Annotated in this window: 50 protein-coding genes and 3 pseudogenes (2 of these 53 running past the window's edge); 22 read left to right on the top strand and 31 right to left on the bottom strand. The window is 58.7% G+C overall.

Translation table 11 applies throughout. The features are described 5' to 3' along the window. From ABEG21_RS17620 to ABEG21_RS17595, 6 genes are all read right to left on the bottom strand, one after another. On the bottom strand, positions 1-583 hold the start of the coding sequence (locus ABEG21_RS17620; RefSeq protein WP_347557925.1) for an FAD-binding oxidoreductase. The gene continues 707 nt to the left of window position 1, outside the view; only the first 583 of its 1290 coding nucleotides appear in the window; it begins with the start codon at positions 581-583; its stop codon lies beyond the left edge, outside the window. Beyond that, complete coding sequence (locus ABEG21_RS17615; RefSeq protein WP_347557924.1) at positions 580-1434, bottom strand: AraC family transcriptional regulator; 855 nt, start codon at positions 1432-1434, stop codon at positions 580-582. Before ABEG21_RS17615 ends, ABEG21_RS17620 begins: the two co-directional genes overlap by 4 nt. Before the next feature lie 207 nt (positions 1435-1641). After that, complete coding sequence (locus tag ABEG21_RS17610) at positions 1642-2811, bottom strand: zinc-dependent alcohol dehydrogenase (RefSeq protein WP_347557923.1); 1170 nt, start codon at positions 2809-2811, stop codon at positions 1642-1644. A 171-nt stretch (positions 2812-2982) separates the two neighbouring features. Further along, on the bottom strand, positions 2983-3825 hold the full coding sequence (locus ABEG21_RS17605) for a glycosyltransferase family 2 protein (protein WP_347557922.1): 843 nt from the start codon (positions 3823-3825) through the stop codon (positions 2983-2985). Next, a complete protein-coding gene (locus ABEG21_RS17600; protein ID WP_347557921.1) occupies positions 3810-4880 on the bottom strand; it encodes a hypothetical protein in 1071 nt (356 codons plus the stop codon). Before ABEG21_RS17600 ends, ABEG21_RS17605 begins: the two co-directional genes overlap by 16 nt. Beyond that, positions 4873-5964: a glycosyltransferase family 4 protein gene (locus ABEG21_RS17595; RefSeq protein ID WP_347557920.1), complete on the bottom strand. Its 1092-nt coding sequence runs from the start codon at positions 5962-5964 to the stop codon at positions 4873-4875. Before ABEG21_RS17595 ends, ABEG21_RS17600 begins: the two co-directional genes overlap by 8 nt. Before the next feature lie 321 nt (positions 5965-6285). Between ABEG21_RS17595 and ABEG21_RS17590 the strand changes: the two genes are divergently transcribed. Beyond that, positions 6286-7584, top strand: coding sequence for a cation:proton antiporter (locus ABEG21_RS17590; protein WP_347557919.1), 1299 nt, complete (start codon positions 6286-6288; stop codon positions 7582-7584). Between the two features lie 53 nt (positions 7585-7637). On the opposite strand, the gene ABEG21_RS17585 is transcribed toward ABEG21_RS17590, so the two are convergent. From ABEG21_RS17585 to ABEG21_RS17565, 5 genes are all read right to left on the bottom strand, one after another. Further along, complete coding sequence (locus ABEG21_RS17585) at positions 7638-8993, bottom strand: MFS transporter (RefSeq protein ID WP_347557918.1); 1356 nt, start codon at positions 8991-8993, stop codon at positions 7638-7640. Between the two features lie 80 nt (positions 8994-9073). Then, positions 9074-10084, bottom strand: coding sequence for an amidohydrolase family protein (locus ABEG21_RS17580; RefSeq protein WP_347557917.1), 1011 nt, complete (start codon positions 10082-10084; stop codon positions 9074-9076). Between the two features lie 20 nt (positions 10085-10104). After that, positions 10105-11415 carry an MFS transporter gene (locus tag ABEG21_RS17575; RefSeq protein WP_347557916.1) on the bottom strand — a complete coding sequence of 437 codons (1311 nt, stop codon included), beginning with the start codon at positions 11413-11415 and terminating at the stop codon, positions 10105-10107. Between the two features lie 246 nt (positions 11416-11661). Further along, complete coding sequence (locus ABEG21_RS17570; protein ID WP_347558071.1) at positions 11662-12546, bottom strand: LysR substrate-binding domain-containing protein; 885 nt, start codon at positions 12544-12546, stop codon at positions 11662-11664. A 158-nt stretch (positions 12547-12704) separates the two neighbouring features. Beyond that, a complete protein-coding gene (locus ABEG21_RS17565; RefSeq protein WP_347557915.1) occupies positions 12705-13007 on the bottom strand; it encodes a hypothetical protein in 303 nt (100 codons plus the stop codon). A gap of 132 nt (positions 13008-13139) precedes the next feature. Between ABEG21_RS17565 and ABEG21_RS17560 the strand changes: the two genes are divergently transcribed. Beyond that, positions 13140-14660, top strand: coding sequence for an IMP dehydrogenase (locus tag ABEG21_RS17560; protein WP_347557914.1), 1521 nt, complete (start codon positions 13140-13142; stop codon positions 14658-14660). A gap of 326 nt (positions 14661-14986) precedes the next feature. Here the strand turns inward: ABEG21_RS17560 and ABEG21_RS17555 are convergent, their stop codons facing one another. The 4 genes and pseudogenes from ABEG21_RS17555 to ABEG21_RS17540 all read right to left on the bottom strand — a co-directional run bounded on the left by ABEG21_RS17555 (position 14987) and on the right by ABEG21_RS17540 (position 20228). After that, entirely contained in the window at positions 14987-15883 is an 897-nt protein-coding gene (locus ABEG21_RS17555) for an oxidoreductase (RefSeq protein ID WP_347557913.1), read from the bottom strand. Positions 15884-15974: 91 nt separating this feature from the next. Beyond that, positions 15975-16742, bottom strand: a pseudogene (locus ABEG21_RS17550) (GntR family transcriptional regulator). 187 nt (positions 16743-16929) lie between these two features. Beyond that, positions 16930-18639 carry a dihydroxyacetone kinase family protein gene (locus tag ABEG21_RS17545; protein ID WP_347557912.1) on the bottom strand — a complete coding sequence of 570 codons (1710 nt, stop codon included), beginning with the start codon at positions 18637-18639 and terminating at the stop codon, positions 16930-16932. A 29-nt stretch (positions 18640-18668) separates the two neighbouring features. Next, positions 18669-20228 carry an FGGY family carbohydrate kinase gene (locus ABEG21_RS17540; RefSeq protein WP_347557911.1) on the bottom strand — a complete coding sequence of 520 codons (1560 nt, stop codon included), beginning with the start codon at positions 20226-20228 and terminating at the stop codon, positions 18669-18671. A gap of 93 nt (positions 20229-20321) precedes the next feature. Between ABEG21_RS17540 and ABEG21_RS17535 the strand changes: the two genes are divergently transcribed. Further along, positions 20322-20786 (top strand): hypothetical protein, encoded by a 465-nt coding sequence (locus tag ABEG21_RS17535; protein WP_347557910.1) that lies wholly within the window; start codon positions 20322-20324, stop codon positions 20784-20786. A 131-nt stretch (positions 20787-20917) separates the two neighbouring features. Next, on the top strand, positions 20918-21289 hold the full coding sequence (locus tag ABEG21_RS17530; protein ID WP_347557909.1) for a zinc-binding dehydrogenase: 372 nt from the start codon (positions 20918-20920) through the stop codon (positions 21287-21289). Positions 21290-21358: 69 nt separating this feature from the next. Here the strand turns inward: ABEG21_RS17530 and ABEG21_RS17525 are convergent, their stop codons facing one another. Continuing rightward, complete coding sequence (locus ABEG21_RS17525; protein ID WP_347557908.1) at positions 21359-21544, bottom strand: tautomerase family protein; 186 nt, start codon at positions 21542-21544, stop codon at positions 21359-21361. Between the two features lie 111 nt (positions 21545-21655). On the opposite strand from ABEG21_RS17525, the gene ABEG21_RS17520 reads away from it, so the two are divergent. Further along, positions 21656-22552, top strand: a complete 897-nt coding sequence (locus ABEG21_RS17520; RefSeq protein WP_347557907.1) for a LysR family transcriptional regulator — start codon at positions 21656-21658, stop codon at positions 22550-22552. Positions 22553-22635: 83 nt separating this feature from the next. Here ABEG21_RS17520 and ABEG21_RS17515 read toward each other — a convergent pair whose 3' ends face one another. Continuing rightward, the gene (locus ABEG21_RS17515) at positions 22636-23631 is read right to left on the bottom strand and encodes an N-carbamoyl-D-amino-acid hydrolase (RefSeq protein ID WP_347557906.1); all 996 of its coding nucleotides are present in this window, start codon (positions 23629-23631) and stop codon (positions 22636-22638) included. A gap of 439 nt (positions 23632-24070) precedes the next feature. Here ABEG21_RS17515 and ABEG21_RS17510 point away from each other — a divergent pair, with 439 nt between their 5' ends. After that, positions 24071-25099 (top strand): threonine/serine dehydratase, encoded by a 1029-nt coding sequence (locus ABEG21_RS17510; protein WP_347557905.1) that lies wholly within the window; start codon positions 24071-24073, stop codon positions 25097-25099. Between the two features lie 29 nt (positions 25100-25128). On the opposite strand, the gene ABEG21_RS17505 is transcribed toward ABEG21_RS17510, so the two are convergent. Further along, on the bottom strand, positions 25129-26016 hold the full coding sequence (locus ABEG21_RS17505; protein ID WP_347557904.1) for a helix-turn-helix domain-containing protein: 888 nt from the start codon (positions 26014-26016) through the stop codon (positions 25129-25131). Positions 26017-26200: 184 nt separating this feature from the next. On the opposite strand from ABEG21_RS17505, the gene pobA reads away from it, so the two are divergent. Further along, complete coding sequence (gene pobA / locus ABEG21_RS17500; protein ID WP_347557903.1) at positions 26201-27385, top strand: 4-hydroxybenzoate 3-monooxygenase; 1185 nt, start codon at positions 26201-26203, stop codon at positions 27383-27385. A 30-nt stretch (positions 27386-27415) separates the two neighbouring features. Here the strand turns inward: pobA and ABEG21_RS17495 are convergent, their stop codons facing one another. Then, positions 27416-28450, bottom strand: coding sequence for a Gfo/Idh/MocA family oxidoreductase (locus tag ABEG21_RS17495; protein ID WP_347558070.1), 1035 nt, complete (start codon positions 28448-28450; stop codon positions 27416-27418). 386 nt (positions 28451-28836) lie between these two features. Between ABEG21_RS17495 and ABEG21_RS17490 the strand changes: the two genes are divergently transcribed. The 3 genes from ABEG21_RS17490 to ABEG21_RS17480 all read left to right on the top strand — a co-directional run bounded on the left by ABEG21_RS17490 (position 28837) and on the right by ABEG21_RS17480 (position 31849). After that, positions 28837-30084, top strand: a complete 1248-nt coding sequence (locus tag ABEG21_RS17490) for an aconitase X (protein WP_347557902.1) — start codon at positions 28837-28839, stop codon at positions 30082-30084. A gap of 34 nt (positions 30085-30118) precedes the next feature. Then, a complete protein-coding gene (locus ABEG21_RS17485; protein ID WP_347558069.1) occupies positions 30119-30568 on the top strand; it encodes a DUF126 domain-containing protein in 450 nt (149 codons plus the stop codon). A gap of 159 nt (positions 30569-30727) precedes the next feature. Continuing rightward, positions 30728-31849: a branched-chain amino acid ABC transporter substrate-binding protein gene (locus ABEG21_RS17480; RefSeq protein ID WP_347557901.1), complete on the top strand. Its 1122-nt coding sequence runs from the start codon at positions 30728-30730 to the stop codon at positions 31847-31849. 76 nt (positions 31850-31925) lie between these two features. On the opposite strand, the gene ABEG21_RS17475 is transcribed toward ABEG21_RS17480, so the two are convergent. Next, on the bottom strand, positions 31926-32675 hold the full coding sequence (locus ABEG21_RS17475; RefSeq protein ID WP_347557900.1) for a GntR family transcriptional regulator: 750 nt from the start codon (positions 32673-32675) through the stop codon (positions 31926-31928). Positions 32676-33038: 363 nt separating this feature from the next. Here ABEG21_RS17475 and ABEG21_RS17470 point away from each other — a divergent pair, with 363 nt between their 5' ends. Beyond that, complete coding sequence (locus tag ABEG21_RS17470) at positions 33039-34049, top strand: alpha/beta hydrolase (RefSeq protein ID WP_347557899.1); 1011 nt, start codon at positions 33039-33041, stop codon at positions 34047-34049. A gap of 273 nt (positions 34050-34322) precedes the next feature. After that, positions 34323-35216: a bifunctional Delta(1)-pyrroline-2-carboxylate/Delta(1)-piperideine-2-carboxylate reductase gene (gene lhpI / locus ABEG21_RS17465; protein WP_347557898.1), complete on the top strand. Its 894-nt coding sequence runs from the start codon at positions 34323-34325 to the stop codon at positions 35214-35216. 431 nt (positions 35217-35647) lie between these two features. Here the strand turns inward: lhpI and ABEG21_RS17460 are convergent, their stop codons facing one another. Next, positions 35648-36793: an NAD(P)/FAD-dependent oxidoreductase gene (locus tag ABEG21_RS17460; RefSeq protein ID WP_347557897.1), complete on the bottom strand. Its 1146-nt coding sequence runs from the start codon at positions 36791-36793 to the stop codon at positions 35648-35650. A gap of 103 nt (positions 36794-36896) precedes the next feature. Here ABEG21_RS17460 and ABEG21_RS17455 point away from each other — a divergent pair, with 103 nt between their 5' ends. Next, complete coding sequence (locus tag ABEG21_RS17455) at positions 36897-37577, top strand: TetR/AcrR family transcriptional regulator (RefSeq protein WP_347557896.1); 681 nt, start codon at positions 36897-36899, stop codon at positions 37575-37577. Positions 37578-37663: 86 nt separating this feature from the next. On the opposite strand, the gene ABEG21_RS17450 is transcribed toward ABEG21_RS17455, so the two are convergent. Further along, positions 37664-38782, bottom strand: coding sequence for a branched-chain amino acid ABC transporter substrate-binding protein (locus ABEG21_RS17450; protein ID WP_347558068.1), 1119 nt, complete (start codon positions 38780-38782; stop codon positions 37664-37666). Positions 38783-38985: 203 nt separating this feature from the next. Between ABEG21_RS17450 and ABEG21_RS17445 the strand changes: the two genes are divergently transcribed. Next, on the top strand, positions 38986-39966 hold the full coding sequence (locus ABEG21_RS17445; RefSeq protein ID WP_347557895.1) for a bifunctional GNAT family N-acetyltransferase/NUDIX hydrolase: 981 nt from the start codon (positions 38986-38988) through the stop codon (positions 39964-39966). 270 nt (positions 39967-40236) lie between these two features. On the opposite strand, the gene ABEG21_RS17440 is transcribed toward ABEG21_RS17445, so the two are convergent. Then, the gene (locus ABEG21_RS17440; protein WP_347557894.1) at positions 40237-41403 is read right to left on the bottom strand and encodes a pyridoxal phosphate-dependent aminotransferase; all 1167 of its coding nucleotides are present in this window, start codon (positions 41401-41403) and stop codon (positions 40237-40239) included. 76 nt (positions 41404-41479) lie between these two features. Then, entirely contained in the window at positions 41480-41953 is a 474-nt protein-coding gene (locus tag ABEG21_RS17435) for a YbaK/EbsC family protein (RefSeq protein WP_347557893.1), read from the bottom strand. Between the two features lie 238 nt (positions 41954-42191). Between ABEG21_RS17435 and ABEG21_RS17430 the strand changes: the two genes are divergently transcribed. Beyond that, positions 42192-42644: an Lrp/AsnC family transcriptional regulator gene (locus ABEG21_RS17430; protein ID WP_347557892.1), complete on the top strand. Its 453-nt coding sequence runs from the start codon at positions 42192-42194 to the stop codon at positions 42642-42644. 1047 nt (positions 42645-43691) lie between these two features. On the opposite strand, the gene ABEG21_RS17425 is transcribed toward ABEG21_RS17430, so the two are convergent. Continuing rightward, entirely contained in the window at positions 43692-44063 is a 372-nt protein-coding gene (locus tag ABEG21_RS17425) for a hypothetical protein (RefSeq protein ID WP_347557891.1), read from the bottom strand. 57 nt (positions 44064-44120) lie between these two features. Further along, positions 44121-44480: a hypothetical protein gene (locus tag ABEG21_RS17420; protein ID WP_347557890.1), complete on the bottom strand. Its 360-nt coding sequence runs from the start codon at positions 44478-44480 to the stop codon at positions 44121-44123. Positions 44481-44863: 383 nt separating this feature from the next. On the opposite strand from ABEG21_RS17420, the gene ABEG21_RS17415 reads away from it, so the two are divergent. Then, the gene (locus tag ABEG21_RS17415; protein ID WP_347557889.1) at positions 44864-45325 is read left to right on the top strand and encodes a helix-turn-helix transcriptional regulator; all 462 of its coding nucleotides are present in this window, start codon (positions 44864-44866) and stop codon (positions 45323-45325) included. Positions 45326-46421: 1096 nt separating this feature from the next. On the opposite strand, the gene ABEG21_RS17410 is transcribed toward ABEG21_RS17415, so the two are convergent. From ABEG21_RS17410 to ABEG21_RS17400, 3 genes are all read right to left on the bottom strand, one after another. Beyond that, positions 46422-47594: an alpha-hydroxy acid oxidase gene (locus ABEG21_RS17410; RefSeq protein ID WP_347557888.1), complete on the bottom strand. Its 1173-nt coding sequence runs from the start codon at positions 47592-47594 to the stop codon at positions 46422-46424. A 28-nt stretch (positions 47595-47622) separates the two neighbouring features. Then, complete coding sequence (locus ABEG21_RS17405) at positions 47623-48528, bottom strand: LysR family transcriptional regulator (protein WP_347557887.1); 906 nt, start codon at positions 48526-48528, stop codon at positions 47623-47625. Between the two features lie 81 nt (positions 48529-48609). Further along, on the bottom strand, positions 48610-49998 hold the full coding sequence (locus ABEG21_RS17400) for an MFS transporter (RefSeq protein WP_347557886.1): 1389 nt from the start codon (positions 49996-49998) through the stop codon (positions 48610-48612). A 350-nt stretch (positions 49999-50348) separates the two neighbouring features. On the opposite strand from ABEG21_RS17400, the gene ABEG21_RS17395 reads away from it, so the two are divergent. The 6 genes from ABEG21_RS17395 to ABEG21_RS17370 all read left to right on the top strand — a co-directional run bounded on the left by ABEG21_RS17395 (position 50349) and on the right by ABEG21_RS17370 (position 56493). Continuing rightward, entirely contained in the window at positions 50349-51305 is a 957-nt protein-coding gene (locus tag ABEG21_RS17395) for a hydroxyacid dehydrogenase (RefSeq protein ID WP_347557885.1), read from the top strand. A gap of 9 nt (positions 51306-51314) precedes the next feature. Then, on the top strand, positions 51315-52007 hold the full coding sequence (locus tag ABEG21_RS17390) for an RraA family protein (protein ID WP_347557884.1): 693 nt from the start codon (positions 51315-51317) through the stop codon (positions 52005-52007). A gap of 40 nt (positions 52008-52047) precedes the next feature. Continuing rightward, the gene (locus tag ABEG21_RS17385) at positions 52048-53340 is read left to right on the top strand and encodes an MFS transporter (RefSeq protein WP_347557883.1); all 1293 of its coding nucleotides are present in this window, start codon (positions 52048-52050) and stop codon (positions 53338-53340) included. After that, complete coding sequence (locus ABEG21_RS17380; protein ID WP_347557882.1) at positions 53315-54235, top strand: SMP-30/gluconolactonase/LRE family protein; 921 nt, start codon at positions 53315-53317, stop codon at positions 54233-54235. The genes ABEG21_RS17385 and ABEG21_RS17380 overlap by 26 nt, the downstream gene beginning before the upstream one ends. A gap of 97 nt (positions 54236-54332) precedes the next feature. After that, positions 54333-55205, top strand: a complete 873-nt coding sequence (locus ABEG21_RS17375) for an amidohydrolase family protein (RefSeq protein ID WP_347557881.1) — start codon at positions 54333-54335, stop codon at positions 55203-55205. After that, positions 55198-56493: an MFS transporter gene (locus tag ABEG21_RS17370; protein WP_347557880.1), complete on the top strand. Its 1296-nt coding sequence runs from the start codon at positions 55198-55200 to the stop codon at positions 56491-56493. The genes ABEG21_RS17375 and ABEG21_RS17370 overlap by 8 nt, the downstream gene beginning before the upstream one ends. 469 nt (positions 56494-56962) lie before the next feature. On the opposite strand, the pseudogene ABEG21_RS17365 reads toward ABEG21_RS17370, so the two are convergent. Then, positions 56963-57514 (bottom strand): annotated as a pseudogene (locus ABEG21_RS17365) (integrase core domain-containing protein); the annotation flags it as partial. Positions 57515-57589: 75 nt separating this feature from the next. Beyond that, positions 57590-57671: pseudogene (locus ABEG21_RS17360) on the bottom strand (transposase); its annotated part runs 218 nt beyond the window's last position; the annotation flags it as partial.

Below are 57671 nucleotides of genomic sequence, written 5' to 3'. Positions count from 1 at the left end.
GAGCCGGCTCCATGTCGCGCACCTGGCGGGCGGACATGACCGTCAACTTCGCGCCCAGGCTTTGCTTGAAACGGCATTCTTCGGCATCGGCCTCGAACGCGGCTTTTGTCTCATAAAGCAATAGGGCACCGCGCCGATGCAGGATCGGCAATGCGCCGGCATCGCCCAGCATCGGCAGCAGGTCGCGATAGGTGCGTCGATGCAGCGCCGCCAGCGCGTGCGATATCTCGGTAAAACGCTGTCGACCGCTGGCTTTCTGAAACGCCATGAACCAGGGTAGCGCGCGCGGTAGATGCTTCCAGTCGAGCGATAGCGGGCCGAGCGGATCCATCAGCCATTTCGGCACTTTCCGCCAGACACCCGGCACGGAGATCGGGGTACTGTCGGACATGGCGATCACGCCTGCATTGCCGTGCGAGGTGCGATCGCCTTCGAAGTCGGGATCGATCACGGTGATGCGTGCGCCGTCCTGTAAAGCGGACCAGGCACAGGCCAAGCCGATGATGCCGGCCCCGACAATCACGACATCGGCCGTGCCGTTCGCACCGTCGGACGGCGTTTGCGCCATCTTCGTCTGATTCATTTATTTTCCGACGGCGCCTTGGGCAGCGCAAGGCGGAACTGGCTGGGCGAGATACCGGTCATGTTTTTGAAATGCCGGCTGAATGCGCTATGGTCGGAATAGCCGCACGCCGCGGCGATATTCGTGATCGACTCCGAGGTCGCGAGCAACGCCGTGGCGCGTTCCAAGCGAAATTTGTGCAGCATCTGACGCGGCGTCAAATGGAAGATCCGCTTGCAGTGCCGTTCGAATTGCGAGATAGACAATCCGGTCATGGCGGTCAGTTCCGACATCGGAATCGTGCGCGAGAGATTCTCGCGCAAGAAATCGTCGATACCGGCAAGACGCGCATAGGCAGGATGCGTCAGCGTGGCCGCCTGCAAGTCGCAGGAGATACCGACGAGGCCGACCACGCGCCCGTCGCGGTCGCAGATCGGACGTTTGTGCGTCATGCACCAGCCCGGCTCGCGATCCGGATACAGGTGCATTTCCAACTGATCGCTGATCGTTCTCGCGTGGCGAATGACGTCTTGATCTTGTTGGGTATATACCTTGCCGAATTGGCTGGGAAACACCTGCTCCGAGGTTTTCCCCAACAGGCCTTCGGAACGATCGAGCCCACAGCGCGTGGCCAACGTCAGATTGGCCGCCACATAGCGCGCATCCAGATCTTTTACAAAGAAGACCACGTTTGGCACGACATCGAGCAAGGGCATGACGAACGTCAGCGTGTCCAGTATCGCGGCCAGCGTATCGGGCATCTTGTCGTAAAGGGCGGACGCGAAGCCACGCGTCGCGGCGTCATCCGCGCCTCCGGGCGGCGCGCCCGACGACGAATTGGCTAAGCGACGTGCGTCATCGATGCCTTCCATGCTGGTCTCCGAAAGGGGCCCGACTCGATGTCGCTAGATTGACCTACCGACCGAACCGATGCTAGCGGAAATAAAATAAAAAAATGACGAAATCGGCATAGTGGCCGATTCCGGTGAGGCGTGGATTTGCGCGCGCGACGTGAAGCGCACGTCACGGGCCAGCGTGACACCGCGGCACAGACCGTGCCGGGTTAGGGAGAATAATCGCTACGGCTTCAGTACGACTTTGATGCAGCCGTCTTCTTTGTCACGAAAGGTTTTGTACATTTCGGGGCCTTCGGAGAGCGATACTGTGTGCGTAATGACAAACGATGGGTCGATCTGGCCGGAACGGATCCGCTGCAGCAGATCGTCCGTCCACCGTTTCACGTGTGTCTGCCCCATCCGCCAAGTCAGCCCTTTGTTCATGGCCGCGCCGAAGGGAATCTTGTCGATTAACCCGCCGTAGACCCCGGCGACGGACAAGGTGCCGGCTGGGCGGCACACATAGATCATCTCCCGCAATACGTGCGGACGGTCCGTCTCGAGCATGACCGCTTGTTTGGCGCGGTCGTACAGCGCATCGAGCGATCGTGTTGCGTGCGATTCCATGCCGACCGCATCGATACATTTTTCCGGCCCCTTGCCCTGGGTCAATTCCTTCAGCCGATCAAGGACCCTTTCGTCTTTGAAGTTGATCGTGATCGCGCCCGCCGCCGAGGCCATCGCAAGACGTTCCGGAACGCAGTCGATGACGACGACTTGCTTCGCTCCGAGGATCATGGCGCTCCGGACCGCCATTTGACCGACAGGGCCCGCGCCCCAGATACAGACAGTGTCGGTTGGGACAATGTCGCATTGAACCGCTGCTTGCCAGCCTGTGGGAAATAAGTCGCCGAGGAAGAGGACTTGCTCGTCGGTTAACCCTTCGGGAATCTTGACATGGGTCGAATCGGCGAAGGGGATGCGCACATATTCGGCTTGTCCGCCGGCATAGCCGCCGGTAAGGTGCGAGTAGCCGAACAGCCCCGCTGTGGTGTGCCCAAATACCTTATCGGCTTCTTCCTTGTTTCGATTCGTGCGCTCGCAGACGGAGAAATTTCCGCGCTTGCATTGGTCGCATTCACCGCAGGTGATCGTGAAGGGCACCACGATGCGATCGCCGACTTTCAAATTGCTGGCCTCCTTGCCGACCTCCACGACTTCGCCCATGAACTCGTGGCCCATGATATCGCCGCCTTTCATACCCGGCATGAAGCCGTCGAAAAGATGTAGGTCCGAGCCGCAGATCGCGCAACAAGACATCTTGATAATGGCGTCTCGTGGGGCCTCGATAACAGGGTCGGGTACCGTCTCATATCGGATGTCTTTTTTTCCTTGCCAGACGAGTGCTTTCATATCCCTTCTCCGTGTCGTCGAATCGTGCGTTGGATCACCGCCCGTTATCCCCAGCAACGCGTGTGCCATCGCGCAATATTGGGCTCTTCAGCAGAAATGCGGCAGACGGAATCGCATGCGCACAACCGTCGAGCGCGCGGTTTCGTGCGTGTCGCAGCGCAACGTTTGCAGTCAGTGGGGTGCATCCGAACAGAGGCAGGATGCGATTTCTTCGGCAGTGGGTGCGCGATGCACGTCGATGTCGGTGCCCCGGACATGAATATAGCCACGTGCCTCGAAAGCGTTCAGCCAGCCGAGCATTGGCCATTCCTGCCATTTTTCGCGAAATCGCCGTGCGTTCTCGACGATGTCGGCGAAGTGGTTCAATGGCGGATCGTACGATGCGTGATGCTGGTGGAAAGCGAGGGCCGCGGAGCCAAGCAGACGGATCCCTTTCTCCCGAGCGGAAAAGCTGAAGTCGGTGTCTTCGCCGCCGTATCCCCGATAGGCATCGTCGAATCCGCCGGCGCGAGAAAAGGTGTCGCGATGGCAGGCGAAATTCAAGGACCAGAAAAGCGGGTAGGGGACGGGAGCGCCATCGATTCGGTCGGCATGAAGCGGATGCAGTGACGATAGCGCTGTCAGACTATCGATCGTCTCCATCTCGAAGTCGATGGCTTGGGGCAGATAGCGAACACAGCCTTGGTGAATGGCGGCAGGATCGCGCCGGAGCGCGGCGCGGTGTGTCGCGACGAAAGACGGAGCGGGGATACAGTCGACGTCGAGGAACACAAGATGGTCTCCACGCGCCGTCGCCGCCGCAACATTGCGTGCTGCAGCAAGCGGCAAGCGGGCGTGCGCTGTGTCGAGGGTTCTCGTAATAATCGGGAAACGCTTCGACTCCCGAGGCGCCGCCGCTTCGTTCATGTGAATGATGACGAGTTCGTTCGGGGGGACGACGCCCTGTTCCAGGCCCCTGATCAGATTGACGAGGTGCTGCGCCCGGCCGTGCACGAGGGTCAAGACACTGAGCATGCGGGCCTCGACAAGGTCTCGCGCCATACCCGTTCGGCGCATTGTTCGATCGCCGTCGCGGCGGTGCGCGCACCGTGAGCGACATGTGCCTGCCAAGCGTCGCGTTCGAACGCCGCCGCGCGGGCGAGCAAGGCAGGCCATGCTGCCGCCTCAGGCCAGGCGCGGCAATACACGGCGAGGCCAAGACGTTCCAGAATTTCCGAGGTCGCAATCTGCTCGTTAAACGGTCGCTCGTCCGCATAGCAAATGAATCGCGCCTGCAGCGACGCCATTTCAGCGACGACGTTGTCGCCAGCGGAGCCGATGACGACATATGACTGTCTTAAAATATCGCCGGGCGACGCGACGACGCCCATGAAGCGGAGGTTTTCGGGATAATCGTACAACGGAACGTCCCGAACCGGCCCGAGAACGGTCCATTGCCAATCCGGCGTGGCCTCGGCGGCCGCGCGCAGATGCGCGGCCGTTAAAGCGGTGCCGCCATGACCGATGAGGACAGCCACCGTTTGCGGCACGGACGCGTCGGTCATCGCGCATGAGTCGAACCGCGATATGAATCCCGAATACAGCGTCTTTTCGCGCCATTCGTCGTTGGTGCGGGCTTGCGCAAAGGATTCTGGGAAAGGCGCCAGCAGCAGGCTTGCCGTCGAATAGGCCAACATGTGCGGCAGGTCCGTGCGCATCCCGTTTTGTCTTATATAAACGGTGGGCACCGCGCATAGACGGGCGAGTAGTGCCACTTCGACCGATACGTCGACGATCAACAAGCAGGGCCAGTTATCACGAAACCAATCGGCCATGACCGCCATGCGTTGTGCGATCCCCGCGACGGCTAGTGGCGCGTAATGCAATCCTGAAACCGCATATTCGTGTTCTCGTCCGTCGACGTCTATAGGCAGGTGCACGATGTCCACGGTCGATGACGCGTCGTCTGGCGGCGCGGCGCTGGTGAAAATCGTGATGGGCCCGTGTAAGTGTCGAGCGATCTCTAGCGCGCGCCGCACATGCCCGCTGCCGTGATGGTGCGCATAGTAGGCAATGCGGACGTCAGACATGGACCGCCCCGCCAACGGCGGTCTCGTGCAGCAGCCTCTCGTAATTGTCCAGCATGGTTTCCCGGCCCCAATGGATCTCGGCGTGGCGGCGACAGGCCGTGCGATCGAGCGTCCTTGCTTCCTGTATCGCGCGGGCAAGCGCGGCGATATCGTCGGGCTTCGCCAAAACACCCGTTTCCGGCGTCAGCAATTCGGCCAATGCACCTCGCCGATACGCTGCCACGGGCGTACCACAGGCGAGCGCTTCCGCGACGACCAAGCCAAACGGCTCGTCCCAGCATGGCGATACGACACAGACGGCCGCGTGCTGCACGCGCTTTACCAACGCTTCTCGCCCGAGATGTCCCAGGTACACCGCATTGTCGTCCAGACGCGGGGCGATTTGATCTCGGAAATACGCTTCATCGTTGGCCTGTCCGGCAAAGTCCAGTGGTACGCCGGCAAGTTTTGCCGCGTCGATTGCGTGATGCAGGCCCTTGTCCGGCACAATTCTTCCGAACCAAATCGCGCGTTGCCCTTTCGGCATCGCATTCGGCGCCCATGAAGACAGATCGATGCCATTGTGGATGACATCGCATTCCCCAACCAACGCCGACCACCGGTCGGCGTTGGCATGCGAGACGGTGCAAATACGCTGCGCCGCTTTGGGGCGCAGCGCAGCGAATGCATTAGTCAGTTCGAAGAAGGGCGGTGTATGAAGCACCGTCAGCATCGGGGTTTCGATCAGACCGCCCATCGTGATGGGAACGTAATGAAGCGAATTGTTGAACACGACGTCGAAACGGTGGGCGTCCATACCTTGCATGCATTGCATATACGCAAGGTGCTCGTCGAGATATTCGCGGAAATAGGCTTCTTTCTTACCGCGTGTATCCAGCCCGAGCGGGCCGTAGTTGTCATCGCTGAGAATCGATGTGTGTTCGAGTTCTGGTGCCGAATGGGAGCTTGCAAACAGGGTCACGTCATGGCCGCGTTCCTTCAGTGCCATCGTGACATCGTAGGTAAACGCCTCGAGCCCACCGGAGAACGGCTGGCGAATCGGATGTTTAATATGCGTTAGAATGCCAATTCGCAGCCGTTTCATGTATCCCCGCTTATCGAGTGATGTCCGTCATTGCATTAAGGTTTCCTGATCTATTGCGTCGTTCATCCTGGTGAGCGCACAGACTCGATCCATCGCGGGTTGAATCAGGCAGACGCGATGCCGCCACGTTGGATATTCCCCGCTTAGCTGTCAGCAATTTGTATGCCTGGGCTGACGTTTTCGCGAGCCATGCCGGTTCCAGCCGAGCGCCCGCTGCTACATGCCGTGGTTCGATATGGCGTAGGGCAGGGCAAGCCGGAACGACGGTATCATCGATGCATGGCTGTGTGATGCGGTGCGCGGTCTGCTATCGGAAAACGAATGGACGAAATGTTGTGGTTTCTCGTGGTCGGCTGCGTGCTGATCTTCATGGGGATAGCGAACACCGCTTTCAAGCATTTGCCTGTGACCAGCGCAATGGCCTATCTCGCCATCGGCGTAGCGGTGGGGCCGATCGGCTTGCACCTGCTTGAAGTCAATGCCAATCACAATACCGCCCTGCTGCGTCAGATAACCGAAGTCGCGATGCTGGTGTCGCTGTTCGCCATCGGCCTGCGGGTCCGCCTGCCGCCGACGGATCGCCTATGGATGTTGCCGCTCCGCTTGGGGATCGTCGCGATGCTTTTCACGATCCTGCTCGTGGCGGCGGGCGGCATTTTCCTGCTTCACTTGACGTTGGGGCAAGCCATTCTGCTAGCCGCGATTCTTGCGCCCACCGACCCGGTGCTGGCACACGAAGTCCAAATCAGCGCCCCTGGCGATGTGGACCTGCTGCGCTTTTCGCTCACCGGCGAGGGGGGATTAAATGACGGGATCGCGTTGCCTTTTGCACTGTTGGGTATTGCGGTGTGCAATTACGAGGCCGTGCCGACGCAGGTGCTGAGTTGGCACTTCGCGGGGGCTGCGATATGGGGCACGGTGGGGGCGCTGCTGGTGGGCTGGTCGCTGGGGGAGCTGGCCGTGCGGGTGATCGTCTGGCTTCGCACGCGGCATGGCATGGCCCTCGGCCCGGAAGGGTTCTACGCGCTCGGTTTGATTGCGTTGTCGTACGGCCTCGCCGAGCTGGCGCATACGTACGCCTTCCTGGCCGTGTTTGCTGCGGGCCTTGCCTTGCGCCGCGTCGAACACCAAGCGAGCGGCGACAAGTCGGTCAACGAATCGCTGGGCAGCATCAAAACCGATAACATTTCCGAGACGGCGGCCGATCCGCAGCGCGCCCATGCCTATGTAGCGGAACGCGTCTTGGGCTTCACCGTTGAATTGGAGCGTATCGCGGAAGCGGTGGTCATGGTAATGATCGGCAGCGCGATCGTCACGGTCTGGCCGGATATCCTGAAATGGCAGACGGTGGTGGTGGTCGTCCTCCTGTTTCTGATTGCACGTCCGCTGGCGGTTTTTCTCTCGCTATTGGGCTCTCCCGCGACGCGCGCTCAGCGTTATCTGATCGGCTGGCTGGGCATTCGCGGCGTCGGCTCCTTCTACTATCTGCTCTACGCGCAGGAGCATGTGCCAAAAGTCGCGACGCTGCTCAATCCCATCGTGATGGGCGTCATCGTCGCGTCGGTCGTCCTGCATGGCGTCACGTCCACGCCATTGATGAAGATTTACAGGCGGCCGTAAGCGCGACATCCAACGCATCTCGAATGTCTCTACGGTCGCCGCACGACCGCGCCTCAGTCCGGTCGCGGCTCGTCGATGGTCAACAGGGCGACAAAACTGATCAGCGAGCCGATCGCCATGAACAGGAACACATAGCCCCATCCGTAGGAATCCAGCAGCATGCCGGTCGCCAGCGGGGTCATCGCACCGCCCAGTTGTCCGCCCATATTCACGACGGCCCCTGCCATCGGGAGCGTTTCACGGGTAGTCATCGCCATCGGGTAGGCCATATAGGCCGAGAAACCAAGGCTCAGCAACACACCGGTCATGAACAGCAGAATGCCGAAGGCAGCCGGTTCGGCCGGAGAATGGATCAGGGTGTACATCATGACCGCCGTTGCCAGTGCCGAAATCATCATGCCCGGCTTGCGGCGCTTCATGAACACGCGGTCCGACATCCAGCCCCCGAGCAGATTGCCGATGACGGCGCCCACCCAAGGCATGGCGGCGACCCATCCCATATTCATGACGGAGAACTTTTTCACCGTCAGCAAATACGTCGGGATCCACGCCAATAACACGCTCGAAATCCCGAGCTGGAAGCAGTAGCCCAGCGCCGCGCCGTAGATATTCCATGACCGAAATATCGCCTTATTCGACGTCAACACGGTCACGTCCCGCGTGCGCATCAAGCGATCGAGCGCCGACAGAAGGGGATGCGGCGCCGCCGCCTGCTTGATCGACGCAGACGAATCGATTGCAGCCCCCGCCGTGTTCTGCGACGGCGCGCCACCGATATATTCGACCTCTTCCGCGTTGCAGTACCGGCTGTCGGACGGCCGATCCTTTACCAGCAGATACCAAACCAAGGACAGAAGCACGCCCGGAACGGCAAAGACGTAGAAGATCTCGCGCCATCCCCAGAGTGAGACGATCGCCGCGCACAGCGGCGGTACGATGACGGGCCCAAATTTCACGGACGACAGGAAGATGCCGGCCGCCGTGCCTTTTTCTTGTGGCGGAAACCAGTTATTGATCGTGGCGGAGATGCCGATCGGCAGCGGTCCCTCGGCGAGCCCAAGCCCGAAGCGGAAGAGCTTCAGCGCGAAAATCGACGCCGACGTGCCGATCATGCCGGTAAAGATCGACGTCAGGATCATCGACCAGGAAAAGATGCGGCGCACGCCGAGTCGCCCGATGATGAAGCCCGATGGCAATTGCGCCAGGGCATAGGCGAGCAGAAACAGGCTCAGCAAGGCGCCTGCCTCCGTATTCGACATCGCGAATTCCTTCCGGATGAAAGGAAGGGCGACGCCGATGTTGGCGCGGTCGGCGGCAGCGATCGTGTAAATCACGAAGACCAGGCCGATGACGACCCAGCGAAAACGGCTGCGCCGTACGGCAAGCTGTCCGGTAGCAACGGTTTTCATATGTCTCTTCCTTATTGTCTTTGGTGATGCCCAGTGCGATGCGATGCGGGCGCATCGGCATGCGTTCGCGCCGCCCGTTACTACGCAAGGTGCTGCGCGAGTCGCGGATAGACCCGCTGCGCGTTCAGCGCGTAGATACACGCCTTGTCGGCGGCGCTGAGGTGGGGCAATGCATCAATATAGCGTTTGGTATCGTCGTAATCGTGTCCGGTCTCCGGGTCGATGCCGTTTACTGCGCCAATCGTCTCGGAGGCGAACAGGATGTTTTTGACGGGAATCACCTTCGCAAGCAACTCGGTGCCTGGATGATGATAGACGCATGTATCGAAAAAAACATTGTTCAACACGTGCTCCGACAGCAGCGGGCGCCCCATGCTTTGCGCCAGTCCGCGAAAACGCCCCCAGTGATAGGGGACCGCACCGCCGCCATGCGGGATGACGAAGCGCAGCGTGGGGAAGTCGCGAAACAGATCGCCCTCCACCAATTGCATGAATACCGAGGTATCGCCATTCAAATAATGCGCGCCGGTGGCATGGAAGTTCGGATTGCACGAAGACGAGACGTGGATCATCGCGGGGATGTCGCGTTCCACCATCGCTTCATAGAGCGGATACCAATAGCGGTCGGTCATCGGGAGCCCGCTCCAATGGCCGCCCGACGGATCGGGGTTCAGATTGCAACCGATGAATCCCAGCGTGTCGACGCACCGCCGTAATTCCGAGATGCAGTCGTTGAGGCCGACACCCGGCGTTTGCGGTAATTGGCATACGCCGACGAAATGCTGCGGGAAGAGCGTGCAGACGCGGTGAATCAGATCGTTACAGGCCGTGGACCATGCGACATTACCGGACGCGGTGCCCAGGTGATGGCCCATACTCGCCGCGCGGGGCGAGAAGATCGTTAGATCGGTTCCCCGTGCCCGCTGTACGCGTCGCTGTCCCGATTCGATGCTCGCGCGGATCGCGTCATCGCTGATCGATGGCAAAGCGGGCACCGGCAGGCCATCGCGCAGCGCGGCAAGCTGTTTGACGCGCCATTGTTCATGCTCGGGCGGCGAGGTCGTGTAATGCCCGTGACAATCGATGATCATGAGAAGTCCCTTTCGGTGATTCAAAGGCGGTGCGAGGCCGGTGTCGCCGACACGTGCGTCGTCCGGTCCTCTCGCATCGTCAAGGCGATAATGGTCGCCACCGCGAGGAAGGCGGCGATCGTCAGCAAGGCCGCGGTGAAATTACCGGTGGCGTGGCGGACCAGGCCGATAGTCCAGGGACCGATGACGCCACCGAGCTGTGCGATCGTATTGATCAATGCGATGGTGGCCGCGCCCGCGGCGCCCGTCCGGTATGAGGCGGCCAGACTCCAGAACAGCGGATTCCCCGCATAGAGGAACAGTCCTGTGAGGCAAAGCAGCGCGTAGGCCAGGATGGGATTGCCGGCGTACGCGCTGCCGGCAATAGCGAGCCCGCTGATGCCATAAACGAATGCAAGATGCTTCTTGCGGTCGCCGGTACGATCGGAGCTACGGCTGATGATGACGGTCCCGAGCACGCCCAGCAAAGGCGGGGCCGCCGACAGGAAGCCCACCTCGATATTCGAGAGCTGGCCGAGTCCCTTGATGATTTGCGGCAACCAGAGGAACAGGCCGTAGATCCCTACGAGCGCGCAGCCGAAGAGGGCGGCGAGGGACCACACGCGAGGGTCCTTCGCGACCTCGAGAAAGCGCACGTGCGTGCCGGTGCCCAGACGCTCTCGCTCCGCCGCGAGCGTGGTTTCGAGCCACTGTTTCTCGGCGGGCGCGAGCCAGTTCGCGTCGGCAGGCTTTTCCGTCATCCAGCGTAGCGTCAGGAAGCCCAGAACGACCGCGGGCGCGCCTTCGCAAAGGAACATCCATTGCCAGCCGTGCAAGCCACCCAGGCCATCGGCATAGGTCATCAAGGTCGTCGAGATCGGGCCGCCGAGAACGGCCGAGAAAGAGCCGGCGATGATGTAGCCGCCTACGGCGCGGGCGCGATAGCGTTCGGGGAACCACTGCGTGAGATAGACCGCGACACCCGGGAGAAAGCCTGCCTCCATCACGCCCAGCAGAAAGCGCACCGCGTAAAAGCCGTAAGCGTTCGAAACGAAGGCGGTACCCGCCGCGACCGCGCCCCAGGTAATCAGGATTCGTGCCATCCAGCGGCGCGCGCCGAAACGATGCAGCAACAGATTGCTCGGTACTTCGAGCAGCATATAGCCGACGAAGAAAATGCTGCCGGCAAAGCCGAATACCGAAGGACCGAAGCCGAGGTCCGCATTCATATCGAGCGAGGCAAAGCCGATATTGATCCGGTCCAGGTAATTCACGAACATCATGGCAAATAGCAAGGGCAGCAAGCGCCGGAAAAGCTTGCGCATGGTGGCCTGCTCGATTTCATCTCGCATCGCCGTCTCCAGAGCTACGCGACATCACCGCGATAGGCGCGCGGCGCATCCGTATTTGTCTTATGGAGATAGATGGTACGGTCAGCCCGTCAGCGCGTCCAACATTGGCTCCTTATGCTTCTATAAGCAAAACGTTATAGTGCGGCAGGGGAAACCCTTGTCTGGACGAGGGGCCGCGCCATCGGTCGCGGCAGGCGAAGCGCTCGCCGATGCTTGTTCGATGCCGGCAGCGTCGTGCGATTGGCTTCAGGCCGTCCCGAGCAAGCAGCGCAGGAAAGCTTGCAGATGCGGCGAGGGATCGTTGAGTCGATACGTGGCGGCCAGCGTCGAACGCGAGGCGGACCCGGGGCCTTGCACCCGACGCCAGACTACATCGGAGCGCACCCGTTTGGCAACGGATTCGCCGACGACGGTGACGCCCAGGCCCGCCGCCACCAAGGCGATCGCCGTTTGAATTTCGTGCGTCTCGTGCGCAATGTGCGGAACGACGCCCGCTTCATGGAACATATCGATGACCGACTGTTTGAACCGTGCGCTGCGATGGGTTGGATAGAGAATCAATGGCGTGTCGCGCAAGGACTCGAGCGTGACACGCCGATGCTTGGCCAATGGATCATCACGCGCCAGCAGGACGACCTTCGCTTCGTCCAGTAAGGTGTGCATGCCGCAGCCGGGGGAGGGCATGGGCTCGCGCCCGATTCCGACATGAATTCGATAATCGTCGAGCGCGGCGCCTTGCTCGTCGGTGAGCATTTCGAGCAGCTTCAATTCGACTTGCGGATAGTCGCGATGAAAGGCCTTGAGGGCTGGCGGCAGGATGCTGTACATCGACGAGCGCGTGAAGCCGATGCTGAGCCAGCCGTGTGCCCCCTTGCCGATCTGCAACGCGCCACGCGATGCATGATCGGCAACGCTGAGGATGCGCTGCCCTTCGGCACAGAGGAATTGCCCGGCTTCGGTGAGTCGCGGCGGTCGTCGTGATCGATCGACGAGCGTGGTGCCGATACGGGCTTCCAGCGCCCGAATCTGCTGGCTTAACGCCGGTTGCGCGATATGCAGTCTCGCTGCCGCACGGCTGAAATTCGCTTCTTCCGCGAGGACGATCAAACACTGCAGTGCGCGCAGACTCAGCATGAACCGCCTCCCATATGCCCTGTTCCGGGTGGAACGTGGGCACATGATAATGCAAGCGCAACGGTGTTGGCGGCGCGCGAAGTGCGCGTCGGCGACGCGAATGTCGATGGCCTCGAAGGGCGCGACAAACGGGTCCCCGCGACTGCGACCTCGCCCTATTCATGAATGCGTTCGATGGGACGATGCCGCCTGTCTCTGCGTCTATCGCCTTGCAAATCAAAAAGCGCCGCGATGCCATCGACATCGGCGACGAATGGTAAGCGGTTCTTGAAGGGCATCCACTGAGCTTTGCGCGAATCACTATGCAGGCCATCGCGCCCAGCGCTTCTTGATGGCGGTTTGCGGTACACCAGGATGCCGCATGTTTGTCGTAAAATAGGCCCATAATTCCCGATCTTCAGCGCCGTTTTAAAAACCATTGTGCTTGGTTGTAAGGTATGCAATCTCGGAATAGTCACGACGTCTCTATCGTGGCCCGGTCGGGGCCTGCGTCTAGGCGCGAAGCGGGACGCGTTTTACGGCAAAATCCATTATCGAGCACGCCGCCGACCGCTTAGGGGCGGCAAAGACTCTTATATACGGAGTAAGACATGGCAAAAGTACTGCTGGAACCATCGCGGACCTTTGGCGAATTTCTCCTGCTGCCCAATCTCACATCCGAGCAAACCACGCCGGCCAATGTGTCCTTGGCGGCGCCTCTGGTGAAATTTAAGACGGGCGATAAGCCGGATCTCACGCTCAATATTCCGTTCACCTCGTCGATCATGCAATCGGTGTCCGACGACGGCATGGCTATCGCGCTAGCGCGGGCAGGCGGAGTCTCCTTCGTCTTCTCGAGCCAGTCGATCGCCAGCCAGGCGAATATGGTCGCCAAGGTCAAGAAATATAAGGCCGGCATGGTCGAAAGCGACTCGAACGTCGCGCCGGAGGCGCTGGCGTCGTCGCTGGTTGCGCTGAAGCAGCAAACCGGGCACTCGACCGTTGCCGTGACGCATGATGGAACGGCGCGCGGGAAACTGCTGGGTATCGTCACCTCGCGCGATTACTCGCAAGAGGACTTCGACCGGGGCAGTCTCGTGGCCGACATCATGACGCCGGTTGAAAAGATCATCTCCGGCGTGGACGGGATGCCATTGAAGGATGCCAATGCCCTGATCCGCCGCAACAAGCTCAATGTCTTGCCGATCCTCGACAAGAACGGCTATTTGTCTTCGCTGGTGTTCAGAAAAGACTACGACGAGCATGTGAACAACCCACGCGAATTGCTGGATGAGAAGAAAAAGCTGTTGGTCGGTGCCGGCGTCAACACCCGCGATTACGAGACCCGGATCCCTGCGCTTGTCGACGCCGGCGCGGATGTGTTCTGCATCGACTCGTCGGACGGCTATTCGGTCTGGCAGAAGCACGTGATCGATTTTGTCCGGACGAAGTATGGCGACAAGGTCAAGATCGGTGCCGGAAACGTCGTCGATGCGCGCGGCTTCAATTACCTCGCCGAGGCCGGTGCGGACTTCGTCAAAGTCGGCATCGGCGGTGGCGCGATCTGCATCACCCGAGAGGAAAAGGGCATCGGCCGAGGACAGGCGTCGGCCTTGATGGACGTGGTAACGGCACGCGACGAATATCAAGCACGGACCGGTGTGTATATTCCGATCTGCTCGGACGGCGGTATCGTCTACGACAATCACATGATCATCGCCTTGGCGATGGGCGCCGATTTTCTGATGATGGGCCGTTATTTCGCGCGATTCGACGAGAGTCCCGCGGCGCTGGTGAAGTTGGGTTCCAGTTACTACAAAGAGTACTGGGGCGAAGGTTCGAATCGTGCGCGAAACTGGGAACGCTACGATGCGGGCGCCGAAGCGGGCGCGAAGAAGGGCCTGTTGTTCGAGGAAGGCGTCGATGCGTATGTGCCATACGCGGGGCGCTTGACGAAGAACGTCGAACTGACGCTCGCGAAAATCAAGTCGACGATGTGCAGCTGCGGCAGCCTCACGCTGCGCGAGTTTACCGAGACGGCGGTCTTGACCGTCGTCTCGGCAATGAGTCTTCGGGAAGCCGGCACCAGCGATGTCTTGAAAAAGGAAGACTCCGGTATCCGGAACGTTTGATGCCCTCATCACGCGAGCGCGCCACTGCCCCGTCCTTTTTGCAACTGGTGACTTTCCTGGCGGCCGTATTCGCTCTCGGCTCGCTGGGAATCGATGCGGTCTTGCCGTCCTTGTCGACGATCGGATCGGATCTCCGATTGTCGAATACGAATCACGCGCAGTTCATCGTGACGAGCTTTATTGCCGGCATGGCGTCGTCGCTCGTTGCGTCGATTCCGATGACGTCGCCTCGCTGCTCGCTACCGCCGTGGGCGCCCTTTTCGACGGCGGCCCGATTCCCCTCGTCTGCGCCACCTTCGTCTTCTCGCTACTGGCTTTCGCTTGCGTTAGCCCGGTCCGTCGCTGGCGGCCGCCAGCAGCGGCACGACCAGATCGCTGATCGGCGTTGGAACGCCATGGATACGCCCGTATCGCTGGATCACACCGTTCCGGCAATCCCATTCGAGCGGTCGGCCGGCGTGCCGGTCCGCGAGGATGGACGTGCCCAGATCAGGCGGCGAGCGATGAAAGCCGTCGATGATCTCCTGTGGTGCCGCATCGTTTAAAGCCGCCCCCTCGGCACGGGCGACGGCAAGACACTCGCGTGCGTAAGCCAGCGCCAGCGTCGTGATGTCGGTGCGCGCGTACATGCCTGCGCGGCGACCGGTCAGCACCATCAAACCCGCCACTGCATTCTGGAGCAACTTGCGCCAGGCCAGCGTGGTGAAGTCCTTTGCGACATCGACCGAACACCGCGTCCCCTCCAGCGCCGCAACCACCCGCTCGGCGCCGGCATTATCCGGTAGCGTAATGCGCGGCTGACCGCGCAAGCGCACCGACGCGTCCGCTTCGCGCTGGGCCGGAAACCAGACCACGGCAGGGAGCACCGTGCCGCCGGAGACGAGCGGCGCGAGGTTCGCTTTTTGCTCGACTCCGTTTTGCAGCGCGCAGATAACCGAGTCCGGCCCGCACAAGGCCGCGAGCCACGGTGCGGCGGCCTCGATCTGCGTCGTCTTGACCGCGACGAAGATAAGGTCGAATGGCGTATCGATCGTGCGCGGGTCGGTCAGGACCGGTCCCGGGACGACGATCGGTTCGCCGTCCACGTGCAACGTCAACTGGTTGAGCGCGGAACGGCCGCAAATCGTCGGCGTGCGGCCGGCCTCGTGCAGCGCGGCCGCCACCGTCGTACCGATCGCACCGGGCCCGATCAGCGCGATAGTGGGCGTGTTAGACAGGGTCATTGCTTTCCTTCGTCGTGCGCTGGGAACCGGGTGGGGGACGCCGATTCCAGCCGATCATCATCAGAGGGGCGCTCGACAGTGCGCGCCCGCGTCAATCGTTGCCGTTCGACATCGCTTCGACGGCAATCTGGACCACGTCGCTCTTGATCCAGGAGGTGTAGAAATCGAAGGGCTTGCCGCGCTTGTCCCAGGAGACCGAGGTGACCAGCAGCAGCGGTTCGCGGTCCGGGGTTTTCAAGACGCGGGCGGCATCGCCTTCGGCCGCGACGGCCGCCACGCTTCGACGCGCGCGCGCCGTCTCGAAGCCGCCTAGCCGCAAGGCCCGTGTCAAGGAGCCTTAGCCACTGAGCACGTCGCTCTCCCGCAGCGTGTTTTCCAGCTCCGGCAGCAGGTAATTCACCGAGTAGAGCGCCAACTTGCCGTCCAGGCGCCGCACGCGCGCCAGCATGAAGCCGGGGGCATTGGCGGGCAGTCCCAGCGCGTCGGACGCGGCGGGAGGTAATTTGCAGCGCTTGGCGGTGAGAACGCGCGTCTCCACGCCGTCGCGTTTGTGATCGAATTCGGCTTCCAGAAACCCCCGCGCCGACTGCAGTAACCAGCCCGATTGCGCAGGCTCCGCGACGAATGCCCCGCGGCGCGGCACGACCTTGATCCGACCTTGATCCTGCAGATGCCGTAACGTCTCGCGTACCGTGGAACGGGCCAGATCGTAGTCGCGGCACAGGTCGCTCTCGGTGGGCAGGCGGTCGCCCGGGCCGAAGGCGCCCCGGTCCATTTCCGTCTCCATCATCTGCGCCAATTGCAAGTAGTAGGGGACCGCCGACGTACGGTCGATGCGGGTATCGTTCAAAGCACTCATAGGCGGGCGTTCTTCAGGGCAAGGTCCAGGCCGGGTCCGGCAAGCCATCGTCAGGCCGAACGTGCGCGCCGCTTGGGCGATGCGTCAAGCGGACGTGCACGCGCATGTCCGTATTGTACGTGCAGCCGGCAACAGGATGACGCACCACATCGGGTATCACCTAAGCCGCCCGATCGACTGCATGCGATCAGCGCGGACCGATAAAGGGGGTCAATGCACGCAGCCACATCCACACAGCCGCGGCGCCGCCATCCGGCGCCCCCTTTGCGCGATCGCCCAGATAGCTGGCGCGTCCGGCGCGCGGCGACATCTGTGCGGTCGCTTCCGCGCCTTGTTCGGCTGCGTCCACGGCGGCGCGCCATGCGGCGTTGACATCGTCACCCGCTTGCAACCTCGCCGCAAAGGTGTCGGACGCCGGGATAAGCGAATCGAGCATGGTTCGATCGCCCGCCTTCGCGCCACCCAATTCGCCGATGGCGGCGACGGCCTGCTTGAACGCATTGGCCCAGTCGACGTCTCGTGGGCTGTCTCCCTGTTGCAGGCACCGCGCGGCACGCATCAGAGCCGTGGCATAAAACGGCCCGGAGCTGCCGGCGATGGCTTTGCGCAAGGCCAGGCTGAGGCCCGCCAATGCCGCGGCGGGGGAGGTCAGCACCGCGTCATCGACGGCGTCGATCGCATGGGCGGCGCGCGTCATGCTGGCACCGAGATCGCCATCACCCGACAAGGAGTCCAGTTCCGTCAGCCGCGGTTCATTGTCGAGCAGCGTCTTCGATACGGCGCTCAGCGCCGGGCGGATCGCCGCGATCCAGCGCCGCGCATCGGCGCTGTCCGCCGCCGGGGCGGTACTCGACGGCAAGGTGGGAGACGGCAGGCGGATGGTGTCGTTGGTGTCGCCGGCACCTGGCCAGGCACGGGCCGTCGTCGCCGCATCGAGCAATGCCAGTCGCGCATCGTCGGTGCGCATCAATGAGATAGAGCAGCCGGCCATATCGAGTGCGCTCAGCAGCGTGCCGCTCCAGGCGCGCGTCACGGACATGCCGCGTTTGACGACTTCGTCGTAGGCATCGCGCAAGACGATGTCCAGTTCCATCTGCGGCGTTGCACCCAGCCCATTGACCAGCAAGGCGACGGAGGCGCCGGATTCGAGCTGCAACGCTTCGACGATATTCGACACCAGCGTTTCAGCAAGCGCGCGCGACGTCATCGGTGCAACGCGTCGCACGCCTTTTTCGCCGTGGATGCCGAGTCCCAATTCGATCTCGTCCTCGGCCAGCGTGAAGCTGGCTTTATCGGCGCCCGGCATCGTGCAACCACTCAGTGCCACGCCCATGGTGCCGAGCACGGCCGCTGCCTCTCGGGCCAGCGTCGCGACTTCTTCGAGCGTCAGGCCGCGCGCCGCCGCCGCACCGGCGATCTTGTGGATCAGGACGGTCCCGGCGATCCCGCGGCGTCGGTTCTCGTGCGTGTCGGCGCGTAGCGATACGTCATCGGCGACGCTGACGATCTCCACCGGAATCCCTTCCGCGCGGGCCAGTTCCGCGGCAAGGCCGAAGTTCAGCTTGTCGCCGGTGTAATTCTTGACCACGAGCACCGCGCCCTTCGGGCCGGCCGTGGCGATGATTGCCGCCAGAACGGCATCGGTCGAGGGCGAGGTGAAGACTTCGCCGCATACCGCCGCGCTGAGCATCCCCTCGCCGACATAGCCGGCATGCGCCGGTTCGTGACCGCTGCCGCCGCCAGAGATGATGGCGACGGGACGGTCCGGGCCGGATGGCAGATCGGTGCGAACCAGAATGTTGTCATCGCCAAGAATGGCGGTATGCGGACGTTGACGGGCAATGCCTTCGAGCATGTCCCGTACGACCGTGTCAGCGTGATTGATCAGTTTTTTCATGGGAGTCGGAGAGTCGTATTAGAGACGCATCATGCTGAGTCGTGGTCCGCCAAGGTCGTCAGCTCGGCGCTGGCGTATTCGCGGAATGTCGGATAGATCCGGTCGTAGGCATCGCGCCAGGCGGGCACCGGATCGAAGCGATGGGTCTTGCGGACAAAGCCGTGATGCGGTGTTGACGGCTGCGCTGACAGCGATGCGGTGCCGACCAGCGCTTGCGCGGTCACCGCCGCGTCGCGCGCGATCAACGCAACGCCCAGAGCAGTCAGCTCATCTTCCTCCACCGCGTACACCTGCCTGCCAAAGACGCTCGCCCGCAACTGCAGCAGGGCGGTCGATCGTGCCCAACCTCCTACGACATACACGGGCGCGTCCGCTGCCAGCCCCGCCGATTCGCCACCCGCCGCGTGGGCCATCGCGATCGCATCGCGCATGCAGCGCGCGTAGAGACAGCCCGCTTCCAAGGCAAGACGCAGATGACGTTCGTCCACAGCGCGTGTCGACATCGTATGGTCCGCCTGCAATGCATCATGCAGGGACGCTGTAATCGCTTGCACATTGCCCGGCGTGCCGCCCGCATGGTCCTGTGACAGATAGCGCTGCAGCACGTTCTCCGCGCCTGTTGCATCGCCGCTTTGCCGACGGAACGGCGCCAGCGATGCGGCAAATTCGAAGACGCCGAGGCAAGCGAGACCCGGCTTGCCGCTAACAGGCACCGAGAAGGCGATAAAAGGATCCGTGCGCGGCGAGATCGATGCAATCTCATCGTACATCAGGTTGGCCGTGCCCAAGGAATCGACGATCGCATCGGGACGCAATCGCTTGATTGCCGACGCGGCCACGGGATGGTCATGGCCACCCGCGATCACCAGCGTGTCGCCGTCCGCCGCACCGCTCGAGAGCAAGCGACCGACGCACACGACACCAATGACATCGCCCGCGCTGCTGACGGCAGGCAGCGGCGGCGCGCCGCAAGCGGCCAGCATTGGCGCGCTCCAACGCCGCGCGAACACGTCGTAGCAAGCGGTACGGGCCGCCAAGGTTTCACTAATGAAGGGCGTCTGCGCCCACCAGGCGGCCGGGTAGTCGGTCAAGGTCAGCCAAAACGCAGCGCGACCCATCGCGGCTTGCCGATGACGACGCAGCCAGCGCCATTTAGCGGCGGTTCGGGAGAAGTCGAGTTTCACGCCGGCCGTCACTTTGATATCGGCCAGCTCACCCAGCGTTTCGTCCAGCGTGGCCAGGGCGTCGGCGCGACGGTCGAACCAGGGTATCGCCGTATCGAGGGGGCGCAGCGCCGCGTCTACCGGCACCCCATCCTCGCCGACACCGGTGACGGCGATCGCGGCAATCGGCGCGCCTGCGCCGGTCTTGTGCCAGCCTTCGATGATCAGGTCTTCGAGCGTGGCGACCAGCGGGGAGACATCGGTTGCGATCGCGTCTTTCCCGCCGTCGGTATCGTCCACGCGCGGCATCGCGATCGCTTTCGTCCACAGCGTGCGTGCCGTTTCGTCGATCAGGATCACCTTGACATTGGTGGAGCCGACATCGATTCCGCAGAAGATGCGTTGTTGTCTCGGGTTGGATGCCACGGTTTTCTTGTCCCCTCTTTGTCTCTTTTCACTAGTTGAAATCGATCGATACCGCATCGCGCCGCAAGGGCGCACTAAACGAGGAAATCTGACATGTCCATGGAATACCGCCTTCGCCGCACACTGCCTTCGGATCGCGTCGCGATCATCATGCCGGTGGACCACGGTCTGATCTTCGATCGTATCGAAGGCTTGGAAAGACCGTCGTCGCCGTTCGCCACCTGGGGCAAGTCCAGCGATGTGACGGGCTTCATGATGACGCCCGGACAGGTCCGGCAGAGCGCGCGGCTCTTCGCGGCGCATCCGCATCTCACGCGCGTGCTGACGATCGATACCTACTACGACTACCGTGAACAGGATGGTCGCGGCAGCCATGGACTGATCACGACGGTGGAAGACGCCGTCCGCATGGGCGTGGACGCCGTTGCGCAAACCATTCGCTCGGGCGCGCGCGGGGTGATCGTCGGTTGCAATATCTGGCAGCGCGAGCTCAGCCAGGGCAAGCGGGTTCTCGAAAAAATCGGTGCGTTCACGCGCGAACGAAAGTTCAACGACTGATCTCTCAAAAATCTGCCTAGGGTCATCCGGGGCTGTCTGGCCGCACAGGGCCACCCTATACTTCCTTCGTCGGTATTGTACGTACAGTACCTTCAATCGAAGTACCGGCCTTCGACCTGACGTTAGAAAACGTGGAGAGACACACCCCGGAGGCAGTCGTCGAAGAACGCTATGACATCGTATTCGAAGCCGCCGGTGCGATGCCGGCGCTGGAGTTGGCCTTGTCGCTAGTGCGCAAGACCGGCACGCTCGTCCAGGTTGGCGTGCATGACACCGATGCGACGATCGCGGTCCACCCGTTCAAGGTTTATGAGCACGAGTTGCGTATCGTCGGATCGAATTCGCTGGCCAACCGTTTCAGTGCCGCGGTCGAAATCATGCCCGACCTCGTGGGCAAGGTACCGCTGCTGCTCGGCAAGCCATTTTCCGTATGGGAATTCGCGGCGGCCGTGCAGAGCATGACGTCGAGCGCGACGATCAAGACGCAGTTGCATTTCGATTAGACGGTTCGCCCGAAAGCCCGAACGAGTAGCGCGTTGTGAGACAAACGCGAAAGACATTGCGCCGGCCTTTTACGTGTCCGATTTCAATGTGCCCGCTACGGACCACGCGTCCTTCGGCGTCTCCCGAATGATGATCTCGACCAGCTCGGGCGGACAGGCCAGCGCATCGACGACGGCGCGGGTGATGCCTTGTACCAGCTCCCGCTTTTGCGTCAACGTCTTGCCGGGGTGCATATCGATTTGCAGGATGGGCATAATGGCTCCTTTGGTTAGCGTCTCGGTGACGCGTGAGCAGCCATTATCGGGAGAGAGGCGGCGTGAATAAACGAGCGGTGGGTTGGGACATTCGAAACCAAGGGGTATCGAATGGCGGATAAGCTGGCGGGTATGCAAATGTTCGTGCGGGTGGTCGAAGCGGGCAGTTTCGCCTCGGCGGCGGCGATCAGCGACGTGACCCCGACGATGGTGGCCAAGCATATTCGCGAAATAGAGCAGCGCTTGGGCGCCAAATTGCTGCATCGGACTACGCGTCGGCATCAACTGACGGAAGTTGGCGCCCTATATTACGAGCGCTGCAAGCGTGCGCTGCACGAATTCGAGCAGGCCGAGGCCAGTGCAGCGGAGTTGCGAAGTACGCCGCGCGGCACCTTGCGGATCGTCGCGCCCGTTAGTTTCGGCAGCGAAAGGCTGACGCCCGTGTTGACGGAATATCTCGAAATACATCCGGAAGCGAACATCGATCTGGTCCTCGACAATGCGCCTATCGACGTGATTCGCGAGGGTTATCACTTGGCCATTCATATCGGCGATATCGACAGTGCTGACTTGGTCGCGCGGCCGTTGAACGCGTATCGCCGGATCCTTGCTGCCTCGCCCGATTATGTGAAGCGATATGGACAACCCGAAACGCCGGAGCAATTACGCGAGCATCGCTGTCTCGGGCTGTCCTATTGGCGAACGCGGGAGTTTTTCTGGACCCTGGTAGGTCCCGATGAGCAGCAATGTCATGTTCCGGTGAAGGGACGGTTCACTGCGAGCGATGGGAGGGCGTTGCGTGCTGCCGCGCTGCAAGGCGTCGGTATCGCCTTGCAGCCGGAGTTGCTGCTGGCGGACGATATTGCGTCGGGACGCCTGCTGCCGATCCTGCCAGCGTGGTGTTACGCCGCCGCGCCAATGTATCTTGTGCATGCGCGTGATCAGCGGCCTACCGCCTTGCTGCGTACGGCGATCGACTTTTTGACGGCGCGCTTTACCTCGTCTTGAAAATGCATGCCGACAAGCACGCGACATGGACGCAGAAGCCGCGGTGCGTAGGTCGATCGACCTACGCACCCCTGACACCGCGATCAGGCCTTCGTAGACGGCGTCCAGACGGGCGGTGCGACGCTGCCCGTCTGCGTCGTGATACGGCTGTAGGCTTCCAGGCGGCGATGCTGCGCGAAGTTGAAGATCGTGCTGCGGCCGAGTTCGCACATGCCCAGATCGCAGTCGGCCACGATGACGTGATCGTCGTTGCTCGTCGCCGTCGCCATGATTTCCCCTTGCGGGTTGACGATGATCGAGTGCCCCATCAGCTCGCAACCGTCTTCGATGCCGCCCTTCGCTACGCCCACGCCGAACGTCGCATTCTGATAGCAACCAGCCTGAATCGACAGTTGCGAATGGAAATTGCGCAGGTAGTGCGCTTCGAAGCCACGGTTTTCCTGATTCATCGCCGGCGTGTTGTACCCGAGCATGACCAGTTCGACTTGCTGCAGACCGAGTTCGCGCCACGCTTCCGGCCAGCGACGGTCGTTACACAGCAGCATCCCCACGTTCACCCCGTCGACATTGCCGACCGGTGCGCGCACCACCGGATAACCGAGGTTGCCCACCTCGAAATACCGCTTCTCCAGATGCTGCACTTTACGGATCGTCGAGAATTCCTTGTGGCCTGGCAGATGGACCTTGCGGTATTTCAGGACGATTTCGCCGTTCGGCGCGATGATCACCGAGGTATTGAAACGGCGTTTGCGAACCACGCCCGTTTCATCCGCCTCGTGAGAGATTTCGGCATAGCCCAGATAGCAGGTCAGCTGATAGCGTCGGATTGCGTCGAACAGCGGTTGCGTCGACGGCGAGGGCAGCGTTTCGTCGAACCATTCGTCCGCGTCGTCGAGGTCTTCGACATACCAGCGCGGGAAAAACGTCGTCAAGGCCAGTTCAGGGAAGACCACAACGTTGGCGCCGTGCCGATGCGCCTTCTCGAGCAACGCAACCATGCGCTGAACGACCGATTCGCGCGTGTCCGCTCTTTGGATGGCGCCGAGTTGGGCTGCTGCAACTGTGATGAGACGTTTCATGGCGATGTAGATGATTTATTGTGGCGGTGACCTGATCGAAAGGGCGGTGTGTTCTGCCCGGAAGCACCCGGCCCGTTCTTTTCATCAGAAATGACAATAAGTCGAATTTAAATCACAGTCCCGTTTTAGCGAGAGTAACTATATATAGGTAGTGGTTAACCTTTCGTTATGGCTGGTCAAATCCGAGGGCGCCGCAGCGGGATCGGCGGGCCCAGTGGGCACCGTTTTGGTGCGGACGGTCGCCCAGACCGGGTCGGCATCGGACCTCGCTTAACGTCATGTTAAAAGGCATCGACAAATCGGCATATGACAAAACCATTGCTGCTGACAACAATGAGGCCACGTGACAGGCAATGCTGCCTGAACCGATCGATTCCAACCGGTGGGGCCTACCCGTGATGCCGGCCGGACGTTCTTCTTATTAACCCGTCGTGGCCGTGTGAGCGGCAGAACGGCGTACGTTTTCAAGGTCGACAAGATGTTGTCTTATCGCATGCCGCTTGCACAGGATGTTCTCGACGCGGCGGAACTGCTGGCCGGCGTGGCCGTACGCACCCCGGTGGTCCGCTCCGATGCGCTCGATGCGATGACGGGCGCCCAGGTATTCGTCAAACTGGAAAGCCTGCAGCATACGGCCGCCTTCAAGTTCCGAGGCGCCTACAACTGCATGGCGCGCTTGGACCGCGCGACCTGTCCGGATGGCGTCGTTGCCTATTCGACCGGCAATCATGGTCAGGCGATCGCGACGGTCGGCCGCATGCTGTCGATTCCGACGATCGTCGTGATGCCGTCGAATGCGCCGGAAAACAAAGTGGAGAAGGCACGTGTCGCCGGTGCGCGCATCGTTCGTTACGATCGCGAGACGCAAAGCCGGGAAGCGGTTGCCGAAGCGCTGGCACGCGAAGGACAGTATCAGGTCGTGCCGCCAGGCGATCATCACCATGTGATCGCCGGCCAAGGCACCTTGGCCTTGGAAGCGCTGGAACAGGTGGGCGGCGAGGTCGACGCGATCATTGCCCCTTGCGGCGGCGGTGGGATGAGCGCCGGGATCAATCTGGCAGTCGAGGCAGCGGGCTCGCGCGCGCAGGTCTGGGCCGCCGAGCCCAGCGACTTCGACGATACGCGCCGGTCGTTGGTGAGCGGGCAGCGTGAATCGAATGCGTCGGGTCGTGTCTCGATTTGCGACGCCTTGTTGGCACCGTTGCCGGCCGAGCTGCCGTTCTCGATTAACAGCAAGCGCCTCGCCGGCGTGTTGACCGCGGACGATGACGCGGTGCGTCGCGCGATGGCGTTTTGCTTCGACGCGTTCCGCGTCGTCGTCGAGCCGGGTGGCGCCGTCGCGCTGGCGGCGATGATGAGCGATCCGGCAGCGCACGCGCTGGTCGGCAAGCGCGTCGTCGTCGTGGCATCGGGCGGGAATGTCGATGCGTCGGTGTTTGCCGATGCGATCCGACCTGCAGCCAAGTGATGCATCAGCGGTACGGCGCGGCTTAGGTGCTAGTCCGTACTGCGCGTATTGCGGAAGTCTTTCGGCGTGAAGCCCGTCAGGCGTTTGAAAAAGCGCGTGAAGTAGGTCGCCTCGGAGAAGCCGAGAAGATCCGCGATCTCGTTGATGCCGAGTGTCGTATAGACGAGGCTGCGTTTTGCTTCGAGGACGACGCGCTGATGCAGTACATCCAGCGCCGTCAGGTTCAGCACGCGGCGACAAATCGTATTCAGATGCGTGGTCGTGATGCCGAGCCGGTCGGCATACTGCTGAATCGACCAGTGATCGCGATATTGCGCTTCGATCAAACGCGCAAAGGCGGACAGATAGAGCTGGCCCCGATCGCGCGGTGCTTCCGGCGTCTTCTCCTGCAGGATCTGCCGACCCAACCAAACGATTAGCGCACTCGTTAGCGAGCGCAGCAGCAGATCGCGCGCCGGCGCCACCGTCTGGTATTCGCGATTCAGCGTATCGCTGAGCATGTCGATATAGCCCTTGTCGGGACCGACCGGATAACACTCGGGCGTCAGCAGCATCGGATGATTGGCCCCGAGTTCTTGTTGAATACGTTCCAGCAAAGGCAGGGCCAACGTAAACACATAGCCGTCGACGTTTTCGCTGAAGCGAAAGCCGTGCACACACATTGGTGGCACGATCAGCATCGACGGCGTTTCGATGCGGGTGTGTCTGCCTTCGATATCCAGGTCCGCCGTGCCCTGTCGGACATACAGCAGTTGCGCCAGATCGGCATGACGGTGCCGGCCGATTTCCCAGACGTAGAGACGGCTGCGCTCGGGGATGGACTCGCAGTGCATCAGGTCCAGCGTGGGCCATGCAAAGGCCTCACCGTACAGCTTATATACGGGAATATCCTGGCTTGCCAATTGGGGCGTGGTCATGGGTGCGTGTTCGCTTCTTGTCGGGCGCTATGGCCTGTTTCCAAAAGTGCCATTTTACCGACGATAAGGATCTTCCCCCTCCGCGTATTTTAGGAAAACATAGATGCAAGTGCGGTCGATTCAGCGCACATTGCCGCTGCGTCGCGTCCTAAAAATATAACGAAAATGGCTGGAGGAAGACGAAATGAACACCAGGATCGCCATCATTGGCGCCGGTCCGTCCGGATTGTTACTGGGCCAGTTGCTGCGCAATGCAGGTATCGATAATGTCATTATCGAGCGCCAGACGCCCGACTACGTATTGGGGCGCATCCGTGCGGGCGTCCTCGAACAGGGCACGGTCGACTTGATGCGGGAAGCGGGGGTGTCGGCGCGAATGGATCGCGAAGGCCTCGTGCACGAGGGCATCGATATGATTTATGGCGGTACCCGCGTGCACGTCGATCTGAAGCGGCTGAGCGGTGGAAAGACCGTCCTGGTCTATGGGCAGACCGAGATGACGCGCGACCTGATGGAGGCGCGCGGCATCGATGGCCCCGATATCGTGTATGCGGCAGAGGACGTCACGCTACACGATCTCGAAAGCACGCAGCCGTATGTGACATTTCGAAAGGACGGCGTGGACGTGCGCCTGGATTGCGACTATATCGCCGGATGCGATGGCTATCACGGCGTGTCTCGAAAAAGCATTCCCACTGCGCGTCTGCAGACGTTCGAACGTACCTATCCTTTTGGCTGGTTGGGTTTGCTGGCCGATACCCCGCCCGTCAATCACGAGCTGATCTATGCGCATCACCCGCGCGGCTTTGTCTTGTGCAGCCAGCGGTCGGCAACGCGGAGCCGCTACTACCTGCAAGTCCCCCTGACCGAGCAGGTGCAGAACTGGTCGGATGATCGATTTTGGGATGAATTGGGTCGTCGCCTGCCCGCCGATATCGCCAGTGCCTTGGTGACGGGGCCCGCCCTCGAAAAAAGCATCGCGCCGCTACGCAGTTTCGTTGTCGAGCCGATCCAGCACGGCCGTTTGTTTCTGCTTGGCGATGCGGCGCATATCGTGCCGCCCACCGGTGCGAAAGGGCTAAATCTCGCCGCGAGCGATGTCAACACCTTGTATCGCATCATGCTGGGTGTCTACGAACAAGGCCGCGACGATCTTGTCGAACGCTATTCGGCCATCGCGCTGAAGCGGATCTGGAAAGCGGAGCGTTTCTCCTGGTTCATGACGTCGCTGCTGCATGAATTCCCGGACAGCGATGCGTTTTCACGCCGCATGCAGGAAACGGATTTCCGCTACTTCACGGAATCCGACGCGGGGCTTCGCACCATCGCCGAAAACTATGTAGGGCTTCCCTACGCGTTTCCGGCTTGAGCGCCATCGACGGGAACGACTGCACGGCCCTCAGCCCAGTGCAACCGGCTTCTGCGAAGCGGCCGCTTCATGTACCGCGAAGGTGGCGGCCAAGGTCTGAGTAGCATCCTCGCCGGAGCAGAGTGGCGTTGCCTCGCCCGCGATGACGTGGGCGAAGTGGCTGAGTTGCTCGGCATAAGGGTCTTTGCGATGCGGCGTGGTCTGGTCCACGCTCAAGGGATCGTGCCAGCCCTTCTTTTCGCGATACTGCCACAGATGCAGCAGCGGCAAGGTCAGCGAGCCATCGGTGCCAGTCAGGAAATGCGTGTTGACCGATTGCTGTGGGTAGTGAGCGGCCTCGCCCGCTGCGAGATCCCAGTTCCACGGCGAGGCGGCCGTGTCGGAAACGGCCAATGTACCGAGCGCGCCGCTGGCAAAGCGCAGCAATACGGCGGCGCTATCCTCCACGGCAAATCCCCTGACCTTATTCGACGTTTGCGCTTGCACCTCGACGATCTCGCCCAGCAGATAGCGCAGCATGTCGATATCGTGAATCAGGTTGATCAACACCGGGCCGCCGCCGGCTTCACGGCGCCATGCCATCTCGAAATACGAATCGGGTTTGTAGAACGTCGCCATGGCCATGGCCGCGACAGGCTGTCCCAACGCGCCGGCGTCGACGATCGCGCGGGCGCGCTGCAGGATAGGATTGTGTCGGCGGTGATGGCCTACTAGCAGCGGCACGCCAGCTGCGGTCGCGGCGCGGCTGAGCGCGCGCGCATTTTCGACCGTATCGGCGATCGGTTTTTCCATCAAGACGGGAATGCCGCGTGCGATGCAATCGAGCCCGATCGGGCGGTGCGTCGCGTTCGGCGTGGCGACGATGACGCCGTGCGGCCGCGTGGCATCGAGCATGTCCGCGTGGTTGGCGAACCAGCGTAATCCCTCGGCCTTGGCATAGGCCTCACCGGCCGAGGTGGGGTCCGCTACTGCGAGCAACTCACACGTGGGATGCAGGCGCAGGCGCTCGACGTGCATCCGCCCAATCGCCCCAACGCCTATCACCGCAATCTGTGTCTTCTGCATCATCGTCTCCGGTTTTCATCTGTGTTCGATGCTGCGCGGCGCGAACGACGGCTCGGCTCGGCATTTTTCTAGAATGGTATTCCAATTTAATTTTTTATTTCAATAGGGGTGTTTGTGCGGGCGTGGGGATGGGATCTCGATTCCGTCAATCTCATTTGTTGGTCCTATCATCGACACGCTTGGTCAGCATTTGCTTCGGTTGAAATTGCCGATCCCTTGTCAACTGGCGTCAAATAGTTCGAGGCGGCACCTGGTCTATTTTCTACCAGAAATAAGGGACTAACAGCCTTTATGGTTCCAAAAAATCCAGTATGGACATATTTTATTTCCACATGTAGAGTCTGCTCACGTGATTCGGAATATCCGTCGCTACTGAGGAAAAGCAAATGTTGGACTTAAGTTCGCGAGACAAAGCGATGTTGGCGGGTGAGTTTGGATCGGGCGCAGCGCGGGCGATGCGCATTGTTGCGCGAACGGCAGAAGTGATGTCCGCGCAGACCCTCATCGACATTACCTCTGCACATATCGACGGCTGTTTGTACCACGGACAAACGAGCCTCGACTTCGTTGAGTTTTTTGTTGCCGCGGGGGCCGAAGTCGCCGTGCCAACGACGTTAAACGTAGGTTCGCTGGATCTCATACATCCTGAACTGTATAACGGCGATGCGTCAATACAGAGGGACGCGCAAAGACTGATGGACGCGCACCTCGCATTGGGTTGTGAGTCGAGCTTCACGTGCGCACCATATCAGTTGAAGAACCGTCCGAGCATAGGGCAGCAAATTGCGTGGGCAGAATCGAACGCCATCGTTTTTGCGAACTCGGTTCTAGGTGCGAGGACAAGCCGCTACGGGGACTTCCTCGACCTCGCGGCAGCCATTACAGGCCGTGCCCCATATGCTGGGTTACACGTAGCAGAGAACCGCGCCGCGCAGATTGTTTTCGACGTCGCCGACCTTTCGCATCTCCCTTCTCGCGATATTTATTTCGCGGCACTCGGTCTATTGATAGGCAAGGTTGCCGGGGCTGTTGTCCCAGCGATTCTTGGGCTGCCAGCGGACACTAGCGAAGACGAGCTTAAGGCCTTGGGTGCCGCAGCAGCCTCCAGTGGTGCAGTGGCACTTTTCCACGCTGTTGGCATAACACCCGAAGCCCCAACGCTGGATTCGGCTTTGCAAAGCAAGCAGCCTGTTATGAATGTGAGTGTTTCACTATCGGACCTTGACACAATCCGGAGCACCTTAAATACGGGTCGTGACGGAGATGAAATTGTTGCAGTCTCGCTTGGCACGCCTCATTTCTCCCTTTCCGAATTCCGGCGGCTAGCTGCAGTGCTCGACGAATATGAGGGGATGCCGAAAGCTGATTTCTATGTAAACACAAGTCGGTTCATCCTTTGGGAGCTCGAGGAAAGCGGTGAAGCGCAAGCATTCGCGGATCGAGGTATCCAGATCGTGGTTGACACGTGTACGTACATTACACCTGTCATGAAGAAGATGACTGGCTTAGTGATGACTAACTCGGGTAAGTGGGCATCCTACGCGCCGGCGAATATTGGGGTAAGCGTTGCTTACGGCAGTATGAACGAATGTGTTCGATCGGCTTTCGAAGGACGGGTGCGTTTCAATGGCTAAAAATATACAAGCCAGTGTGCGACAAGTGGATCAAATGGGCGTTGGAAAACGCGCCTTTTCCGTAGACGTTTTGGTGCCGGGTAGGGCGACTGGTGAGGCATTTCTGTTGGAGAAGCCACTCAGCTTCTGGGGTGGGTATGATTCAGTATCAGGGAAAATCATTGATCGGGATCACCCTCAAGCAGGAGAAAGCTTGACTGGGAAAATTATGGTGATGTCGCAGGCGAAAGGATCCAGCTCAAGCAGCAGCGTACTTGCCGAAGCGATTCGGAACGGAACGGGTCCTATCGGCATCGTTCTGAAGGAGCGAGATCTCATCATTTCGATAGGTTCGATTGTCGCGGCGGAACTTTATAACCTCGCAATACCGGTTGTTTGCTTATCGTCATGGTCGGACTTCAACGAAATTGGCGAATCCGGGATGAAAATTCGGATTGACGCTGATGACACCGGTGACGCCCCAAAGTTGTACTTCGAAGTGTGAAAAGCGGGTCTTTGGTCTGTTGCCGCGTAAAATTTTTTATGTAATTAGTTGTATGAAATAGTTTAACAACGTTCTAGCGGCTTTGTCATGATTGGCTTGACTCAAGACAAAAGTATTTGTAAATCGCAGGGCTCGCCAAGGTGCGGGCATGAGGGAAAGATGAAAAAACTAAAATCTATCGTCGCAACGCTTGCAATGACCGGTCTTTCCTATGGCCTAGCTCATGCAGATCAAGTAGTGAAGATTGCAGTTTCTGGCCCATTGACAGGACCGCAAGCAGTTAGCGGAAAAGACGACGAGAACGGACTCCGCATGGCTATTGACGAGTTGAACCGGACGCCGATAAAGGTAGATGGACAAGTAGTGAAGTTTGAACTGCTGTCTGAGGATGATCAGGCTGACCCGAAGACCGGTATGCAGGTTGCACAGCGTCTTATCGACCAGCATCCGACCGCATTTCTCGGCCCCCAGAATTCGGGGGTTGCAATTCCGGTCTCCAGCTTGACGAGTGCTGCACACATCCCGATGCTAACAGTTGCATCAAATCCTCAGCTCACCAAGCTGGGTTACAACAACATATTTCGTACGGGTGCGAGTGACGCATTGTTAGGCTCATCCATGGCAACTTTTGCCGTCGAGAAACTGCATGCCAAGACAGCAGCTGTGATCGACGATCGAACTGCATACGGGCAAGGCCTGGCAGACGAATTCGTGGCGAAAGCTAAGTCACTTGGATTGGAAATCCTCGACCGTGAATACACGACAGCCCAAGCTACGGATTTTCTCGGTATTTTGACGACAATTAAAAGCAAGAATCCGGATGTTATTTTCTTTGGCGGCTACACACCCCAAGGCGCACCGATGGCAAAGCAGATGCGAGCGCGCGCGGTAAGAGCGAAATTGCTTGGTGGCGACGGAATCTGCGCTGATGACTTGGTGAAAGTGGCGGGTCCAGCGTCGGCCAATGTGTATTGCTCGATGAGTGGCGCGGGTTTGGACGGCACCCCCGAAGGCCGGGCTTACATCGCTCGCTATAAAGAAAAGTTCAAAACAGAGCCTCAAGCCTACGGTATCACCTATTACGACGGCATGCTGTTGCTGGCGAACGTGATTTCTTCTGCCCAGACGACAGATCCGGAAAAACTTGTCCAAGCACTACACCGCGCCAATTTTAAAGGCGTCGCAGCTACGTACACATTCGACAAAGTTGGTGATTTGATTAACGCACCGACTACGATATTCACTTTCAAAGACGGACAATTGGTAGCATTCAAGCAATGATGGTCGCTGCCTTGCTGATGGCGTTTCGTCAGCAGCAAGGCACAATTGAACTTGGGCGTTGCAACTAAAAAAACGCTCAGATTGGTGTGATGTCGCGCTGCACACGATGGATATGTTGCTCTACGTAGAAAGCGGCGGCATCTGCATCACCGATAACAATCGCTTCGTAGATGAGACGGTGTTCAGCAACGTATAGTCGAATGCGCTGAGGATCGAATATGCCGTCGTCTTTGATCCGCTTCCAAAGAGACTGATCCATCGTTTGGGCGATTTCGGTTGCAAATTGGGTCAGCAAGGCATCGCCGGTCATCTGCGCCAGTTGGCGATGGAATAGACGGTCGCTGTTGTTCCACAGCGTTCGTTGTTCAGCATCGGAAACGTCGGTGAGCGTTTCCATCTGCGCAAGATAGTATTCTGCGAGCTTGTCACGTCTCTTGTGGGCCGCGGCGCGCCTCGCGATGGCCGGCTCCAGGATGAGTCTGACATCGAGCGTGGCGGACGGGCTGTAGTCTGGTTGAAGTTGGCGGTCATCGTCCGCCTCGGGCATTTCCGCAATATTAGAAAGCACATCCGGCGCGTTTGCCACGACGTACGTTCCGGAATTTCGCCGTGTGACAACAAGACCTTCGTTTTGAAGCGCGCCGATCGCTTCGCGCACCGCCGGACGACCTACGCCGAAAAGGGACGCAAGCTCTCGCTCCGACGGCAAGCGCGCATCAGGCATAAACCGGCCGGCGCGGATTTCTGCACGTATCCTCTCGCAGACCTGTTCGTAGATTTGAAGGGGGCGGAAGTTGCGTGGTAACTCAAGCAGGGCTGATGCCATGGGGCGTAAATCTGGTCGTGAACGTGGTTCCAAATGTACCACTTTCCATATTCGCATATGGCGAATTTGGGTTGGCGCCATTTCGATTGCCACGATCGGCGCGCGTCTGTCTGTCTGTCGACATTTTACATTCTGGGTGGGGAATTGTCCGCGCAGTAGTCCGAGAGAGATCTGCGATTGGTACAATTATTAGCCCACTGAGCTTGTCGGATGATGATCGGTCATTGCAGCAAGTGCGTTAAACCGGAATCTATTCGCGTAAAGCGTGCGTCGCATATGCCTCATCTGTAGGACGTCCGAGAGACGGCGAAATTTCCCAAAACCAATGCATTTTGAACCGTAAAACCGCAATCGGCGAACGAAATGAAATCACAAGCGCAACCGCAGCTAGACCACGAATCTCGAGCGTTCAAACTCGCAATGGCTGCGGAGGTGGCGCTTCTGCGCGAATACGGTTTGAGTGCGAAGTCCATATGGCTTAAAGAACCGTCATATGGCCTCCGAGTTCGGATAACTGAAATTGGAGAAGGGCGACCTGTTTTTGTCCTTCCGGGAAATACGGGCGACATGTTTCCCTTTATTCCGCTTTTGTCGCAACTTAATGGGTACAAGTGTTATCTGCTCAACCGCCCGGGCGGCGGCCTTAGCGATGGTTTCGACCATCAAGCCGTTGACCTGCGAGATTTTGTCATCAAACTCATGGACTATGTGCTCGAAGCCTTGGGATTCGACGCGGGGTCTTTCATTGCCCACTCAATGGGCTGCCACTGGTTGCTATGGTACGCCATGGCACGACCTAAAGTAGTTAGGCGCCAAGTTCTGATCGGCAATCCAGGGCGGGTCATGCTGCCTAAGACGCCTACCCTCTTGCGTCTTGCACTGCTCCCGTACGTCGGTGAACTCGCGATAGGGCGAATCATACCAACATCACGTAAGAATGCGTTTCGCGGGCTCAAAGCTATGGGCACGCGTCAGCACGAGCTTGATGTGCTGCCGCAAGCCTTTGCCGAGTGCTACTACCAGTTTCAAAATCTTCCGAATTACAAAACGTCTACGCTTTCGCTGCTACGGGCAATGAACAGAAGGGCGGAAAATTTCCTTTCTGCCACTGAGTTGACCGCAGTCAACGCCGATACGTTGATGCTGTGGGGGCGCAACGATACGTTTGCAACGGTAGAGCAAGGCCGAGCCATTGCAAAAGCGTTGGGTGCCGATTTTTCAATCATCCCGGACGCGGGGCACATGCCTTGGCTCGACGAACCTCTCCAATGCGCTCAGGTAATCGAAAAGTTTATTGGCGTTTCGGCGAGTAATAGCGTGGATGTCGATCGCATCGCTGAAAGCGCGAAGTGCAACGTGCAAAAGCTCCCTTGATAGATTTGCAAGCCCACATGTCGACCGTAGCAGTCGAAATTGGTATATATAAAAACCAATGTGACGGCATGGGCATCTAACCCTGTTTCTCAGTGCGATCCCGCCTCTATACGCGCCCCGTGCGAACTGTGGATTGCCTGGCTAATTTTATTTGGTTTGAAAAACAACCAGTTTTGGTATAAATTAATTCCAATGGCTTTTGTTAACGCACGGCGCCAAGCTAGCTGTGTCTAACCCTCAGAAACAGGCGAACACAAGATGGACTCTCAGAAAATGACCTTCGACGCAGAGATGACTGCGTCCCTGCTTGACTATCCTTCGCTTGTAGAATCTTTGCGTCAGACGGTGTTGGACTATGGAGCGGGCAAGATCATCAGCCCGGAGCGGCTGTCAGTACCTTTGCAAAGCGGCGTCATGCTTTCGATGCCTTCTAGCGCCGAAGATATCGCTATTCATAAGCTGGTGAGCGTCTGCCCAGGTAATGCCGCGCTAGGCCTACCAACGATCAATGGACAGGTCATTGCGTGCAATGCCGACACAGGCGAAATGTTGTTCGTCTTGGACGGCCCGACAGTAACGGGACGTCGAACGGCCGCAGTGTCAGCGCTCGGGGCTGTGACGCTGCTTAACGCATCTCCCAGGCAGATTCTCGTCATCGGTACCGGCACGCAGGCAAGCAATCATGTGGAGGCCTTTGCGACGCTTTTCCCCGACGCGCAGATTCTGGCAAGGGGTGTTACCGACGACGACACAAAAAAGTTTGTTGCTATGAAGCGCCCCAATGTGCCGAATCTCAACGGCTTACACGGTGAGATTCCAGATTCTGTTGACGTAGTAGTTACTGTTACAACTAGCAAAAAGCCTGTTTATGACGAGAGGGTGCGAATGAGCCGACTCGTAATTGGCGTCGGCGCTTTTACACCAGATGCTGTAGAGATCAGCAAACGTGTGGTGGATCAAAGCTTCGTTGTGCTTGACGACCCTGTTGGGGCGAAGCATGAGGCAGGTGATTTGATCCAAGCCAGCTTCGATTGGACGCGCGCCGCCACTCTAGCGCAAGCTCTGCAGGGGAAAATCAAGCCAGATGCACCGATTTTTCTAAAAAGCGTTGGATGTGCTGCATGGGACTTGGCTGCATGCCGGGTCGCGCGCAAGGTGCTGGGCTAGGCAGAAGATCTCCTTGTGATTGCCGCAGCGGGAAAAGTTTTACTGCAGCGTGTGAAATGTGCAGCAAAAAGGATATGGCCGCCCGTTCACACTGTTGCTTGCGCGCACAATTGCCAATCGTCGCCACCGGCACGCTAAGTCGGCGCGCCGCCTCGTTATATCCGGCTGCATTTGCCAGTGTTGCTGTTTCCGTTCGGAGTTACTTCATTTAGCGACAATTCGGTACGTCCGTTTGGTCGATTTCGAACTCCGTTCAACAGATTATCTAACGGCTCCGCCATACGTCGTCTCGGGGCAACGTCAAATACACTTGATATGCGGGGATGTCGCCCTACATGAAAGTCGAGAGGGGGCCACAAAGAAAATTGCTTCGAGGTTAATTGCATCGGCCAGTCGATGTACGATGCACCTAGGTAAAGTGGTTCTTTTGTTTATCCACCCCCCGGCTCGTCGCCAACAAACATCTCCACCAAACTGTGTGGCGCATTTTCCCCATGGAGCGTATCGCGCAGTGTTTCCGCCTCGCCCGCAGCGTGTTCGCTTCTTATAAAAAGCGTTTCCTCATAGCGGAGCAGTGCGTCCTCGACGTCACGGCCCTCGGCATAGGCCGCAGCAATAGCCTGTCCCAATTCAGCGCCATCGAGCAAGGCCAGATTGGCGCCTTCGCCGGAGGGGATCATCAGATGCGCGGCGTCGCCGACAAGGGTGACGCCGCGAATGCGCGCCCATTGGTGATCGGCTGACAGCGTATAAAGGGGGCGGGGCACGAGCGGCTTTTCGCCGTCGGTGATCAAGGCCGTCAGTTCCGGCGCCCAGCCGTCGAATTCCGCTGCAACCGTCGCTTTCGATACCACCGTGTCGCTGAAATCGATGCCATTCACCCAAGCTTCCGGCTTGATCAAGGCGATGTACGCGTGCAGTAGCGCATCGGGTTCGCGGTGCGCCATTAGCCCTTTCCCCGGCGCCGTTGCAAACATGCCGCCGGCGCCGACTGCTTTGGCGGACGCGGCATGGTCTCGATCGGAATCGGAAAGATAGGCTTCGATATAGGTCAAGCCGGAATACACGGGCATTTCTTTCGAGACCAGCGCGCGAACCTTCGACCAGGCGCCATCGGCACCCACTAGCAGGTCGCTCGTCACCGACGTGCCGTTCGCGAACGTAATCGTATGCCGCCCATCGCCGAGCGATGACACCGACGTCGCCTTATGGCCCCAGCGAACGGCATCGCGGGGCAGCGCGTCAAGCAACATCTGCCGCAGCGCGCCGCGTTGCACTTCGGGGCGCGTGCCCGTACCGTCGTCGTGCCGCTCGAACAGAACGCGAGCGCTTTGATCGAGGACACGATGCGCCTCCGCGCCGGTATAGATGATTTTCTGGAATGTCTCGTGCAGACCCGCCGCTTTCAGGGCGAGCTGCCCGTTGTGTTCGTGAATATCCAGCAGCCCGCCCTGCGCGCGGGCGGTAGGCGACGGCTCAGCTTCGTAAACGGTCGCGGCAATGCCGTGCACGTAAAGGACGCGAGCGAGGGTCAAGCCCCCCAGCCCGGCACCCATGATGACAATCGATTTAGGCATGGCGAATCCGGCTATTGGCACATTCGGTCGCGGAAAAGACGACGATTGGAACGGCGTTCCATAGTATTATTGGAACAACGTTCCATCGATGTCAAGACCCTGTATGATAAAAACCGCAACCACCGCGCCACGCCGCAAGGATTCCCTGTCACGGGATAGGATCATCGACGCGTCGATCGCCTTATTGGACAGCAAGGGGGAGAGCGGCCTGACCTTTCGCGCGCTTGCCGAGCACCTGGCGACAGGCCCGGGGGCGATCTATTGGCACATCGATAACAAGAACGACTTGCTGACGGCTGCCTGCGACGCGATCATCGCGCGTACGACCGATGCCCCCATGAAAGACGCGACGCCGGAAGCGACGATTCGCGCCGTTGCCGTAGGGCTATTCGGCGTCCTCGACACGCATCCCTGGGTCGGTTCGGCATTGAACCGGGCACCCGGCGCGCTACCGACGATTCGAATCGTCGAGCGAATCGGACAACAGGTCGCGGCGATGGGCGTGCGTCCGGACGCGCAGTGGTCGGTGGTGTCGGCCTTGTTGCATTACATTTTGGGCGTGGGCGGCCAGAACGCAGCGAACACCCGTCTCGCGCTGGAGCAGCGCTTGGATCGCACGACGTTCTTGAATGACGTTTCGACCCAGTGGTCGCAGCTCAGTACCGCGGACTATCCGTTCACGCGCGGCATTGCCGCGTCCATGAGCACCCACAATGATCTCGATGATTTTGTGGTCGGATTGGATTTGATTCTGCGTGGCATCACGTCGATGACGCGCTCTTGACCTCGGCGATCAGGGCCTGGTCGACGTGACGCTATGCGAGGGAGGGCGCTGCCGGATTCCAGTGCTGGACCGGATCCGTCGCGGTGTTACTCCTTGACCGTTACGACGGTCCACTGTCCGCCCTTCACCACGTACAGCGTGGACGCGGGATTCAGTAGCGCGCCGGTGGGGCTGAAGCGGATGTTGCCGGTGATGCCAGCGACCGTGCGTGAACGGAGCATTGGTACATAGGCGCTTGCTTGCGTGGAGCCTGCGGCTTCCATGGCCTTGATCGCCGCCCAGGTAGCGTCATAACCGAAAGGGGCATACGACATCATCTCGGTGCCGAACTTGGCTTTGTACTTCGCCGCGAATTCGGCGCCCTTGGGCAAGGAACTCAACGGTTGGCCATACTCCCAGGCCATCGCCCCTTCGGCGGCGTTGCCGGCCAAGCTGAGAAACGTGGGTTCCATCACGCCGCCGCCGCCCACCAGTTGCGCCTTGATGCCCAGTTGCTGCATTTTCTTGGCCACCAATGCAGCCTGCGGATTCAGCCCGGCGAAAAAGATCAGATCCGCATTGAGGCTTTTGATATGCGTGAGCTGTGCGCTGAAATCGACGGCTTTGACGTCGGTATATTCATGCGCGACGATCGACCCTTTTGCCGCCTTGACGGCTTTCTCGAACTCGTCGGCCTCTCCCTGGCCAAAGGCGGTTCGATCATCGAAGATGGCGATGCGCTTGGCCTTGGTGACTTGGACCGCGTACGTTCCGGCATTGCCGGCATTCTGCGCGTCGGTGGCGATGATGCTGAAGATCGTCTTGCTACCAGATTGCGTGATGGCGGGATTGGTTGCCGCCGGCGTGATCATGGGGACGCCTGCGGCCGAATAGACCTTCGAGGCGGGTAAGGTGGTCCCCGAATTGAAATGACCGATCACCACGGCGACCTTGTCGTCGACCAATTGCTGCGCCACCGTCACGCCCGTACGGGGATCGGCTTGATCATCGACTGCATCGATTTCGAATTTGACTGGCTTGCCGCCGATCTTGATACCTTGCGCGTTGGCTTCGTCGATGGCCATGTTGACCGAGTTTTCGAGGTCCTTGCCGTAAGGGGCATTGCCGCCGGTCAACGGGCTTGCTTGTCCGATCTTGACCACTTCCTGGGCCGCGGCATGGCCGCTGGCGAATAATCCCACTACGCTTGCACACGCCAGCGCCATCAGATGTTTAGTCACGAACAAGGCTCCCCGGTTGATTAGTCATTTAGAAATGGGAAATAAAGCAGTAACGCAAGCGTGAACCTTCCATAAAATATTTGCTTGGCAAAAGAAAATGAAAAAATGACAAAATTGGCATAGTCGGCGCTGCCGCGCGGATGCGGCTCGGCGAAACGGGGCGGTTTGTTTAATCGGAGAGATTGGCAATGGCGTCGAGAACCATCCGCCGGGCAACGACAGACGATGTATCGATACTCACGCAGATTCGGAACGACGCGCATACCAAAAAAGTGGCGCAGGGTGACTATGCCTGGGGCAAGGAAGGCGACGGCTTCTCCGAACAGTGGGTTCGCAACAGCTTGTCGCGAAGAGCCGTGTATGTTGTCGAGCAGGAGGGGATAGCCATCGGCACGTTTTCGCTGGATTGGGATGATGAAGCGTACTGGGGCCCGCAAGAACCGATCGCGGGATATGTGCACGGACTCTCCGTGAGAGAAGGGTTCGCTGGCCGTGGCTTTGGCCGCTTTGTGATCGATTGGTGCGCTACCCAAGCCAGGAAGCAGAACCGACGTTTCGTCAGACTGGGATGTGACGCTAGGAACGCCAGGCTATGTGCCTACTATGCGTCGCTTGGTTTCGTCCGCGTAGGGGGAAAGGGAATGTCGGAACAGGCCGACTATATCGAGGCCCTGTACGAAAAATCGGTCAGCCCGATGCGCGAGCGGCCTTCAGCCCGGCTCCTGGTCACTACTCCGAAGCGGCGCGTATTGCTATTTCGTTTTGTGCATCGGTCTGGGGCGCTTGCTGGCAATACCTACTGGGCAACGCCGGGAGGCGGTGTCGAAGATGGCGAGACGTACGAAGATGCTGCAATCCGCGAGTTACGTGAAGAGACAGGCATTCGCGAGGCGAACCTCTCGCAGGTAGTGGGACGGCGCGAATTTCCGCTGCAGTTACCGGACGGTGAGCATGTCCTTGCGGTCGAAAAGTATTTCCTCGTCGAAAGCGCGACAGAATCTATTTCGCAGGATGGGTGGACCGCGCAAGAAAGAGAAGTGATGGCCGATCACAAATGGTGGAGTCGTGAGGCGTTGTCCCGCTCCACCGAGATTATCTACCCGCAGGAACTCGTCGCAATGCTGGAAGCGGCCGGCGTTTTTGGCAGAGGGACGGACTCGTTGAAGTAAGCCGAGCGACTGAAGGAATGCCATAGCTGCGGAATCCGTGGGACGCAAAATGATGGTTCTATGGTTCGCCACGGGCGGTTAGCGAGTTAGGCGCAAATGTGTGTGCTTTTCGGATTACGACGTTCTGAAAATGTCCGTCACTCGGCCTAAAGGGTCATTCGGCCGGTTTTGGTTGCTGACCAAAAGTGGCTGCACAACGGACATCGAGATTAAACGTAGGCGGCGAGCAGGGCCGTCGGTGATCGGCCAGAAGCGGGCCTTTAGCGACCGTTATACGCCTTCCAGTGCAGCACGCACTTTGTCGCCAAGAGTGAGCAACCGCCCGACTGGTTCGTTGGCAAAAACAAATCGGATGTATTGGTCGCCATGTTCGATCCCCCATCCTGTCATAGCTGTTGCGCAAACTCCTCTTTCCAAGAGCCGCTCTGACATCTGCGTGCCGGTAAAGCCAAAATCCGATACACGAAGAAGCATAGACCAGCCGCCTGCAGGCAAACCGAACGGAAGCCCGGCAAGCTCAGAGACAATTGCATCACGTCTCCTCTCCAGCTCGCCCACGTAACCCGGCAGGTCTGAAGCCGTGTGCTCAAGCGCAACTGCCGCAGCTTCCTGTGCGATTCCCACAGGCACAACAACGTTGGCAAGCGAAACGGCTATCAGATCGGGAATCAGCCACTCCGGTGCAACGATCCATCCGACACGCCAGCCGATCATGCGCAACTCTTTTGATGCGGCGCCGACAATCACGGTACGTTCGGCCATGCCGGGTAGACCGGCAGGATGAATCACCGCGCGCCCGTCGAACAGAAGCCGCTCCATTGCACTATCGAGGATAAGCAGCAAGTCTTTTTCTACGCACAGCTGCCCGATCAGATGCCAATCCGAAGAGTCGAAGACCCCTCCCGATGGCATCGATGGCGACATGAGCAGCATCGCTCGTGTCTGAGGGCCGATTGCAGCTCGTAGCGCAGTCTGATTCAGCTTCCATTCACCGCCTGCCGTGAAATCGAACGGTACCTGCCGGGGCACACCGCCGGCCAGACGAATGCGGTTCAGCAGGCCAGCATAGGTTGGATCGGTAACGATCACTTCGTCGCCAGTGTCCACTGTCGCAAGCAGAGTATTCAGAATGCCCGAGAGTCCGCCTGCCGATATCACGACATGATCCATTTTGTAGTGCTGACCGGAAAGCGCAGAGACGTGGGCGGCTGCGCTCGCACGCAGCCTATCCTGGCCGACGAAAGGCAGATACGAATTGGACGAATCGTGTGCGATCGCCTGACGCGTGACGTCTAACGCCTCTTTAGTTGGAGGGATGTCGGTATCTAGGTTTTCAAGTCGCAACAGGTCAGCGCTGAAATGATCGGCTATCGCGCCCATGCGATCGACGCCGATACTGGCTATGTGTTGCAGGCGAGCTGGACGGGTTCGAAGCATGAGTTCTCCAGTTAGTTACTTTCAAAAATCGGTCCTAGACAGGACCGAGATATTGTTTGGTCAGAGAGACGGGCCTTTAGGCACTGGCGTAATCTGCCATCACGTCCACCCATTCAGCGCCGGTTAGCTGCGCCATACGCTCGGGCGTGATGCGCACCGCCGAGTCCGGCGTTCCGCCGGCCGGCAGCACCTCGTCGAACGCGCGAAGGGATATGTCGCAGAAGACCCGGATCGGATAACGCAGTCCGAACGGGCAGACCCCGCCAATCGGATGGCCGGTCTGCGCTTCCACCTCAGCCGCTTCTAACATGCGCGCTTTTGCCCGGAACCGTTCCTTGTACTTTCTATTGTCGAGACGAGCATCGCCCCGAGTTACCAAAAGCACGACCTCATCAGGCAGCCGCATCGAAAGCGTCTTTGCGATTTGACCGGGTGTCACACCCAAGGCTTCGGCTGCGAGCGCGACGGTCGCTGTGCTTGTAGCGAGCTGGATCACCTCGATCTCCGGCGCCGCCTCTGCAAAGAATTGTTTAACAGAAGACAGACTCATGTACCCTCTTTTCGCGTTGCGTTAGTCCGTGCCGCCCAATCCTGCGTCTATAGGCAGGTGCTTGCCGTCAATGAAATCGGCGGCCTAGCTGCATGCCCGACGAGGCTGCCAATCACAGGAGCCTTTAGCGACGACGGCTAAGAGTGCTGGTATCTGGTAGCAAAGGATACTGTGCAGATAGAAAAATGTGCTTCTAAGGTCTTGCCAAAAAATGCCGAAATGAGGCAATATCTACCAGATGGATGACTACGACCGAAAGATTCTTGCGGAGCTGCACAAAGACGGCAGGCTTTCTCTTACTGAACTGGGCGAACGTATCGGGCTGAGCCTTTCACCCTGTCACAGGCGCGTACGCGCTTTGGAAGACGCGGGAATCATCGCTGACTATAGGGCAATCATCAACCCGGTTGCTCTTGGGCTTAACTTTTCGGCAATCGTGTTCGTCACCCTGGGGAGCACGGACCGCGGCAGCGTGCAAGCATTCGAAGAGGCTGTCCCAACTGTCCCGGAGATTATCCAGGCACAACGACTGTTCGGCGACCCCGACTTTATCCTGCACATCATCACCACTGACTTAGCAGCGTATCAGCGGCTGTACGATGAAAGCTTGTCGACTTTGCCGAACGTCCTGCGGCTTCGCTCTACTCTCGTGATGAAAAGCGTCGTTCAGAATCGTACCTTGCCACTTTAAGTTGCTGCAGAGACGTCATATATTCTACGGATCTTCAATGTCGACTCTAGGTGTTAACGGTCACTCATCGGCCGGTCCTCAGCTGACCGCTCAGGCCGAATCGGAGTCAATCGCGGCTAAGAGTAGGGCACGGCATCAAAAACCCATGGAACAACAAATCACGACGGAGATTCACGAATCTCTCCGCGAGCAACCGCGTCGATCTGCGTTGTCGTCGTCGGATTGCTTGTCAAGCGGAAGCAGCGGTGCGTCTAGTTTCTCGCGCAACCACAGCCGGTGCTCGGTCACGTAGAGGCAGCAGGCCGGCCCCGCGCTGTGCTTAAGTGCATCGGGTGCCAGCAGGTTTGTTGAGCAGGCAGACCTGGGCATGCGTGTTGACACGGATCCCGGTCCGACTGATTGTAGGGAGGAAATGGGGTTGTCCATCATTTTCTCAACCATATGCCAAGGTGCGCAGGATGAAAACTGCCCTGGCGGTGGGACGCGTTGCGCGCCCGCGCCGTCGGTGATCTTACCCGCCGCATACCCGCGCTGCATGTTGCCAGCCGAGCGACGCTCAGCCACAGCCATTCCTTCAAGACGGCGAATGTGTTCGCCGAGGATTCGGACGGCTGGCAGATTCGCCTTTGCTTGCTGGCGGAGATCCGCGCGTCCGAGTCTCCGAGCCAGAACCGGCGCTTCTAAATCTTGCCAGTGATCATGGCAAGTGGGCGATCCACAGGCTGGCGGTGTCGTGGCTTGGCTCGGTGACGTTCTTGCTGCCGCTTTTGACGCGTTTCTCAGCCCTTGCATGCGCTTGAAAGCTCACAGCTCGCGCTCGACCTGGGCTGGCGGGGGGGCTGATTCTGAGTACCAGACGTCCAGCAGCACACTGATCGGCTAGGCGAGGAAAAAAGATGGTCGAACGTGAAGAGAACGGGCCTGGTTATGATTCGTCTGTAATCAGCCAGGATTTTCGATCTACCGCGACCCGATGCGTAACGCAGTTCAATGAAACAGGCCAGGAACCAAGTGGCGGCTCTTTGTAGAATCGCATCCGCGTTCTTCTTAAAAGTGCGCTCGGCCGATCACATCGAAGAAAGCCGGCTCGCCGCGGACATGCATTGTAATGTTTGAGCCGGGCTTACTGAAAACGCCGACGACGATCATCGCATCGGTGATTTCGACGGATCCGATTTCCCATCCCGTGCGCAGGCAGTGTCGGATAACGTCGCGTGTCCGTCGTATCGGCGCGAGCTCTGGCGCGACCTTGGCGAGGTTGTAGCGGGCACCCACCGATAGACCCGGCGCAAGTGTTTCAAATTTTTGGTGACGCGAGTGTCCTTTTTGCAGTGCGGGGCTTTCGAACTGGGCGCGGTGATCGGAAACGATCAGGGATCCGCGGTCGTCTTCAATGAATGCAACGTGGAACTCGGTCATGTCGGCACTCCGTTCGAGAAGGGCAGCGCTCTTTCGTATGAGAGCGCCGAGGTTGAGTCAGGCCGCATACACCCGTTTCAAGTAGGCTGCGTCGACAACGACCCGGAATCGAACATCCACGCCTGGCTTGCCAAGAATCGCCGTCGACGCAGCGTCGTTCATGCCTTTGATGGATGTGAGTTGCCAACCCACGCTCAGGCTGTAGTCGATGATGTCTTGCGCAAGCCCCATGACTTCTACAGGAGCGGCGCATTCGACGGGGACCGGTTCAAGTAGGGCGGCCACCTTGGTGTAGCGATCCGGCGTCAGGCGGTTTCGTTTTGGAAGCACCAGGTCTATCGCGAACTCCGGTAGAGGAAGAATCATGGACTGCGCGTCATGAGAAGAGGGAAGTGGGGTGAAGGTGACGTCTGTCATTGCTTCTATCCTAAAGAACGGCTCGGGGTGAGGGCGGAGTTCGCCGTATGTGCTGCGACCTATATGGAAGCAACGAAGATTGAGTCTTTTCTGATGCGTTGATGCGGTTGACAGTATTTGGCTGCGCCAATAGGATTGCGCCGTGCGAACCTAAGTAAATTCCTTGAAAATATGGTCACAATTCGGCCCGTTAAATTCAGTCGTACTACGAATTAAAAGCATGTCGAGAAAATTGACTCGCTAAGGTCGGATCACTTGTCTCGCGCCGCAATCCGTGCGTGTATCGGTGATACATCGTTTGGCGTTCGGGCGCGCAGCCTCGACACGGGTGTGTACCGACACCTGTTTTCTTAACCTTGTGTGCATTAAAGCTCTTTAACCTGATGAAAGTCAACAAAGCGGAACGCACCATATCGATTGGCCTACGTCTTGCGGAAGAGCGGAATCGTTTGGGTATGTCGCAGGCAACGTTTGCAGGGTTGACTGGTGTAAAGCCGAACACGGTCGGAAATCACGAGACCGGAAAGACCGCGCCTGACGCGCGGAATCTGGTCGCTGCCGGCACGATAGGCGTGGACGTGGTCTACGTTTTGTTTGGACGGCGGGAGGCGGCGCAACCCCTAGGACTCAATCAAATATCGACGCTTGAGCGTCGCGCCCTGGCGTTATTGCGGGAGTCGGAACTGCTCACGGCCGAGTCGAAGGATCCCGGTGCCGGCGGTTTGACGCTGATTAGCAAATTCCGGAACTTGGATCAGAAAGATCGCTCGGCGATATTGCGCGTCCTCGACACAATGTTGCGCGCACCTCGGCGACACGGTCTTAGTCGTGGGGATCAAAAATAAGCCGCAGTGGTGAAATTTTTCGGCAAGTGCGATGTCAATTCAGGCGTGAATGGCGCTCTCCAGTTGCCGGATCTCGCGGTTGGACAAGCCGAGTCGCTCGGCGTCGTTACGCCAATCAATGATTGCCATTATGGTCCCCATCTTTGATGACCTTTTCTCAAAACGACGTGCAGCAGATTTTCATAATCTGTTGAACGGAAGTGACGATGAGCGAGAAATGTAGGGTGACCTCGTTACTGCGAAAAGTGACAGATTTGTGCAAATCCCATGACTTATTTGCTGCGAGTGGGAATTTGTATTGTCGTACTTCGACGCTGGCGGTCGCAGCTACTCCTCATGCAACGGCCGTACGGGGAGGGCACCGGCAGTTGTTCGGCCGAAGCGGACTTTCGGCTGATGCTTTCCCCTTAGAAGGCTTAGTCATTGCCGTCGAATGTTGGTTTTTTTTGGGGATTAGCGCGAAGTATCGTGAAGGTGGTTCAAGAGGTCGAAATAGCTTTTATCTTTGAACAACAGCGCGAGTGCGTGGAAGGGGGGTATCTATCCGACAGTGACAACGACTTCATTGCAGAACCGACACGGGTGAGAACGTTCCTTGAGCCGCTCGAAGCGCTGTCTCCGGACGACGACTGCGGCGAAGTCCGAGAGACATCATCTTCGACGGTTCGCTGCGTCGGGCGGCAACCGGCCAGGAGACGACGTTCACCGATGACGCAATTGGACATTCGGGAGTCGATATAATACCGAAAGCGGTCACTGAACCTGCCAAAGTTGATGGTGGTCCGTCCATTTCCGAGGTGGCTCGGCCCGCATCCTACCTCTGAAACGCGGCGGTATGCTCGAGGCGATGACACGCTGCGCCATCAAACCATGTGACCGCATGGAGGGTCCGCACGTACCATCTTAGCTGATGCAGCACGCGCTGATGCTAGCGTGGCACCGCTATTGCCCGCAGCTTGGACCATAACAAAACGCAGCACGCTGGGCGTCTCCAATTCTCTAATTTCTTTAATTCTGAGACACGGTTTCGCGACGGGCGTCTTTAGGCCGTGTTTAGTCATACTACGGAAGGCGACAAGCCAGACACTCAAATGATTTAGACCTTGCGGATGTGTTGTGCGGTTATGTCATCGATCGCGGCTATGCCAAGTAACCCAAGGTCCCGCCGAATCTCTTCGTGCAAAAGCTTTATCGCATGAGAAACGCCAACTTCGCCTCCGATTGAAGCGGCATAGCCAAAGGGGCGACCTACGAAAACGAACCGGGCACCAAGTGCGAGCGCCTTCAATGCGTCGGTGCCGCGTCGAATGCCGCTATCAAGCATGACCGGTACCGTGGGGACAGCCTGCACAATTTCGGTCAAAACAGACAAAGGAGCAATCGCACCGTCAAGCTGACGGCCTCCATGGTTCGACACGATGATGGCATCGACCCCTGATTCGACCGCCGTCCGTGCGTCTGGTGCGCTCAAAATTCCTTTTATAATCAGAGTGCCGGGCCACATGCGCCGAATATTGTTAAGGTGCTTCCACGTTAGATGGCCTCGGTCTGAAAAGTCCCGAAGTACCGTCGACGACAGTATTGGCGCGCCGCGTTCGGAGTAGTTATTTTCAAAGTGAGGCATTCCGTGCTTCGCGATTGTCCGAAAGAAGGTTCCGAAGAGCCATGAAGGATGCGTGATGCCATCCAGAGCCAGACGTAGCGAAGGTTTGAGAGGGGTTGAAAATCCTGTTCGAATGTTATTTTCCCGGTTGGCGACGACCGGTGTATCAACGGTAATAACGAGTGTCTTGAACCCAGCTCTCTTGACTCGCTCCATTAAGGCGGTGATGCGAGAATCTTCGCCAGGCAAATAAGCCTGGAACCAGGCATCAGGATGTTCCTTGACGACCTCTTCGAGTCGAATCAGCGACGACCCGCTCATAATCATCGGCAGGTTCGCGGCGCGGGCCGCACGCGCCATCACTATGTCACCGCGGTAAGCGAAAAGCGCACTCAATCCCATCGGTGCAAGACCGAACGGAGAAGCGTAGCTATGACCGAACAAGGTCGTAGCGGTCGAGCGCTGTGAGACATCCACGAGCGCTCGAGGTATGAACGCGTAGGAACGGAAGCTATCGCGAGTCATGGACAGCGAAACATTGTCTTCCACAGCGCCGTGCACATAACCAAAGATGGGGCGTGGCAGATGTCGTCTGGCTGCCGCCTCGAAGTCTTCAAGGCTGAGTATCCTGGAGAAGCGAGAACCACTGCCAGCTGGCAATTTCATTTCTTTAGTAGCGTTGAGGAGATAAAAGTCAGGCTGCGAATCCGAGGGAAAGCGTGTAATCAGCTTCCTCCTTGGCAAACTGAGCAAGGGCCGATATGAACGCGCGAGTGTCGTCGGTCCGCCACTTGAAACAGTATTCGATGCTGGGTAGCTCCGGTACCGTCTTGAAAGCGTTTAGTTGGCCTGCATCGACTAAGTTGCGCATGAAAAGGCGCGGCAGGAAGCTGATGCCAACGTCAGCCAAGGTCAGTCCAACGATTGCGCTCAGGCTGTTGCACGCTAGGATGCGTCGACCGTGTGACTTGTTGGCGGCAGCCCATGCCTCGTATTCGGAAGTCAATCGAGACTCAGCAGTCATAGTCAAGATTGGATAGTGCGCGATGTCCTCTGACTTCAACACGGTACCAGCGGGTATGCGCTTGGGTGACGACATCCATGCAAAATCCAGTATCGCCAGAGGCAGGGAAGTAAGCGTCGGATTGTTTTCGCTGCTCTGGGGCAGGATGGCGAAGTCGATCTCGCCCCGAACCAGACGTCGCTCAAGCCCTGCCGCCAAGTCGACATACGGCTCTAATGCCAAGTCCGGATGCTCGGTCGTAATCCGGGCAACAAACTTCGGAAACCAGGTAAGTGCCGTGAGCTCGCTGACGCCGAAGCGGCACAGCCCAGACAGGCGTGGAGGTGTTCCGAGAAGTTCATGAATCTCCCCCTCGAATTGCAGAATTTTGTGAGCGTGGCCGAGAATTCGAGTGCCGTGCTCCGTCAAAACGGACCGCTGCGCCGAGCGGTCAAAGAGCGGTACGTTGAGCGCCGCTTCAAGTTCAGCAATGCGCTTCGAGAGAGTGGATTGCGTCACGTGAAGGCGGGTGGCGGCCACTGAGAAGCTGCCAAGGCTTGCCGCCCAGTAGAAGGCCTCGAGCTGTTTGAGAGTCATATCGCTTTGAGAAACCTACAAGGGCCACCGCGATTTCGGGCGTCCCATTATAACGAGTTGCGGAGTCACGGGCAGGTGCTCTTACGCGTTTCGCTCCACGAGCTGCTTGCTCCCGGTGCGCGTGCCATCTTTCACGGTCTCGCCTGTGTCGGATGCCGCAGTGCGCGGTTCGATGATGCTCAGTACCAGGACGAACGTGGCAGCTGAGCAGGCTGCGAGGAAAGCAAACACGGCAGGCCAACCTGACTTATCGAGAATGAGCCCGACAAGAAACGGAGCGAATGCGCCGCCCAGAGAGCCGCCCGTGTTCACGATCGCCGCTGCGAGCGGCACCTTTTCGCGGGTAGCAATGCCCATCGGATACACGAGAAATGTTGAGTATCCAAGATTCAGGAGAACGCCTGCAGTGAAGAAGAGCAGCGCAAGCAGTGTCGGGTCGTTGGGTGCAAACAACAGCGCATACATCATCCCGATAGTCGCAACCGAGGTAATCAGCATTACCGGCTTACGACGCCGTGCAAACACTCTGTCCGAAAGCCATCCGCCAAGCAAGTTGCCCACGATTGCGCCAACCCAAGGGGCCGAGGCTACTGCGCCCATCTTCATCACCGAAAAGTGCTTCACGCTGACGAGGTAGGTAGGTACCCAAGTCATGATAGCGTAGGTGATACCGACCAGGAAGAAATAGCCTAGCGCGCACCCCCATACGTTCCACGAGGTAAAGATGGAACGAGTGGTCGAGAGCAGTTCCGTCCGGCGGGTACGAATCAAACGGTCAACCCACGAGTGTTCAACGGAGTTGACGATCTTCTGGCCTTTTTTTGCGCGTTCTACCGGCGGAGGTGCCTTGATGTACTCGACCTCGCTCTTCGAGACCAACCATGATTCTTTCGGCTCATCGCGGACCAACCAGAACCAGAGAAGCGAGCTGATAAGTCCCGGCACGGCAAAGATGAAGAATACATCTCGCCATCCGAATTTCAGAAGCAAAAGTGCACACAGCGGAGGTACAAATGCCGGCGAGAACTTGATGGCTGATATAAATACACCAGCTGCTAAGCCTTTTTCCTGAGAAGGGAACCATCTGTTGATGGTGGACACGATACCAATGTTTAGAGGACCTTCCGCAAGGCCGAGGACGGTACGCGCAGCCTTAAGCTGAAAGACGGTTCCAGCCATGCCCATGAACAACGTTGACAGGGAGGTCAAGACCATCGAGCCGACCATAATTCCTCTGATGCCGAGCTTGCCAAACAGATACCCGGACGGAATTTGAACGATGGCATAGCCGAAATAGAACAAGCTGGCCATAGCCCCGATGTCAGTGTTTGACAGGTGATATTCATTTCGAATCGTCGGGATGACAACTCCGAGGTTTGCGCGGTCCGCACCTGCAATGCAGTACGTCAAGAATATCATCGTGAGCACAATCCATCGATAGCCTGTACGGCCGTCCTCCCTGCGCTTCATACGTGTCTCCTTCGTGGCTGGCAACGCCGGCTGATTGTTGCGGCTCTCTGACCGTGGCTCATCCTAAGGCTTGTGAGAGGGATGGGCGTAGCGACATTTCTCGATGTTCCTGCATTCGTTTTTTGACTTGGGTAGAAACCCTTATCGGAACCTTGGGTCCCACAGGCCGCAGCACGAGGTGGGCCGTATGCTTGGTGCCGAAATCGCACCTGGCATTGTGGGTTTGTCATTAAGGGTAATACCGGACAGTCGAGAATTGAATGGTCCTGCGTCGAAAAATGTCACTACGTTAGGGCTCCTCGACGCTCTTATGCTTGGTTCCGTTACCTTTCCTACAGCGGAACAAGCACATGAAAGTTTTCGTCATGGACCAGATTGACGCGAGCGCAGTTGAGCTGCTCTCGAAGGCTCACACGGTCGTCAACTACCCTGAATCGCGCAACGCCGATTGGCACGCGAATGCAGACGCTGTTGTCGTCAGAACCTTTGAAGTTAGAGCATCTGACTTCCCGAAGGCCACGAATTTGAAGATTGTCGCAAAGCACGGCACAGGGGTGGATAACGTAGACATTGAGGCCGCAAGCGAAGCAGGTGTTCTGGTGACGAACACGCCTGGGGCCAACGCCAACGCGGTTGCTGAATACGCGCTCGCCATCGCTTTGGCGCTCGCCAGAAAGGTCAGCGTCGCAGACCGGGCGCTACGTCTACCGAAGCAAATGCAACTTCAGGGCGGCGTCGAACTGACGGGAAAGACCGTCGGGCTTCTCGGCTTCGGCGACATTGGCCGCAGAACGGCGCGCCTCTTTAAGGCTGCCTTCGGCTCTCAACTCGTGGTGTACGACCCGTACGCCCCGGACACAGCGTTCGAAGAGCTCGGCGCACTCCGCGTGAATTCCATTGAGGAACTGCTTCCGGTGTGTGACGTTGTCAGCCTGCACCTGCCGCTCCTGGCCGCCACGAAGAATCTCATCGGGGAGGCAGAATTCAAGCTCATGCGCGACTCGGCACTTTTCATCAACGTGGCGCGCGGCGGCATTGTAGACGAAGGCGCTCTGTATCAGGCGCTGGTTGATGGAGAAATTGCGGGCGCGGCAAGCGACGTTTTCGAAACCGAACCGGTGCCCGCGTCGCATCCGCTGCTGACGCTCGAAAACTTTGTCGCATCCCCTCATATCGCGGCCAGTAGCAAAGAATCACTCGTACGAATGGGTCATGCGGCCGCACACGCGGTCATCGAGGCGCTGGCTGGCCGTACTCCGCCGCACCAAGTCCTTCCGAAGACGAACGCCATCAACGCAACTGTTTAAGGTCATCACATGAAAACGAATCGTTTCAACGAAACCGCCAACTTCGAACGCGTCACGCCGGAACAAATCGAGCGTGCCCGTGAGTTTCAATCAGCGGTGTTGTGCGACGTCGCTGGCCGTCGCGGAGCTGTGCACGGCGACATCCAACCGCTCACGCCGACCATGGTGGTTGCAGGACCGGCGTTTCCGGTCGAAGTCCGTCCGGGCGACAACCTGATGTTCCACGTCGCGTTGGCTCTCGCAAAACCCGGTGACGTCATCGTCGTTGATGGTAAGGGCTACCAGTCAGGCGCGCTCTTCGGAGAGTTGATGGTGTCGCAGGCCGAAGCAGCGAAGCTGGGCGGTCTGGTCGTCGACGGTGCCGCGCGAGACGTCGCCACGCTTCGTAACAGCACCATTCCGATTTTTGCCAATGGCCGTAACCCTGCCGGGCCGACCAAGGGCCTCGACGGTCGTATCGGCATGCCCGTTTCACTGGGTGGTGTGTCGGTTGAACCGGGCGATTTGGTCATCGGTGACTGCGACGGCGTCGTCGTTATCCCGCGCGCCGACGTCGACAAAGTTCTAAAGGCTGCTGAAAAGAAGCTGGAGGCAGAGGCTCAACGCCTATCGGAAATCCGTGGCGGCATCCTCGTGTCGCCGTGGCTCGATGACGCGTTGCGTACCGCAGGCGTGATTGGCAAGGACGAGACGCTCGAGTAATGGCCTTCTCGGCCATAAAACTATATCTGGAGACGATGCAATGAAACGCCGATATTGGATATACCTGTTCTTGTTCCTGCTAACGGTCGTAAATTACGTCGACCGTGTGGCGTTGTCCATTGCTTCACCCCAGATAAGCAAGGAATTCTCGCTGTCTCCGGTAAACCTCGGCTACCTGTTCTCCTCGTTCCTGTGGCTGTACGCGGTGGCGTTGATTCCAATGGGGCTGCTCGTCGACCGCTTTGGCAGCAAACGTCTTAACGCTTGGGGCATCGGCTTTTGGTCCCTGGCCACTGCGTTGACTGCCTTTACCGGCGGGTTCATCTCGCTCTTGGCGACTCGACTCTTAATGGGTCTCGGTGAGTCGACTTCATATCCCGCCGGCGGCCGCGTCATTCGTGAATGGGCACCTGCTTCTGAGCGCGGAATCGCAACGTCTATCTTTCATGCCGGCAGTCTCTTGGGACCTGCTATTGGCGCCGTCGGCCTTGGATGGGTCGTAACAACCTATGGATGGCGCTCAGCATTTCTGGTTGCCGCCTCAACTGGGTTTGTCTGGTTGGTCGCTTGGCTCGTGTGGTTCAAACAACCGGAGGACGCTAGATGGTTGTGCAAGGAAGAGCGAGAGCACATCCTGGCTTCTCGCAACTCCGTGGGGACCTCGAATCTGATGGAACCGCCGCGGCTTGGTTTCGCTTCGCTGGTCGGTTCCAAGACCATCTGGGCTATCGCGTTCGCTCATGGGTGTGCCGTATACGCGACCTACCTCTTCCTCACTTGGTTGCCAAGCTACCTGCAGGCGGAAAAAGGTATGAGCATCACGCGAAGCGCGTTGTTCACCGCGCTACCTTACGCCGGCGCAGCGATTCTTGGCGTGCTCATTGGCTTGTGCAGTGACCGATACCTTCGCGGAAAGAACATCTCAGGTGGAAGTCGACGCGCTGTTGTCGCGGTTTGTTTGCTGATGTCGGCCCTGATTCTTCTGGTTCCGATAGCGAACGATTTGTGGCTTGTCACGTTGCTGCTGACCCTCTCGCTCACAGGCTGCACCGCAGCGGTCGCGTCGAACCTCTCACTGGTCAATGACTTTTTGCCTTCGAGGAACGACTCGGGTACGGCCATCGCAATGATTAGTGTAGGCGGGAACGCGTTCGGCTTGATGGCTCCCATTGTGACAGGGTATGTTGTTTCCATCACTCACAGCTATCACGCTGGCTTTGTCATCACTGGCATTCTGGTTTTGGCCGCAGCTGCCGCAACTTTGACGCTTACGCGACGTCCCATCACTGCAACGGAGGCCACGAGCGATGTATGCATTACCCGAAACGCTTGAGGCACAACCATTCGCATGCTTGCCCGACGAACTGCGCACGGGCAACGAAAAAAGCGAGTGGAATGCGGGGCAGCCGGCAGGACTGCATGCGTCGAGCTTTCTTGAAGGCCCATCATTTGACCGAAATGGAGTGCTCTGGTGTGTGGATGTGGTGAACGGACGAATTCTGAACGTCGACCAGAAAGGCCAGTTCTCGATGGCTGTCGAATACGACGGGTGGCCGAACGGTCTCAAGATTCGAGAAGACGGCCTGGTCTTCATCGCCGACTATAAGAACGGAATCATGGTCCACGAGCCTGGCACGAAAGAAGTGAGGCCATTTCTTGTAAGGGCCGGCATGGAGCGGTTCAAGGCCGTCAACGACTTGTTTTTTGCTGCCAACGGTGACTTGTACTTCACGGACCAGGGACTCACCGGCCTGCATGACCCAACCGGACGCGTCTTCCGCGTAACGCGTGGCGGAAGGGTTGACTGTCTGCTATCGAATGTTCCCAGCCCGAACGGTCTAGTGATGGACCTTGATGAGCATGCGTTGCTACTAGCGGTAACGCGGGCGAATGCGGTCTGGCGGGTGCCACTACTCAACGGTGGCGTCGCAAAGGTCGGTACGTTCATCCAGCTTTCGGGCGGGGCTGGTCCTGATGGGTTAGCGCTCGACTCCTCGGGTGGTTTGCTGATTGCCCATGCTGGCATGGGAGCCGTATGGGTTTTCAACGCCCGAGGCGAGCCGACACACCGCGTAAATACGCGGGCCGGCAATCTATCCACGAACCTCGCGTTCGGTGGACCAGAAAACCGAGACATCTTTATTACGGAATCTCGCAGCGCTCAGATTTATCGAGCGCGTGTTGAGGTGCCGGGTAAAGTGATGGGTTCGCATCGCCCCACAGGTTAACGGCGCATCATAGCGGGCGGAGCAACTCGCTCCGCCAAACTTCTGCTGCCGTCGCCACATTCATTGCACTTCACTTGCTAGCCAAGGAGCTTGAACCTTGTCCGACGAGACACGCGTCGCCTATCCAGTTTGCGACAGCCACATTCATTTCTACGACAACAACTTTCCGACTTGGTCGCAGTCACGTCTTTCCCACCGCACGACCACGCTCGCGGACTACGGGCCGGTGCAGGCGATAAACGGAGCAAGTCGGTTCGTAATTGTGCAGCCGTCGACCTACGGATTCGACAATCGGGTGCTCGTCAATGCATTGCGAGCAGCAAATGGCGCCGCGAGGGGGGTTGCCGTCGTATCGGCTGATGCTTCTAGTGTGGAACTCGAGCGATTGCGAAAGGCTGGCGTTGTCGGGTTACGTGCGAACCTCACGCTTGGCCCACACAATCTCGACGATTTATCGAACCTTGCTCGTCGCGCGATGGTCTTCGGATTCCATCTGCAGCTCAACATTACTGGACGCCAGCTTATTGACCACATTGAACAGATTGAGGCCCTTCCAGTGCCCGTCGTCATCGACCACTGCGCTTATCTCTGCCGCGAGCCGTCGCTCGCCGCCTCAGTGTTCAATACCCTCCAGCGGTTTCTCGCCATAAAGGAGCGTTGGCTTAAACTGTCTGGGCCCTACGTCGCAAGTTTGGACGCAAAGAACAATTACGCGGATCTTTTGCCATATGTCACAAGGCTCGTCGAGCGCTTCCCGCAACAACTGGTTTATGGGAGCGATTGGCCGCATGTGACCGAAAGCTCGCAGCCGGGTGAGCGTCATCTTTTTAATATTCAGCGGTCATGGTTTGGAGGCGATGGGACGGCGCAAATGATTCTTTCGTTGAATCCAGCCCGACTGTATGGCTTCGACGAGGAGTTCTCAACAAACCGGTCAGGCGAATTCTGCGGAGACAAAGAGCATGCCTGAAGAGCATTTCAAGAAGGGGCCCGTGTTGGGCGCTAGCGTAGGGTCGGCGATCGAGTATTTTGATTTCTCGGTTTACGGTCTGCTCGCCCCGACGCTGGGACCGCTGTTCTTTCCCAACCAGACCACGTCGGGTGCAATTCTCGCGTCGCTCGCCATCTTCGGAAGCGCGTTCGTTATTCGCCCGCTCGGCGGAATTGTGCTCGGTCGGCTCGGCGACAAAGTCGGCCGAAGCCCCGTGCTCATCACAACAATTCTTGGCATGGGATTGTGCAGCACCATCATGGGCCTTTTGCCGACCTATGCGCAGCTGGGTCCTGAAGCTGCTTGGCTCTTGCTCATCTGCAGACTGGTCCAAGGGTTCTTTGCGGGTGGCGAGGTCAGCGGTGCAACGACGTATATCGCAGAGTACGCGCCCAAAGAGAAGCGTGGCTTCTACGGCGCCTACAATCCGGCTGGCGTTTCCGTCGGCATCGCACTCGCTGCAGCGGTCGTTGGAGTTTCTTACGCGCTAATTCCTTCGCAGGAAATGGCCGCGTGGGGGTGGCGCATACCGTTCATTTCAAGCATCGCGCTCGTTGGCGTTGGCCTGTGGCTTCGGACGCGCTTGGAAGATACAGAGCAGTTTCATGAATTAGCAGCACACGGCAAACTCGCGAAGGCACCACTCTCTGAGGTGCTTCGTGAACACAAGCGGTCTCTGGTGAAGACAGTCGGTATTGCTTTTGGTATGACCTCCACCGCGTATCTCGGGTTGGTCTACTTAAATATCTATCTTACCCGAGTTAATCATTACGACAAGAAAAGCGTTTTCTGGTTACTTGCGATAGCCCCACTGCTCGCCTCCCTCTGCATGCCTTTCTTTGGCGGACTGTCTGATCGGTTTGGTGTCAAGCGATTGCTTCTCGTTGGGTTCACCGGCTATTTTGTCATGACGCCACTCGCAATGGCCTTGATGTCCCGAGGCAGCTTTTCGTTGGCTTGCTTGGCAACACTCCTCGCGTTTGCGCCGTTCGCGATTGTTCAGGCTGTCGCGTATCCATCCTACGCGGAATTGTTTCCAGCACAAGTGCGTTTTACGGGCGTGTCCCTAGGCGTCAATGTCGGCAGCATCCTTGAGGGCGCGACGACTCCTTTTATCTGCACATGGCTTCTCGAACGCTCGGCGATAATGCTTTCTCCGGCCTTCTACATTATGTTGTGCAGCTTTATTGCAAGTTTTGCGGTTCTTGGCCTAAAGGCGACTGGAAAGCCATCTCCGGAGCTTGTGAACGGCGTACGGAGCCTGTGATTGACGTTCGCCCCTTCCATGAGCGGCAGACGTTCGCCGATATCGCGTCCGCTGAGCCGCTGAGCATCTGACCGGGTCAAGCAAGAAGATGGCGATGGACAAATCGATGATGGACCGATAAATATTATTATCTGCCTATCACTGTTTTCGATCTAAACTGGCGATCATGAAAACGCGCGAGACCGAACCCGTCACGTTTCCCGACGACGCCGAACTGGCCGCGCTGCGCGCCCGGTACTCCGGCTCGACGCCCGAGCGGCCGCCGCGCGCTATGTTGGCGACCGCAAGGCGTCAGGGGCATCCGCGCGCAGCGTGCTCGGCACGCATCCGGCGTGCCCTGGTCGTATACGCGGCAAGCCGCCATCGGGACGATCTGGTAGAGGTATTCGGCGAAAGGGGCCCCATGTAGGCCGACACCGTTGCGCGCGTGATCGAAACGTTGCGCGGCCTGCCAGTGACCTCCCCCCGGCTAACCGAGCACCTTGACCTGGAGGTTTCCGGCTTCAAGGTGTGCAAGTCGGAACTCGCACGGTGTCAGGTTATCCAGTGAGCTATGCGGCCTGAACTCGTTGTAATCCTGTCGCCAGTGCTCGATCTTCTCGCGGGCATCTTCCAGCGACAGGAACCAATGCACATTCAGGCATTCATCGCGGAAGCTTCCATTGAACGACTCAATAAAAGGATTATTTGTCGATTTGCCCGGTCGTGAGAAGTCCATGGTTACCCCGTTTTCTTATGCCCAGTGATCCAGGGCATAAGAAATAAATTCGCTTCCGTTGTCGACTTGAATGCGTTTTACTGTGTCGCGCAACGCCTTCAGATGGTCCATCGTTGCGACTACATCGGCTGCTTCCAAGGCGTAGCCGACCGTGATTGCGAGGCTTTCCCGACTAAAATTATTGACCACAGTTAGCGCCCGGATTTTCTGCCCATTGAACAGCTGATCGGCGACAAAGTCCATGCTCCAGCAGCTGTTCACAGTAGAGACTTCTGGGCGATCCAGACGGTGTGCAGCAGCCACAGAGACTGTCAGATTTTTTGTGTGTGAGGCGGTTAATGCAACCCGCTTTTCAGCGGGGAGCGGTTCCAGGATATCTCAGTCGTAAGGGTGCGTGAAGCGCTCCTCGTACAGTATCGCAAATTGATTCCTGGCTGCTTTCCTGTCATGTGCCGCGCGC

Source organism: Robbsia sp. KACC 23696 (assembly GCF_039852015.1).
GTDB lineage: Bacteria > Pseudomonadota > Gammaproteobacteria > Burkholderiales > Burkholderiaceae > Robbsia.
This window is presented reverse-complemented; position numbering and strand designations above follow the sequence as displayed.

Excerpts from the sequence above, each read along its gene's own strand:
- ABEG21_RS17615 (WP_347557924.1), bottom strand. The coding sequence starts at position 1,434 with ATGGAAGGCATCGATGACGCACGTCGCTTAGCCAATTCGTCGTCGGGC.
- ABEG21_RS17610 (WP_347557923.1), bottom strand. The coding sequence starts at position 2,811 with ATGAAAGCACTCGTCTGGCAAGGAAAAAAAGACATCCGATATGAGACG.
- ABEG21_RS17605 (WP_347557922.1), bottom strand. The coding sequence starts at position 3,825 with ATGCTCAGTGTCTTGACCCTCGTGCACGGCCGGGCGCAGCACCTCGTC.
- ABEG21_RS17600 (WP_347557921.1), bottom strand. The coding sequence starts at position 4,880 with ATGTCTGACGTCCGCATTGCCTACTATGCGCACCATCACGGCAGCGGG.
- ABEG21_RS17595 (WP_347557920.1), bottom strand. The coding sequence starts at position 5,964 with ATGAAACGGCTGCGAATTGGCATTCTAACGCATATTAAACATCCGATT.
- ABEG21_RS17590 (WP_347557919.1), top strand. The coding sequence starts at position 6,286 with ATGGACGAAATGTTGTGGTTTCTCGTGGTCGGCTGCGTGCTGATCTTC.
- ABEG21_RS17585 (WP_347557918.1), bottom strand. The coding sequence starts at position 8,993 with ATGAAAACCGTTGCTACCGGACAGCTTGCCGTACGGCGCAGCCGTTTT.
- ABEG21_RS17580 (WP_347557917.1), bottom strand. The coding sequence starts at position 10,084 with ATGATCATCGATTGTCACGGGCATTACACGACCTCGCCGCCCGAGCAT.
- ABEG21_RS17575 (WP_347557916.1), bottom strand. The coding sequence starts at position 11,415 with ATGCGAGATGAAATCGAGCAGGCCACCATGCGCAAGCTTTTCCGGCGC.
- ABEG21_RS17560 (WP_347557914.1), top strand. The coding sequence starts at position 13,140 with ATGGCAAAAGTACTGCTGGAACCATCGCGGACCTTTGGCGAATTTCTC.
- ABEG21_RS17555 (WP_347557913.1), bottom strand. The coding sequence starts at position 15,883 with ATGACCCTGTCTAACACGCCCACTATCGCGCTGATCGGGCCCGGTGCG.
- ABEG21_RS17545 (WP_347557912.1), bottom strand. The coding sequence starts at position 18,639 with ATGAAAAAACTGATCAATCACGCTGACACGGTCGTACGGGACATGCTC.
- ABEG21_RS17535 (WP_347557910.1), top strand. The coding sequence starts at position 20,322 with ATGTCCATGGAATACCGCCTTCGCCGCACACTGCCTTCGGATCGCGTC.
- ABEG21_RS17525 (WP_347557908.1), bottom strand. The coding sequence starts at position 21,544 with ATGCCCATCCTGCAAATCGATATGCACCCCGGCAAGACGTTGACGCAA.
- ABEG21_RS17520 (WP_347557907.1), top strand. The coding sequence starts at position 21,656 with ATGGCGGATAAGCTGGCGGGTATGCAAATGTTCGTGCGGGTGGTCGAA.
- ABEG21_RS17515 (WP_347557906.1), bottom strand. The coding sequence starts at position 23,631 with ATGAAACGTCTCATCACAGTTGCAGCAGCCCAACTCGGCGCCATCCAA.
- ABEG21_RS17505 (WP_347557904.1), bottom strand. The coding sequence starts at position 26,016 with ATGACCACGCCCCAATTGGCAAGCCAGGATATTCCCGTATATAAGCTG.
- pobA (WP_347557903.1), top strand. The coding sequence starts at position 26,201 with ATGAACACCAGGATCGCCATCATTGGCGCCGGTCCGTCCGGATTGTTA.
- ABEG21_RS17495 (WP_347558070.1), bottom strand. The coding sequence starts at position 28,450 with ATGCAGAAGACACAGATTGCGGTGATAGGCGTTGGGGCGATTGGGCGG.
- ABEG21_RS17490 (WP_347557902.1), top strand. The coding sequence starts at position 28,837 with ATGTTGGACTTAAGTTCGCGAGACAAAGCGATGTTGGCGGGTGAGTTT.
- ABEG21_RS17485 (WP_347558069.1), top strand. The coding sequence starts at position 30,119 with ATGGGCGTTGGAAAACGCGCCTTTTCCGTAGACGTTTTGGTGCCGGGT.
- ABEG21_RS17480 (WP_347557901.1), top strand. The coding sequence starts at position 30,728 with ATGAAAAAACTAAAATCTATCGTCGCAACGCTTGCAATGACCGGTCTT.
- ABEG21_RS17475 (WP_347557900.1), bottom strand. The coding sequence starts at position 32,675 with ATGGCATCAGCCCTGCTTGAGTTACCACGCAACTTCCGCCCCCTTCAA.
- ABEG21_RS17470 (WP_347557899.1), top strand. The coding sequence starts at position 33,039 with ATGAAATCACAAGCGCAACCGCAGCTAGACCACGAATCTCGAGCGTTC.
- lhpI (WP_347557898.1), top strand. The coding sequence starts at position 34,323 with ATGACCTTCGACGCAGAGATGACTGCGTCCCTGCTTGACTATCCTTCG.
- ABEG21_RS17460 (WP_347557897.1), bottom strand. The coding sequence starts at position 36,793 with ATGCCTAAATCGATTGTCATCATGGGTGCCGGGCTGGGGGGCTTGACC.
- ABEG21_RS17455 (WP_347557896.1), top strand. The coding sequence starts at position 36,897 with ATGATAAAAACCGCAACCACCGCGCCACGCCGCAAGGATTCCCTGTCA.
- ABEG21_RS17450 (WP_347558068.1), bottom strand. The coding sequence starts at position 38,782 with ATGGCGCTGGCGTGTGCAAGCGTAGTGGGATTATTCGCCAGCGGCCAT.
- ABEG21_RS17445 (WP_347557895.1), top strand. The coding sequence starts at position 38,986 with ATGGCGTCGAGAACCATCCGCCGGGCAACGACAGACGATGTATCGATA.
- ABEG21_RS17440 (WP_347557894.1), bottom strand. The coding sequence starts at position 41,403 with ATGCTTCGAACCCGTCCAGCTCGCCTGCAACACATAGCCAGTATCGGC.
- ABEG21_RS17435 (WP_347557893.1), bottom strand. The coding sequence starts at position 41,953 with ATGAGTCTGTCTTCTGTTAAACAATTCTTTGCAGAGGCGGCGCCGGAG.
- ABEG21_RS17430 (WP_347557892.1), top strand. The coding sequence starts at position 42,192 with ATGGATGACTACGACCGAAAGATTCTTGCGGAGCTGCACAAAGACGGC.
- ABEG21_RS17425 (WP_347557891.1), bottom strand. The coding sequence starts at position 44,063 with ATGACCGAGTTCCACGTTGCATTCATTGAAGACGACCGCGGATCCCTG.
- ABEG21_RS17420 (WP_347557890.1), bottom strand. The coding sequence starts at position 44,480 with ATGACAGACGTCACCTTCACCCCACTTCCCTCTTCTCATGACGCGCAG.
- ABEG21_RS17415 (WP_347557889.1), top strand. The coding sequence starts at position 44,864 with ATGAAAGTCAACAAAGCGGAACGCACCATATCGATTGGCCTACGTCTT.
- ABEG21_RS17410 (WP_347557888.1), bottom strand. The coding sequence starts at position 47,594 with ATGAAATTGCCAGCTGGCAGTGGTTCTCGCTTCTCCAGGATACTCAGC.
- ABEG21_RS17405 (WP_347557887.1), bottom strand. The coding sequence starts at position 48,528 with ATGACTCTCAAACAGCTCGAGGCCTTCTACTGGGCGGCAAGCCTTGGC.
- ABEG21_RS17400 (WP_347557886.1), bottom strand. The coding sequence starts at position 49,998 with ATGAAGCGCAGGGAGGACGGCCGTACAGGCTATCGATGGATTGTGCTC.
- ABEG21_RS17395 (WP_347557885.1), top strand. The coding sequence starts at position 50,349 with ATGAAAGTTTTCGTCATGGACCAGATTGACGCGAGCGCAGTTGAGCTG.
- ABEG21_RS17390 (WP_347557884.1), top strand. The coding sequence starts at position 51,315 with ATGAAAACGAATCGTTTCAACGAAACCGCCAACTTCGAACGCGTCACG.
- ABEG21_RS17385 (WP_347557883.1), top strand. The coding sequence starts at position 52,048 with ATGAAACGCCGATATTGGATATACCTGTTCTTGTTCCTGCTAACGGTC.
- ABEG21_RS17380 (WP_347557882.1), top strand. The coding sequence starts at position 53,315 with ATGTATGCATTACCCGAAACGCTTGAGGCACAACCATTCGCATGCTTG.
- ABEG21_RS17370 (WP_347557880.1), top strand. The coding sequence starts at position 55,198 with ATGCCTGAAGAGCATTTCAAGAAGGGGCCCGTGTTGGGCGCTAGCGTA.